The sequence below is a fragment of the Papillibacter cinnamivorans DSM 12816 genome, from assembly GCF_900176335.1.
Classification (GTDB): Bacteria; Bacillota; Clostridia; order Oscillospirales; family Oscillospiraceae; genus Papillibacter; species Papillibacter cinnamivorans.
In genome coordinates, this window is the sequence record NZ_FWXW01000003.1 from 346,029 (window position 1) to 403,699 (window position 57,671).

Consider the following 57,671-nt stretch of genomic DNA (forward strand, 5'->3'; position numbering starts at 1 on the left):
CGTAATAGGAGGTTATGCCGCAGCCGGAGTGAATATACCGCACGGGAACGCCGAGGACAATGGCGGGAATGCCGTCCAGCGAGGTGTGGATCACCGCGCCATTGTTCCCGCCTCCTTCCCGGACGGAGGACTGCACAGCGAGAGAGGGGTTTTCCGCTAAATCCAGGGCAAAGCGCTGGAAGCGGGGATTGCAGAGGATGGAACGATCCATAAAGCGCAGCATGGGCCCCTTCTTCAGGGCGGTCTGTATGGCGTAGGGTTCGGTGAAGGTGTCGTCCGCGGGGCAGCCCTCGAAGACGATTGCCGCCTGGGGTGCCACCTTCCGTACGGCCACCGTGCAGCCGCGCTCCCCCAGCTCCTCCTGGGAGGACATGACTCCCACAACGTCCACGGATAGAGGCTCGCCCCGGAGACGGCGCAGCGTCTCCAGCATGGCGGCGCAGCCGATGCGGCAGTCGAAGCTTTTTCCGATCATGGTATCGGCGGACGGATCATAGCTGAAGGCGGTGTCCGGCACGGCCGGCTCGCCGATGCGGATGGCGAAGACATCCCGGGCCTCGGCATCCGACACGGCGCCGACGTCGATTACCAGATCGCGCGCCGTGAGCACGGTACTGCGCTCGGCGCTCGTCATAAAGTGCGGAGGCTTTGAGGCAATCACGCCGCGAATCCATTCTCCCCGTGCGTTACGTACCCGTACGCCCGTTCCGGGAAGCGCGGCCTCGTTCCATTCGCCCAGGAGCAGGAAGCGCAGCGTTCCGTTGGGCTTTATGGAATGTATCATAAAGCCCACCTCGTCGCTGTGGGCGTCCAGCATGAGCACCGGTCTGCCGCCCCGGTTATACCGGGGCCGGATATAAAGATTACGGAGGCTGTCCTCGCTGATGTCTGCAAGATCCCGGGCGCAGTTTTTTGCGGCGTTCACCGCCTCGTCCTCAAATCCGGAAGGGCCACGGGCCTCGGATAAAGTGCGAATCATGGAAAGACATCTTTCGTCCACCGCTGTTTTCATTTTTCCGCCTCCGGCAGCATTATTTTTTCAATTACGGCAAAACCGGCGACACGGCCGGCCACGCAGAGAGAGACCATGACGGGAAATCCCGGAATCAGATCCGCCGCACTGCCGGCGCCTTCAAAATGCCGCTTCGGGTCTTAGAAACCCCGGTATTTCGGGCATCAGCGCCGCCCTTCCGAGAGGCATGCGTTTTCCGCGGCCTTCCGTACTGCAGCGCCGGATGCGGCCATGGCGCTGCGCTCCGGGCATTCCGCCGCCAGAGGTGGTGCGCCGGAAAAACGCGCGGCGAAGACCTCTTCTCAAAAACATATATCAGTATAATACCCGCCGAAAACAAAGTCAATTGCGGCATGCGCCCGGACGGTATCGGTGCTCTTTCCCGAGTTTTCCAGCTGCGGCGGCAAACGCGCAGCGGAGCGCAGGGACCGGCCCGGAGCGCCCTTTGCTCTTTCTCAAAGGCTTGAAAGAGAGGCCCTGCGGATAGCGAATTCCCGCAGGGCGCAGAGCTTCGGACTTGCGCGGGTTCCGGTTATGGGGCACGGCATAAAGCCGCGGAAGGTTTTGCCGCGGCGGAGGAATTTTTCAGACGGGCTGAAAAAAACGCCCTGAAAGACTTTACCTTTTCAGGGCGTTTTCTTGTTGTCCCGGTTTTCTCCGGACGTTTTTTTATCCTGTCCTCCGGGGGTTAAGGGTTCTGAAAAATCCACGCCGTACGATGCCTTGTTAAGATCCCCCAGAACGGACCAATCCGCGGGTTTTTCCGGACTGCCCTGACTTTCGGCGGGCGGCGGCCGCCGGGAGGGCTGAAAGCCGAATATTGTATTTGACAACTTACCGTCTTCCCCGGACCGGGAATTTTCTCCGGAGCGCTTTGTTTCGCGACTGCGGGCGTATCTCCGGTAAAAAAGAAAGCCGGGTATGGTGAGCAGGGCCATCCCTCCGAAAACAAAGGCGGCCAGTTTATAATCCCCGGCCATGATGGAGTTCCCGGTAAAAGTGGAACAGACGACGCAAGGGATTCTTGCCAGGGTGGAGAGAAGGATAAATCCGGGCATTTTAACGGAAGTAAGCCCCGCGATGTAGGTCAAAAAATCCTTGGGCGTGCCGGGAATGAGGTAGAGGATCAGACTGAAGGCTTCCCCGTGTTTGGCGTTGCGCAGGATTTTGAAATGAGAAAGCTGTTTTTCGGAAAAAATACCCTTGATCAGGGGCAGTCCGAACCGCCTTGCGAGGAAAAAAGAAATGAAGCTGCCTATCACAACTCCCGCCATGCACAGAGCAAGGCCGCCCATAGTGCCGTAGAGAAGACCCGAGACGATTTCCACCGGCTCTCCCGGAACGAAGGCGATCACCACCTGCCCGATCTGAATGAGGAGCAAAATCACCCAGCCCAAAGCGCCGAAGGAGTCCATCCATTGGCGGAACCGGGCCTGGCCGTCGGCCTGGAGTAAAAGAGCCATTTTCGGGAGAAAGTAGAGGCTGGCGGAAGCTAAAAGAAGGCCGAAGGCCGCCAGTATCAAAATTTTCGAGATTTTGCCCTTCAAGCTTTCCTCTCCCGCCCTTCCGCCGACAGCCGGCTCCTCCTAGTATGCCAAGAAACCGGGCGGCAATCGCCCGTCCGGAGGGATTTTCGTGTGCTACTTTCCGGCAATCTCCATAAATTTTATCAATATATGAAAATCATGGCCTTTTTCGTTTTCTCACGGCCCCTTTTCCGGTGGCATATACTGCGGTGATGAAACACCGCGAAAGACGCGTCCATAGTACGAAAGCCTTCGCGGCGCTGCTTTTTGAAAGGTAGGGGATTGCATGTGCGGAATAGCGGGAACCATTGATTTTTCGCCCGGGTACCGGGAGGAGACCGCCCGGGGTACCGCGGAGGAAATGATAAACCGGCTTCGCCGGAGGGGACCGGACCAGGAGGGCCGGTACCACGCCGAGCATGTCTCGCTGGCGCATACCCGGCTGTGCGTCGTGGATATTGAAATGGGCCGCCAGCCCATGACGGCGCGGGCCGGAGGGCATGATGTGACGCTGATCTACAACGGAGAGCTGTACAACACCGAGGATCTGCGCAGAGAGCTCATCGGCCTCGGTCATCGGTTCCGGGGACATTCGGACACGGAGGTCCTCCTGGCCTCCTACCTGGAATGGGGCGAGAGGTGCCCGGAAAAAATGAACGGCATTTTCGCCTTTTCCATCTGGGACGGCCGGAAGCAAACGCTCTTTTTCGCAAGGGACCGCATGGGGGTGAAGCCCTTTTTCTATGCCGCTTCGGGGGACCGGTTCGTCTTCGGGTCGGAACTCAAGGCGCTTCTGGCCCATCCCGACGTCCGGCCGCGGATCGACCTGCGCTCCGTGGCGGAGCTTATGCTGGTGGGGCCCGGGAGAACGCCGGGGTACGGTGTTTTCACGGACATCGACGAGCTTCGCCCGGGCTGCTGCGGCACCTTCTCCAGAGACGGGCTGAAGCTGAGAGCCTACTGGAAGCTGGAGGACCGGGAGCACCGGGAGGATTTTACCGAGACGGTGGAGCATGTGCGCTTTTTGGTGACGGACGCCATCCGCAGACAGCTGGTTTCGGACGTTCCCATCTGCACCTTTTTATCCGGCGGGCTGGACTCCAGCATCATATCCACCCTGGCGGCCCGGGAGCTCAAAGAGCGGGGAGAACGCCTTCGCACCTTTTCCGTGGACTACACCGACAACGCCCGCTATTTTAAGCCTACAGCGTTCCAGCCCAACAGCGACAGCGACTATATCGGCATCATGCAGGAATTCCTGGACTCGGAGCACCGGACGGTGATTCTCTCCCCGGAGGAGCTGGCGGACGCCCTTTTTCCCGCGGTGGACGCCCGGGACCTTCCCGGGATGGCGGACGTGGACTCCTCGCTGCTGCTTTTCTGCAAAGAGATCAAGCGTCACGCCACGGTGGCCCTCTCGGGAGAGTGCGCGGACGAGATCTTCGGGGGCTATCCCTGGTTCCGGGATGAAAAAATCCGGGTGCAGGAGGGGTTCCCATGGGCGCAGTCCACCCTGTTCCGGTTCGGATTTCTCCGGGAAGAGCTGCAGGAGCGGATGGACCCCCAAGGGTACGTGATGGATCTCTACAGCCGAACGGTGGAGTCCGCACCGAAGGACTTCGCTCCCACACCCCTGGAGAAGCGCATGCGGGAGATGGTGAAGCTCAACATGGACTGGTTCATGCAGACTTTGCTGGACCGGAAAGACAGGATGAGCATGTACAGCGGACTGGAAGTCCGGGTCCCCTTCTGCGACCACCGGATCGCGGAATACCTGTATTCCACCCCCTGGGAGTTCAAGAATTACCAGGGCCGGGAAAAGGGACTGCTGCGGACGGCCATGGAGGGGGTGCTTCCGGAGGTCATCCTCTGGCGTAAAAAGAGCCCCTATCCCAAGACCTGGCACACGGAGTACAGGCGCCTGGTGTCCGAACGGCTGCGAGAACGCATAGAGGACCCCTCCTCTCCCCTGCTGCAGCTGGTTCGGAAGGAAGAGCTGGAGCGGCTTTTACTGTCCGAGAGGCCCACGCCCTGGTACGGGCAGCTGATGACGACCCCCCAGACCATCGCGTATTTTCTGCAGCTGGAATACTGGATGCGGAAGTACCGGGTGGAAGTTCGGATCTGACAGGCGGCGGGACTCGGGCTCCGGCGGATAAAATGGCGGAGGGCACAGACTCCGCCGGGGCTTTCCGGGTCGGAGTACCTTTGCGGGCATTTCCGGACGGGACGGAGCGTTATCCCTTTTCCATGCAGATAAAATAAAAAGAGAAGTACGGGTTTTGCCAAAACACTTTATATCCTTTCGTTCTTGGGGCAAAATCCCCCTTTTCATATTGACTTGTCCCCACCGGAGCATGTAAAATAGGGGACATGTAAAGTGTGGACAGCACACGTAGGGAGGCTTACCAATGTCAGTGAAGTATATTTTCGTAACGGGCGGCGTTGTTTCCGGACTAGGCAAGGGAATCACGGCGGCGTCTCTGGGCCGGCTCCTGAAGGAGCGGGGATTTCGGGTAACCATCCAGAAATTCGACCCGTACCTCAACGTGGACCCGGGCACCATGAGCCCCTACCAGCACGGAGAGGTGTTCGTCACCGACGACGGCGCCGAAACCGACCTGGATCTCGGCCATTACGAGCGCTTCACCGACGAAAGCCTGACGGTCAACTCCTGCGTCACCTCCGGAAAGATATACTGGTCCGTTCTCAGCCGCGAAAGATGCGGCGATTTTCTTGGAGGCACGGTCCAGGTCATCCCTCATATCACAAACGAAATCAAGGAGCGGATCTATCGGGTCGGGAGCAAAAACACCGACATTGTCATCACCGAAATCGGCGGCACCGTGGGCGACATCGAGTCCCAGCCCTTCCTGGAGGCTATCCGTCAGGTGGCGGCGGAGGTGGGGCGGCAGGACGTCATGTATATCCACGTCTCCCTGGTGGTGAATATTCCCGGTTCCAACGAGCTCAAGAGCAAGCCCACTCAGCACTCGGCCAAGGAGCTGCTTTCCCTGGGAATCCAGCCGGACGTGATCGTATGCCGTTCCGACCTGGCCATCCCCAAGGACCTTCGGAATAAAATCTCGCTTTTCTGCAATATTCCCCCAGAAAACGTCATTCCGAACCTCACTGCGCCGACGCTGTACGAGGTTCCCCTCATGCTGGAAAAGGAAGGTCTCGCCAATGCCGTGTGCAAGCGGCTGGGGCTTGACTGCAGCGAGCCGGACCTCGCCGAATGGAGGGCCATGGTGAGCCGAATCCGGAATGAAAAGGGCTGCGTGACCATCGGCCTCGTGGGCAAGTACGTGGCGCTCCGGGATGCGTATCTCAGCGTGGCGGAGGCTCTGGGCCACGGCGGGATCGAAAACGACGTCCGGGTGGAAATTTCCTGGATCGATTCCGAGGAAGTCAGCGACGAAAACGCGGAGGAGTATCTCGGGAAATGCGACGGTATTCTGGTCCCCGGCGGTTTCGGAGACCGGGGGATCGAAGGGAAAATTTCCGCCGCCCGGTACGCCAGGGAGCACAAGATCCCGTTTTTCGGGATCTGCCTGGGGATGCAGATGGCCGTGGTGGAATTTGCCCGTCACGTGGCGGGGTTTTCAGACGCCCACTCCAGCGAGTTCAACGAACACACGCTCCATCCGGTGATCTACCTCATGCCGGAGCAGCGGGGCATTACGGAAAAGGGCGGTACCATGCGCCTTGGCAGCTACCCCTGCGATCTGGAAACCGACAGCCGGGCCTATGAGGCCTATCAGACGCCCCAGATCCAGGAGCGGCACCGGCACCGCTACGAGTTCAACAACGACTACAGGGAGCAGCTTACGGCGAAGGGACTGAAAATAGCGGGCCTTTCCCCCAGCAGGCACCTGGTGGAAATCGTGGAGCTTGCCGACCACCCCTGGTTTGTAGGGGTGCAGTTCCATCCGGAATTCAAGAGCCGGCCCAACCGGGCCCATCCCCTGTTCCGGGAATTCATCCGGGCGGCGAAGGAACACCGGGAAAGCTTATAAACAGACCAAATCCCCTGCCCCCACCGGGGGCAGGGGATTTGAGACCGTCGAAAAACTCCGTTTTCCGACGGAAGCGGGAGAAAGTTCGCGCCTTTGTGAAGGCGCGCAAAGTATGCCTTGCGGAAAGTGAATTCCCGCAAGGCATTGAGATTTCATCTTTTTTGAATTTCGGTCACGGGACGCAACGCGAAATCCAAAAAAGCTTTTCGCCGATGGCGAAAAGGATGATGGGACTTTTTCGACAATCTGAAATCCTCTGCCCCCGCCGGGGGCAGAGGATTAATTAAAAAGGGGTACGGAAAATCACAAGATTTTCCGTACCCCTTTTTAATTGTATATGAGTTTTAATTGCACTTGGAGTAGCCGCAGGAACGGCAGATGACGCAGCCGCCCTCATGCTCCAGCTCGGCGCCGCACTCGGAGCAGTACTTGGCATTTTTATCCGCCGGCCGCGCCGGGGCTTTTTTGGTTCCGCGGGGGCGTTCCTCCGGCTTGGGGAGATGTTCCTTCTGAAGCTGCTCCTTTTCCAGCATGTCGTAGACTTTTTTGATGACCTTGGAAATTCCGTCCGGGCAGGAGGTGCAGCTCATGCCGGACTGCCGGATGGTGGAGGGGCAGCGGATTCCGCGGAGCTGGTCGAGGATTTCCTTGATGTCCACGCCGGAGCGAAGGGCGATGGACACAAGCCGGGCCGTGGCCTCGGACTGGGAGGGGCAGCCGCCGGCCTTTCCGGTGGAGGTGAAGACCTCGCAGATGCCGTGTTCGTCGTAATTCACCGTCACATACAGGTTCCCGCAGCCGATCTTCATGCGTTCCGTGATGCCCATGGTGACCTCGGGGCGGGGCCGCGGCAGGATGTTCTGCCGGAATTCGGGCTCCGGCGCGGTTTCCGGCTTTTCCCCGTCTTTATTGACCTTGCCGATGTTCAGCACCTGGCTGTCACGGCTTCCGTCCCTGTAGATGGTGACTCCCTTGCAGCCCAGGCGGTACGCCAAAAGATAAGTCTTGGACACCTCCTCCACGGCCGCGTCGTGGCGGAAGTTGACCGTTTTGGACACGGCGTTGTCGGTATACTTCTGAAAAGCCGCCTGCATGCGGATGTGGGACTCGGGAGAGATGTCGTGGGAGCAGACGAAGACCCGGCGGATGTCCTCGGGAAGCTCCTGTATATCGGCAAGAGAGCCCTGGTCCGCGATTTTGCGCATCAGTTCGCCGGAGTACAGACCCCGTTTCCGGAGAATCTCTTCCAGGACGGGGTTTACTTCCGGAAGCTCGGTATTGTCCATGACGTTGCGCACGAAGGCGTAGGCGAAGATGGGCTCGATGCCGGAGCTGCAGCCGGCAATGATGGAAATGGTGCCCGTGGGCGCGATGGTAGTGACCGTACCGTTGCGCAAAGGTTCGGTTTTCCCGGCGTATATACTCTCTCCGAACAGCGGGAAGGGACCCCGCGGCCCGGCAAGCTCGGCGCTCTTGGCCCGGGCGGACTCGGTAATGAACTGCATGAGGGACTCGCCCAGTGAAACCGCCTGCTGGGAATCATAGGGGATCCCCAAATACAAAAGCATATCGGAAAAACCCATGACGCCCAGACCGATTTTCCGGGTCAGCTTGGTGACCTCCTCGATCTTTTCGATGGGATATTTGTTGATCTCAATCACGTTGTCCAGAAAGTGGACGGCCAGCTCCACCGTTTCCTTCAGCTTGCCGTAGTCGACGGTATAATTCCCGTTTTCGTCCTCTTTGAGCATGTTCACCAGGTTGATGGAACCGAGATTGCAGGACTCGTAAGGAAGCAGCGGCTGTTCTCCGCAGGGATTGGTGCTTTCGATCTCCCCCTGCCCGGGCACGATGTTGTCCCGGTTGAGCCTGTCCAAAAAGATGATGCCGGGTTCCCCGTTGCGCCAGGCATTTTCCACGATCATCCGGAAGATCTCCGGAGCGCTTTCCTCCCGCACCACGGACTTGGTTTTGGGATCAATCAGAGGGTAAGAGGTCCCGCTTTCCACGGCGCGCATAAAGGCCTCGGTGATTCCCACGGAAATATTGAAATTGGTGATATCCGCGTTATTGGTCTTGCAGGTGATGAATTCCCGGATGTCGGGATGGTCCACCCGCAGAATGCCCATATTGGCGCCGCGCCGGGTCCCGCCCTGTTTCACCGCTTCCGTTGCCATGTTGAACACTCTCATGAAGCTCACCGGGCCGCTGGCGACGCCGCCGGTGGACCGGACCGTGCTTCCGGCCGCCCGGAGGCGGGAAAAGGAAAAGCCGGTTCCGCCCCCCGATTTATGAATCAGGGCAGCCTGCTTCACCGCCTCGAAGATCTCCTCCATGCTGTCCCCCACGGGAAGGACGAAGCAGGCGGAAAGCTGCCCCAGGGGACGGCCGGCATTCATCAAAGTCGGCGAATTTGGAAGAAAATCCAGATTGGTCATCAGGTCGTAAAACCGCTTTTCCACCGAAGCCGTGTCCGCGTCGGGGCAAAACAGCCCGTCCGCCCCGGCCACCGCGGCGGCGACCCGGCGGAAAAGCTCTTCCACGGTCTCGATATTGTTCCCGTTTTCGTCCTTTGTGAGATATCTCTTCTCCAGCACCATCAGTGCGTTTTTCCCAATATTCATTTTATTCACTCCCATATACATCTTGTGGCAGGAGGGGAAATCGGTACAACATATTGTATCACGCATTGAGCCGCCGGACAAGAAAAATGTTGACGGATTTTGGGACGACGGGTCGGATATTCCGTGAGCAGGCAAATTGACACGGAGGGCGAGCGGCAGGAAGCGGCGCCGTCAAACGGGCACGTCCGATTGGGATTGGACAACCCGAAAAATATATGTTAGGATATATTTTATGCAAAATCTCTTAAAAGGCGCAAATTTTTGACACATCGGAACATACTATTTCCGATTTTCGTCGCATAGAATTAACCGTTGCGAGGGTATTCCGAAAGGAGCGGACGGTATTCCACCGCGGCGGCAGGTCCGGACGACGATTCTTACGCCCGAACGGCCGCCGGAAGTACGGCGTGGGGAGAGGGGCTTTCTGTTTTCCGAAGGGCCAAGCTTATACTTCGGGCGATTTATTTCCAACGAAGCGGATTTGTGAGGTGCTTAAGGGTGAGTCGGGGCAATTTCTGGAGCTATGGAGGACGCCGGGTCAAGGAAACCAAACGGGAGGAGAAGACTGGCCGCACCGCGCCCTTCTGGGTCTTTCCGGCCTTTTTTTATGGGGATATCGTCTGCTCCGAGCTGCTGGTCCGACATGCTACGGGGAACGAATCCTCGGGCGGGTCGCTGCTTTTTCTTTTCCTGTTCTCCGTGCCCATCGCGCTTATTTTCTGGAGCGCCAGCACCGCCTTTTCCTTCCGGGCCAACAAGCGGATCGCCACGGTGCTGGTGTCGGTGACCACGGGATTTTTCGCTTCCCAGCTGGTGTATTATCAGATTTTCCATACGTTTTACATCACCTATTCGGCAATCAACGGGAAACAGATCCTGCAGTTCTGGCGGGAGGCTCTTGCGGCCATGGCCGGGACGGTATTCCCCATTGCCCTTTTAGTGCTTCCCATCGTGCTTCTGCGTCTTTTCGGCAGGAAATGGAAGGTTTACCGCAGAATTCGGGTGGGGCCTCTGGTTGCCGTGGTCATACTGGCCGCCTCCATCCACGGAATCGCCGTGGGCCTTGTCCGGCGCACCGGCAGCGAATCCCTGTCTCCCTACGACCTGTATTTCCAGACCTCCTACATGGACGCCACGGCAGAAAATTTCGGACTGCTGACCGCCATCCGGCTGGACATCAAGCGGACGGTGTTCGGATTTGAGCCCGCCGCCGCGGAGCCCGCGGATTCCGATGCGGAAGCAACCCCCACCGCCGCCCCGCCCACCGAAACGGTCTACGGATATAACGTCATGGATATCGACTTCGACAGCCTGATGGCGTCGGAAACAAACGAGACGCTTCTTTCCATGGATCAGTATTTCAGCAGCCTTACGCCCACGCTGAAGAATGAAAAGACCGGCATCTACCAGGGATACAACCTGATTCTGATTACGGCGGAGGCTTTTTCCCAATACGCCATCGACGAGGAGTTGATGCCCACCCTATATAAGATGGCCCACGAGGGGTACTATTTTCCCAATTTCTATACTCCCGTCTGGGGCGTTAGCACATCGGACGGGGAGTACGTGGCCTGTACCGGCCTGATCCCCAAGGCGGGAGTCTGGAGCTTTGAAAAATCGGCGAACAACTCCCTGCCCCTTGTCATGGGGAAGCAGCTGACGGCCCTGGGGTATTCCGCTTACGCCTATCACGACCACACCTATACCTACTATAAGCGCAATCTCTCCCATCCCAATATGGGCTACATCTACAAGGGTGTGGGAAACGGGCTGAACGTCAAAAAGACCTGGCCGGAGTCCGACCTGGAGATGATCGACGTCACCACGCCGGAATACATGGGCTCAGAGCCGTTTCACGCCTATTACATGACGGTGAGCGGGCATCTGCAGTACAATTTTATGGGCAACTCCATGGCCTATAAGAACCGGCAGTGGGTGAAGGACCTGCCCTATTCGGAGGCCTGCAAGGCATATTTAGCCTGCAACATCGAGCTGGACCGGGCCATGGAGCTGCTGCTCCAGCGTTTGGAGGAGGCCGGCGCGGCGGAGCACACCATCATCGCCATCAGCGCGGACCACTACCCCTACGGCCTGACCAACCAGGAGATCGGCGAGCTGGCGGGGCATACCATCGAAGAAAACTTCGAGCTTTACCGCAACGCCTTTATCCTGTATGTTCCGGGCATGACGCCGGAGACGGTGGAGGAGCCCTGCTGCAGCATGGACATCCTGCCCACTCTCTCCAATCTTCTGGGACTGGAGTACGACTCACGCCTTCTCATGGGAAGGGACGTCTTCTCCACCACGGCGCCCCTCATCATATTCAACAACCGGAGCTGGATCACGGACAAAGGAATGTATAATGCCAAGACGAAGGCCTTTACCCCCACGGGGGACGCGGAAATCCCGGAGGGTTACGTCAGCTCGGTTTCCAAGATCGTGAGCGACAAATTCCGCTATTCCGCCCTGATCCTGGACGAGGATTACTACGCGAAGGTGCTTCCCGGCCGAGAATGACGCAGAAGGATGGTATCCCAATGACTGACAAGCGAACGGAACTGCATCTGCACACCCGGTACTCCCGGGGGGATGGGATTTCCTCTCCCCAGGAGCTTCTCGACCGGGCCCTGGCCGACGGGCAGAAGGCCATGGCGATCACCGACTGGCACACCACAAAGGCGTTTCAGGAGGCGGCGGCTTACGCGGCGGACCGGCCTATCCGGCTGATTTACGGCCTGGAATTCAGGATCCGGCGGAGCGGCGGCAGGTACCACTGCATCGCCCTGGCGAAAAATCAGGAGGGCGTGCACATCCTTGAAGAGATCGCACGGAACCGGGGCGCCGCGGCGGAGGAGCTGGAGCGCAGCAGAGATAAGCTGATTCTGGGTTCGGCCTGCGACCAGGGGGAGCTGTACCAGGCCGTTCTGGCCGGAGCGTTCATGGACAAGCTTACGGAAATCGCCCGGTTTTACGATTACCTGGAGATCCAGCCGCCCGACAATTACCTGTTCCTGCAGAAGGATTTCCCCTGGATTACGACAAAACGGCTGGAGGAAAACGTCCGGACGCTGCTTGAGATCGGAAAAGCGGCAGAGCGGCCCGTGATTGCCGCCGGCGACGCCTGCTATGCCCGGCGGGAGCAGGGGGAGGAAAGGCTTGCCTATCTGGCGAAGGAGGGGTTTCCCGATCTCTACGGGCCCGCTCCCCTGTTTCTGCGGCATACCGGTGAGATGCTGGAGGAGTTTTCTTTTCTGGACCCGGCGGCGGCGCGCCGGATCGTGGTGGACGAGCCCGACCGCATAGCGGAGCTGTGCGGGGAGATTATTTTTTAGAGGTTTATTTGTGTTATTTTTTGAATTGGACAGGAGAAGCGCGCCCCTTGGGGCGCGCTTTTTATTTGTTTTGAAACGAAGCGGATGGATTATTAAGGATTTGGACGGGAGCGGCGCGCTCTCCGCTGGGGGTAACTTTTTGTTTCTGCAAGAAGTCACCAAAAACAGACCAAGAGGCTCCGGCCTCTTGGATCTCCGGGGAGGGCGTTCTTGTAGGCGCTCTTAATGAGTAATTGACTACTGGTAGTTGCGAACGCACGGACGGCCCTATGGCAAGAGGTCTGTTTTTCAGCCCGCGATCGGGGCTCTCCGGGCTTTGGCTTGTGGGACTCAAGGGGTCTGTGAAAACCTGCTTTGTGCAGCGTTTGAGAGGAATTTTTCTTCCGTGACCAGAGCCTTTCATATTTAGGGCCGTAGGGCGCAGGGGGTTTTCGAACATGTAGTTTGTGCGGCGTTTGAGAAGCTGAATTGGTGAAGGGACCTTTTGCAGCCTCAAGAACAGGCAGCGTTTACGACATAAACAAAAAATCCGCCGCCCGCCGGGAAATTCGGCGGGCGGCGGGTTTAATTTGTCGGTAATGTAAAGGCAGCAATATAAAACAAGTACGGCATCGCCCGGTTTGTTTCCGATCACTCGAGGGAGGTGTCCTCCAGCTCCGCAATGGATTCCTCCAATACCGGCAGAGAATCCTCCGGAGCGGGGATCTCCTCCGCTTTCGGAGCGGGGCGGCCGACGAGGACATGGCGCCTCCAGCGGCCGGTAAGATAATAGCTTCCGGTGACGGCAAGACCCGGCAGCCAGCCCAGAATGTAGCAGAAGAACATGTTGTCCCTGCCGAAATACCAGTTGACCAGATATGCGGCCGGTACGCGGACCAGCAGAAGCGAAACCAGCGTTCCTACCAAAGGAATCACGGTTTCCCCGGCGCCGCGCATGACGCTGTTGAGGATGAACATGACCGCGAGAACGGAAAAGAAGGGCACCACCCGGTTCAGATAGGCCATGCCCGCCGCAATCACCGCGGGATTCTGGCTGAACAGGCGCATGAACCAGGGGCCGAAGGGGATGAGCAGCGCTGCCGCGGCAAGACTGAAGCCACAGGCCATGAGAAGGGCATCCAGAGTTCCCCTCCGGACGCGCTCCGGCCGGTTGGCGCCCATGTTCTGGCCCACGTAGGTGGTGGCGGCGGTGGCGAAGCTCTGGATGGGCATGAAAGCAAAGGTGTCCAGCTTGTTGGCACCGTTGAAGCCGGCCATGAAGTCGGAGCCGTAGCTGTTGACCAGGGCCTGAAGGGCCATGATACCCACGGAGAAGAGGGCATACTGCAGCCCGCTGGGGATTCCGATACGCAGGATCTTGCGGAAGATGGGGAAATCCATCTGAATCCGGAAGGGGCGGATCCGGATTTCCGGGTAGGTACGGTTGATGTGGACGATCCCGAAGATCCAGGAGGAAGCCTGGGCGAGCACCGTGGCCACCGCGACCCCCACGACGCCCCATCCGAAGACGATAACAAAGAGCAGGTCCAAAACGATGTTCAGGCCGCAGGCAACCACGAGGAACAAAAGCGGGGACCGGCTGTCCCCCAGGCCCTGAAGGATGCCCGCGTTGATGTTGTACCCCAGAGACCCGATAAGTCCGCCGAAGATGATGACCACATACAGATATGCCTGATGAAAGGTATCCCCGGGCACGTTGAGGAGAGACAGCGCCGGGGCGGCGATAAGTACACCCAGCAGAGACACGGGGACCACACCCAGAAGGAGAGCGCCATAGATGGTGTCCACCGTCTTTTTTACCTGGGGAAGGTCATTCGCGCCGTAATACTGGGAAATGACCACGGTGGCGCCCATCCCCATACCCATAAAGAGGGCGCTGAGCATGAAGATGATGGGAAACCCGGTGCCTACGGCGGCCAGGGCGGTGTCTCCCACGTAGTTTCCCACCACCATACTGTCCACCATGTTGTACAGCTGCTGGAGCATATTGCCCGCCAGAAGGGGCAGGGCAAAGAAAAAGATCAGCCTGGATGGACTGCCTTCCGTCATGTTCACCATACCGGTGCGGATCGGTTTCATTGATTCTCTTCCTTCCCAAAACTGCCGCAGATACCGGGCGGAGCCGGCGCGTCCCGAACCCGCCGGGACGCGGAAAATTCCATCTTTTACAAAGAGGCGGGCTGTAGTATACTATTGCCATACAACGGACAAAGGAGAAGCCCCCCATGAAGATGATATCTTGGAATGTGAACGGACTGCGCGCCTGCATCGGGAAAGGGTTCTGGGACTTTTTCCGGCTGGCGGACGCCGACATATTCTGTATGCAGGAGACCAAAATGCTCCGGGGCCAGGCAACCATCGACCTGCCCGACTACGAGGAATTCTGGAACAGCGCCGACAAAAAGGGATATTCGGGCACCGCGGTATTTTCCAAACAAAAGCCCATTTCCGCAACATACGATCTGGGGATCGAGGAGCACGACCACGAGGGCAGGGTGATCACTCTGGAGTACGACACCTTTTTTCTGGTGAACTGCTATACGCCCAATTCCCAGAGGGATCTGGTGCGCCTCGACTACCGCATGAAATGGGAGGACGATTTCAGGGAATATCTCATAGGCCTGGACCGGAAAAAGCCGGTGATTCTGTGCGGGGATCTGAACGTGGCCCACAAGGAGATCGACCTGAGGCATCCCAAGGCAAATATGAAAAACGCCGGGTTTACGCAGGAGGAGCGGAACAAGATGACGGAGCTTCTGGAGGCCGGATTCGTGGACTCCTTCCGCCTTCTGTATCCCCAGCGCACCGACGCCTACACCTGGTGGAGCTATATGCACAACGCAAGAGCCAGCAACGCCGGATGGCGCATTGACTATTTTATCGTTTCGGAGCGCATCGCTCCCCAAATCCAAAACAGCGAGATTTACCAGGAGATCCCGGGGAGCGACCACTGCCCCGTTGCGCTCACCATATTCTGAGGGGTTTTCGCAAAGCGGTCCGGAGAAAATTCCATACCCGCGGCAGGATAAAAGCGCTTTAAGGGAAAGACAGCCGGAGAGAGGATTCCGAAACAGGAAGCCCCTCTCCGGCGCTGTTTCTGTTGTAACTGCCGCCCTTCACGAAAAGGCGGCGAATGCCGATCCGCACGGGCAAGGGCATCACGCCTGACCGGCGCTGCCGCTGCCGTCTGGCGGTCCTCCCTGCCCCTCGGCCTTACTGCCGGACCCGTTCCTGTTTTTCGGGCGCCTGCGCCTCTGGCGGCGGGGCTGAATCGGACGGGAATCGGAGGCGGGATCCTTCTGCGGATTTGTTTCCGTCCGCTGCCCCGGCTCCGTTTTCGGCTTCTGCTCCGAAACGGGAGCGGATTCCGGTCCCGGAACAGAACAGGGAGGGCAATCGGGCTGCTGACTCTTGGGCTCCGGCGGATTCGCCGGCTGCGTTTTATTATCCCTGGCGGCGGTCTCAGAAACCGCCGCTCCGGGGCATTCGTTCTGGCCGTTTTCCCGCCTGGGCTTTCCGGCTCCCTGCCGCAGGACGCATACATCGCATGCGCTGTAGCATTTCGGCGTATCGGGAGCGCTGTCCAGGCGGACCCGCACCTGTTCCCGGAGAAGGCCCACCGCGGAGACGGTTCCGTTTCCGTCGGGCGTTCCCACCAGAGAATCCACCCTGGGAAGGCGCCTGAGCAGATCCTCATAGGCCTCCTGCTCGTATTTCAGGCAGCACATGAGGCGGCCGCAGGTGCCGGAAATCTTGGCGGGATTCAATGAGAGGTTCTGCGTTTTTGCCATTTTGATGGACACGGGCTGAAACTCGTCCAGGAAAGTGGCACAGCAGAAGGGCTGCCCGCAGATGCCGAGGCCGCCGAGCATCTTGGCCTCGTCCCGCACGCCGATCTGCCGAAGCTCGATGCGCATACGGAACACGGAGGCAAGGTCCTTCACCAGTTCGCGGAAGTCCACGCGGCCGTCGGAGGTGAAGAAGAAGAGGATTTTATTCCCCTCGAAATTATATTCCACTTCCACCAGCTTCATATCCAGCTTGTGGTCCAGAATCTTCTGCTGGCAGATTTCAAAAGCACGGGCTTCCTTTTTCCGGTTGGCCTCCACCGTGCGGCAGTCCTCCTCGGTGGCCACGCGGATGAGAGGCCGCAGGGGCTGCACCACTTCCCTGTCTTCCACCTGGCTGTTCCCCGTGGCGCATTCGCCGAATTCGATCCCCCGGGAGGTTTCGATGATGACGTTCTGCCCCGACTGCACCGAAATACCGCAGGGGTCGAAATAATATACTTTGCCTCCGTTTTTAAACCGGACGCCGATAATCTCTGTCAATGGATCATCTCCCAGCAGCCGGCGGCCAGCATGCCCAGCACATGCCCCGTTCCGGCGTTATTGTTCCTGCAATAGCCGCCAAGGCGGCGTAATATGTCTATTGTGCCCGCAATTTCGGACTTTGTCAAGCTGCGGGCAAGAAGCGCCGCAGCGCCGCCGAATTCCCCGTCTTCGCCGCCCGCCATTTTTACGCGGAGGCTTTCCGTCAGCATAGCTTCGCAGTCCTCCAGAAAGGCCCCCAGCGTATCCCTGTCCGTTTTTTCCCGGCCGACGCAGAAAGACAAAAGGTCCCATTCGCTTTTCCGGGAGAGAACTTCCGCGAAGGCCTGCGGCAGTTCCCCGGTGCCCGGATTTCCTTCCAGCAGTTCCAGCGCCCGGCCGGCCGCGCCTCCGCTCCGCCGGGCCGCCGAACGAAGTTCCTCGCTGCTCTTTTCCGGGAACCTCTCCCGGAGAAGAGGCTCCATTTCCTCCGCCGTGAGAGGAGACAGGCCCAATTCCACGCAGCGGGAGCGCACGGTGGGCAGCAGCGCCTCGGGCGTCTCCGTCAGAATCAGAAAGACCGCGTGAGAGGGACCCTCCTCCAGAAGCTTCAGCATGGCGTTCTGAGCGGCGAAATTCATGGTTTCTCCGGCAGGCAGAATATAGATTTTTTTGGCGGCCTCGTTGGGCCGGATATAGGCGTCTTTCCGCAGCTCCCGGATCTGGCCCACGCCGATTTCCTTTCCACCGGCGTCCACCGTTACAACGTCCGGATGAATTCCCTTCTGAACCTTCCGGCAGTGAGAACACCGGAAACAGGGCCGGCCGGACTGCGAGGAACACAGGATGGCGGCGGAGAGAAAGCCCGCGAGGGTCCGCTTGCCCGAGCCGCGGGGCCCGTGAAGGATGTACGCGTGGCCGAAAGCGTCCCGCTTCGCCGCGTTTTCCAGATGCGTTTTCAGCGCCTCGTTGCCTATCAGTTGCGAAGAATTCATGCTGCCTCCCAGGGGACCGAAACTTTAAACCCGCTCGAACCGGTCCACGTCCACCACGAAGATAATCGCACCGCCCACCGTCACCTCCACCGGCATGGTGGGATAATACCCGTAACTCAGCTCCGAAGTGGTGGGAATCATCTGCTTTCGGCTGTGGGAGTATTTTTTGATGACGGCGATGACCTCATCCACTTTTTCATCCGGCGCACCCACCAGAATGGTCATGTTTCCCGCCATGAGAAAGCCGCCGGTGGTGGCAAGCTTCGTCGAGGAAAAGCCCGCCTCGGAAAGGTTCCGGATTACCAGATTGGCGTCGTCATGGTTGATGACTGCAATGACAAGCTTCACGGCACACTCCTCCTTCTGGGCAGATGGGTTTTCTTCTTTGGGGGGAAACCCGCTATCCCTTCCCTGCCGGGTAGACGGGCCTAAGCGTCCTTCCGCCTGCGGACGACCAGTATCCCCGTATCTTCATTATACCCTATTTGGCGCAGATAGTTAAGGCCGAATTTGTCAATCTCCTCGCCGGGGGCTATGACGGGGATTCCGGGAGGATAGGGAGCAACAGATTCCGCCGCGATTTTCCCCAGAGCGGAGTGCAGGGGCAAAGATTCCGCGGCGGAGAAAACCGCTTCCCTGGGGGACAGGCGGAGAGCGGGCGGCGGAGGAGGCGAGGCCGGAAGCCGATATGGAGGGGCGCAGGGGCATTTTTCTTCCAGCGCGGCGAAGCCCCGGCCCAGCCGCAGAAGGTCCCCGTCCGAGTCCGCGCAGGTTACGATGCAGACCACGTTCGATGCATCCGCCATCTCGCAGACGATGCCGTGCTCCTCCTCCAGAAGCCGGGCCGCCTCAAACCCGCCGAGATTGCCCTTCAAGGTGTTCACCACCAGGCGGGCGGGGTCGAAGGTCACACCGGGGAGATCGTTATCCGGGAAAGCGCCGGGTCCCAGGACGGAAAATATTTTCCTGCTTTGGATTTCCTTTTTTACCGCCTCCAGCGTACGGACGGCTCTCCGGTATTCCCCGCCGCCGGGACCCTCCATGTATCCCCTTGCCCAGTCCAGCGACGCCATCACGGGATAGGAGGGGCTGGAGGTGCCGAAAAGAGCGGTCATGGTACGTACCCGTTCCGGCGGGAAGGCTTCGGAAGCGAAAAGCAGCCCTCCGGAGCCGAGGGCCGGAAGGGTCTTGTGGGCGGAGGCGACGGAAAGGTCCGCTCCCCTCCCCTGGGCGCAGGGTGCTCCGGTGAGAAAGGGCAGGTGCGCCCCGTGGGCCTCGTCCACCACCAGAAACGCCCCCAGCTCCCGGGTCACCGCAGCGATGGCGGGAATATCCGAGCATACGCCGTAATAGGTGGGGGAGGTAACAAGGACGCAGCGGATGCACGGGTCCCGAAGGAGAGCCTCTTTCACCGCCTCGGGGGTAATTCCGGCCGACACGCGGAATCCCGGCAGCACGGCCGGATACAGATATTCCGGGACGAGGTCCAGAAGCGCCATGGCATTGTATGCCGCCCGGTGGCTTCCCCGGTCCAGGAGCAGGCGGCTCCCCGGCGGACAGCAAAGGGCCAGGGCGGCGTAAATTCCCTGGGTGGAGCCGCCGGTGAGAAAATAGCAGCTGTCGGCGCCGAAGGCCCGCGCCGCCAGTGCCTCAGCCTCGGAGACGGGCGGAAGTCCCTCATAGAGATTGCCCGTGCCCGGCAGCTCGGTAAAATCCAGGGCGGCCGCGGCGGCAAGCGCCGGCGGAAGGGGCGCTTTCCCCTTGTGACCGGGCATGTGCATGCGCAGGAGGGGTTCCTCCGCTCTCCGGGAGAGGGCGGTATAAAGGGGCGTTTTGTCTTCCGGCACGGCGGGCTCTCCTTTCTTGGGGGGTTTTTCCTACACGCAGGAGCAGGACTGGGGACCTTCGCCCGGCGGGGACGGCCCGATATGAAACACGGCCTGCCGATCCCGCCCTCACACCGGGCGCCGGCAGGGCCGGCAGCCGAAGGGGGACAGGATGGGCAAACCGCGGACGGATCTGCTGTTTTTTACTAAAGCTGCTCGGCTTCCGCGAGCCAGAGCTCGGCACAGGCGTCGCTGGGCATGCGCCAGTCGCCCCGGGGAGAAAGAGTCACGGAACCCACCTTGGGCCCGTCCGGGAGGCACGAGCGCTTGAACTGCTGGCTGAAGAACCGGCGGTAGAATACCTTGAGCCATTTCAGAATCACGGTCCGGGAGTATTCCTTCCCGAAGGCGTATTCCGCAAGACGGAACACCTTTGCCGGGGGGAAAGCCCAGCGGACGGCGTAGTAGAGGAAAAAGTCGTGGAGCTCGTAGGGTCCCACCAGATCTTCTGTTCTCTGGACAATGTCCCCGTTATTTCCGGGCAGGAGCTCGGGGCTCACGGGGGTGGCCAGAATATCGGTAAGAACGCTGGAGAGCTCCGAAGCCTTCTCCTCGTTGTCCCGGGAGACATAGTCCACCAGGTGGCGGACCAGAGTCTTGGGGATGGAGGCGTTGACGCCGTACATGGACATATGGTCCCCGTTATAGGTGGCCCAGCCCAGAGCCAGCTCCGACAGGTCCCCCGTGCCGATGACGATGCCCCCCGTCTGGTTGGCGATGTCCATGAGCACCTGGGTGCGCTCCCGGGCCTGCCCGTTTTCAAAGGTCACATCCTGGTTCTCCATGTCCTGGCCGATATCGGCAAAGTGGCTGCGCACGGTTGCGGAAATATCGATCTTCCGGAGGGTGGCTCCCAGACGCCCGGCCAGCTCCACGGCGTTGCTGCGGGTCCGGTCGGTGGTGCCGAAGCAGGGCATGGTGACCGCCACAATGTCGGAAGCGGGCCGGTCCAGCATGTTCATGGAAAGAGTGGTTATGAGAAGGGCCAGGGTAGAATCCAGCCCGCCGGAGAGACCCACCACGGCGGTTTTGGCCCCCGTATGTTCCAGACGCTTTTTCAGGCCCAGAGAGGCCAGAAGAAGGATTTCCTCGCAGCGGGTCTTCCGGTCCTCCCGGTCTTCCGGCACGAAGGGACGGGAGGAGACGTATCTCGTAAGGGCCGTCTTTTCCAGGGGAAGGTGAAAAGGCACCGTCAGATATTCCGAATCGTCCGCCGGGGGAAAGGTGTCCATCCGGCATCGCTCCCCCACCAGGCGGAAAAGATCCACCTCGGAGACGGTGAGCCCCGTCTTGAACCGGCTTTCTCCCAGAAGGACGCCGTTTTCCGCTATCATATTGTGAGCACCGAAGACCATGTCGGTGGTGGACTCCCCTTCTCCGGCGCCGGCGTAGATATATCCGCACACCAGGCGGGCGCTCTGTCCCACCACCAGGGCCCGGCGATAGCTGTCCTTTCCCACGATCTCGTCGCTGGCGGAGAGGTTTGCGATGAGGGTGGCCCCCGCCTCGGCGTATCCGATGGAGGGCGGACGGGGGGTCCACAGATCTTCGCAGAGCTCCACTCCCATGGTGAGTTCCGGCATTTCCGCGCACCGGAAGAGAAGCCGGCTCCCGAAGGGGACTTCCCTCCCGTTTAAAGTGATGACATCGTTTCCCTCAAAACCGCCGACAAAATTTCTCTTTTCGTAAAATTCTCCGTAATTGGGCAGATAGGTCTTGGGAACGACACCTAAAACCGCTCCGCTTTGTATAACTACCGCGCAATTATACAGTTTGTTATGATACACCAGGGGCATTCCCACCACCGTGAGAAGATCCAGAGAGCGGGTCGCCTTCAAAATCGTCTGCAGACCCTCCTCCGCTCCCTTCAGCAGGGTGCGCTGAAAAAAGAGGTCGCCGCAGGTGTATCCCGTGAGCCCCATTTCCGGCAGCACCAGAATCCTGACGCCGGCCTTACCGGCCTCCCGCATCAGCTCAAAGGTTTTTTCCGCATTGTGCCGGCAGTCCGCGACCCGAATCCGGGGCGTCCCCGCCGCGACCTTGACAAAACCGTCATACATACCGGGCCTCGCTAACCGCGGACGAAAAACGCCGCATACCGCGCCTGTCAAGGGCGGTCTGGTCCGCGGCCGCCGCCTTTACCGGCAGGCGGCATGCCGAGATAAAATGCCGTCTATTTCGCTTTCCGGGCCAGCACCCGCCGGGCCGCCGCCGCGATTTCCCCGGCGGTGAGCTTGTACTCCTCCCGCAGGAAATCCTCCGTGCCCACCTGGCCGAACCGGTCGTGGGTCCCCACCATTTCCACGGGGACCGGGCAGGTGGCGCAGACCGCCTCCGTCACCGCCGAACCCAGACCGCCCACCGTATTGTGGTTTTCCGCGGTAACAAAGGCGCCGGTTTCCGCGGCACACCGGGCGATGAGTTCGGAGTCAACGGGCTTCCAGGTGAACATGTCCACCACTTTTGCAGAAATCCCCTCGCTGGCCAGGACCTCCCGGGCCTTCAGGGCTTCCGCCACCATGATGCCACTGGCGATCAGGGTCACGTCGGAACCGTCCTTCAGGAGATTTCCCCTGCCGATGGTAAAGGAGGAACCTTTCTCGTAGATTCCCGCGACGTTTTTCCGGGCCATGCGGATATAGTAGACCCCGTAAACCTCGGTAAGCTTCCGCACCAGCTCTTCCAGCATCACGGGATCGGTGGGTTCCAAGAGGGTAATCTGGGGGATGCTGCGCAGAACGCCCATATCCTCGAAGGGCATGTGGGTCCCGCCGTTATACGCCGCCGTGACGCCGGGGTCCGAGCCCACGATGCGCACGTTCAGCTTCGCGTAGGCCGCAGACATAAAAATCTGGTCGCAGGCCCGGCGGGTGGCAAAGATCCCGAAGCTGTGGGCAAAGGGGATCTTGCCGGTGGCGGAAAGGCCGGCGGCCACACCGATCATGTTGGCCTCCTGCACGCCGCAGTTGATGGCCCTGTCGGGGTAGGCCCTGAAAAAGGGCTTCATTCCGGAGGAGGAGACCAGATCGGCGTCCAGGGCGCAGATGCGCGGGTCCGTTTCGGCCAGCTCCATCAGGGTATTACAGTATACATCCCGCATCATATCCGGGGATTTTTCCAGTGTCTCCCTCAGTTTGAACATAAAAAAGCTCCATTCCGCCGGGTTCGGCGCATAGTATCGGGGGTCTGCCCGCGGGGGCACTCAGTTCGCGCGCTCGGCAGAGGCAAGGCGGGTCCTGGTGCAGGCCAGGGCTTTTTCCATCTGCTCCGGCTTAAATGCGATATGATGATTGGCTTCGATTCCTTCGGCAAAGGTGCAGCCGTGGCCCTTCTTCGTGCGCAGCACGATCATGGAGGGAGCGCCCCGGTTCTTCTTGGCCGCCTCCACCGCGTCCAGTATGGCCTCTACGGAATGCCCGTCTATTTCCTGGGCGAACCATCCGAATTCCCGGAATTTCGCCGCTATGTCTCCCAGATCCAGAATGTCTTTGGTATAGCCGTCCAGCTGCTGGCCGTTATAATCCACGAAGCCGATGAGGTGATCCAGATTGTGCTGGGGAGCGAAGAGCGCGCCCTCCCAGACCTGGCCCTCGTTGCACTCCCCGTCGCCCAGGATAAAATAGGTGTAGTTGTCCCGGCCGTCCATCCGGTTTCCCAGGGCGGCTCCGATGGCGGTGGAAATCCCCTGGCCCAAGGAACCGGTGGTCATATCCACCCCGGGCGTGAGATTCCTGTCGCAGTGGCTGGGAAGCTTCGTGCCCCCCCGGTTGAGGGTGAAGAGCATTTCCCGGGAGAAAAAGCCCTTGAGGGACAAAGTGGCGTACAGCGCGGGACCCGCGTGCCCCTTGGACAGGACCAGCCAGTCCCTGTCCGGCCAGCGGGGATTTTTCGGGTCGTATTTCATCTCGTGCCCGTAGAGGACCGCAAGGGTCTCCACCACGGACATGGCGCCGCCAACGTGCCCGAAGCCCAGGGCGGCGAATTCCTCCAGGGTCTCCAGGCGGATCTCCTCGGCAAAGACGGAGAGCTTTTCCACCAACTGTTTTTTCTCCATGACACACCTCTGTCGTTTAATATGCAATCTTTTGGGAAATGTACTCCTTCAGGCGGGAGATCTCCACCCGCTCCTGTTCCATGGTGTCCCGGTCCCGGACGGTGACGCTGTTGTCCTCCGGGCTCGTAAAGTCGAAGGTCACGCACAGGGGCGTGCCCACCTCGTCCTGACGGCGGTAGCGCTTTCCGATGGAGCCCGTGTCGTCGAATTCCACCATGAAGGATTTGGACAGTTCCTCGTACACCTTCCAGGCGGGCTCGGAGAGCTTTTTCGAGAGGGGAAAGATCGCGCATTTGATGGGCGCCAGGGCCGGGTGGAGATGCAGCACGGTGCGTACGTCGTTTTTCGCCTCGTCCACCAGCTCCTCGTCATAGGCGTCGATCAAAAAGGCCAGGGTCACCCGGTCGGCTCCCAGAGAGGGCTCCACCACGTAGGGGATGTATTTATCGCCCGTCTCGGGGTCGAAATACTCCATGCTCTCGCCGCTTTCCTTCTGATGAGCATTGAGGTCGAAATCCGTCCGGTCGGCCACGCCCCAGAGCTCTCCCCAACCGAAGGGAAAACGATACTCGAAATCGGTGGTGGCCTTGGAATAGTGGGACAGTTCCTCGGGCTGGTGGTCCCGGAGGCGGAGATTTTCCTCCTTCAGGCCGAGATTGGAAAGCCAGTCGTGGCAGTATTTGCGCCAGTAAGAAAACCACTCCAGGTCGGTCCCGGGCTTGCAGAAAAATTCCAGCTCCATCTGCTCGAACTCCCGGATGCGGAAAATAAAGTTTCCGGGGGTGATCTCGTTGCGGAAAGACTTTCCGATCTGGGCGACGCCGAAGGGGACTTTCCTCCGGGTGGTCCTCTGAATGTTCCGGAAGTTCACAAAGATGCCCTGGGCGGTCTCGGGCCGGAGATAGACCTCGTTCTGGCTGTCCTCGGTAACCCCTTGGTGGGTCTTGAACATCATGTTGAATTTGCGGATTTCGGTGAAATCACACTTTCCGCAGTTGGGACAGGGAATGGAATTTTCCCGGATATATGCCGTGAGAGCCTCGTTGCTCATCCCCTCGGCGGAAACCCCGGGCCGATTCACGGCGTTCCATTCCTCGACGATCTTGTCCGCCCGGTGGCGCATTTTGCAGGATTTACAGTCAATGAGGGGATCGTTGAAGTTGACCACATGGCCCGAGGCAACCCAGACCTGCCGGTTCATGAGAATCGCGGAGTCCAGTCCCACGTTGTAGGGGGACTCCTGGACGAATTTTTTCCACCAGGCCCGCTTTACGTTGTTTTTCAGCTCCACACCCAGGGGGCCGTAATCCCATGCATTGGCAAGGCCGCCGTATATCTCGCTGCCCGAGTAGACAAATCCCCTGCCCTTGCACAGCGCCACGATTTTCTCCATGGTTTTTTCCGTATTTTTCAGCATACTTAACCCCCGAATGTTTATTCTACATATAATAATAAATTATATACCAAGGCATTGCAATGTCAACCTCAAGAGCCCGGATTCGACACGGCGCGGGGCATCCGGAGGCAGACGCCGGGGTATGGACAAAAAAGGACCGCCCTAACCGGACGGTCCTTTTTCTCTGCCAATCAGCCGGCATCAGCCCGCAATCTGATTTACCTTCAAGGTCAGGCTGCTCTTTCTGCGCGCGGCCGCGTTCTTATGCAGGATTCCGCGGGAAGCTGCCTGATCGATCTTCTTAACCGCCGCTTTGTAAGCGCTGTCGGCTTCATCACGGTTGCCCGAGGCCGCCGCGGTTTCGAAATTCTTGATATACGTCTTCAGAATCGATTTTGCAACCTTATTGTTTGCGGTTTTGGCCTTTGCCACTTCAACCCGCTTTTTGGCAGATTTAATATTTGGCAAGTCAACCACCTCCTCCAACAGCATTTTGCACCGGATCGCTCCGTGCAGAGACTCATTTTAACATCGGGACGGGAAAAAAGCAACCGTTATTTTTAGAATTTCTCACTTTTTTGCATACCCGAAGCGTTATGACAGAAAATAGCGGTTGAAAGTGCCATGGTGCGCAGAACAGGAAGAGGAGGATTCGGGACATGCTGACAAGACGGACGGACCTGGCGGTGGAGGCCAAGGAAATCTGGAAGGAAAGCGCGGAAAAAACCACGAAGCTGGAAGGGGTGGAGGCAAGGGACCTCACGCGGGAAAAATATCCCGTCAATTACGTGAAGATTTTGGACGACAAGGGGGCAAAGGCGCTGGGAAAGCCGGTGGGCACCTATATCACGCTGAACCTGGAGGGATTTGCCCAGCGGGAGGAGGATTTCTTCGGGCGTGCCGTGCGGGCCCTGGCGGCAGAACTCGCTCCCCTGCTGCAGCTTTCCGGGGAAGAGAGCGTTCTGGTGGTGGGTCTTGGAAACGGCGCCATCACGCCGGACGCCGTGGGGCCTCTCACCATGGAACAGATCATGGTCACGCGGCATCTGGCCACGGCCATGCCGGAGCAGTTCGGTCAGTTCCGGAAAGTTTCGGCCGTGGCCTCGGGCGTTTTAGGCACCACGGGGATCGAGAGCGCCGAGTTGATCGCCGGCGTCGTAGAGCGGGCGAAGCCGGACCGGATCATCGCCGTGGACGCCCTTGCCTCCCGGCGGCTTTCCCGGGTATGCACCACCATTCAGCTGGCCGATACGGGAATCGTCCCGGGTTCCGGCGTGGGCAACAAGCGGGCGGCACTCAACCGGGAAAGCCTGGGGATTCCGGTGGTGGCCATCGGAGTGCCCACCGTGGTGGACGCGGGAACCCTTGCCGCGGACATCGTGGAGGAGGCGGGGGTCGCCGACCTCGACCCGGAGGCGCTGGCCTCTTTCGGCGGCAACACCATCGTCACCTTGAAAGAAATCGATCTCCAGGTGCGGGACATTTCCAAGGTGATCGGGTACGGCATCAATATGGCGCTGCAGAAGGACATGTCGGTGGAGGATATCAACTCCTTTTTGAGCTGACGCGTAGTATAATAAGGAGATTCCAGAAGAACTGCATCGAGCCGCCGCATAAAATTCATGTTGCCGGCGGATCGAGCTTGCCGGATTCGGGAAATCGGATTTCAGACAGGGGCCGAAATCATGCGGCGGAACGGTATTTTGTTCCGCGAGAACCCGGATCCGGCCGGCGGGAATCAGCAAACAGGCTGTCCCGCAAGGAGAAGCGCATAAGGCCCCTGCGACGGGGGAGCACGGATCTCCCCGCCGCCTGGTTTGCCGAAGGATGTGAGGATCATCCGGCCAAGTCATACTTTAGAATGGAAGAAAAATTCGGAGAAAAACTTTTGAATATTAGGCGGGAATATATTGCAATTAAAAAAGAATAGTATATAATAAGGATACTACTGCGCCAATGAAATAATCGTAAGGAACAAAGACGTTTCCTTCTGCGGAAGGATTGCGTCTTTTTTTATTATTCAAGGGGGTAACTATATGGATTCAAAGGTGGTAGCGGATACGCTCTGGGTGCTGGTGACCGGTTTTCTCGTGTTTTTTATGAACCTCGGGTTTGCCACGGTGGAAAGCGGATTCGCCAGGTCCAAAAACTGCGTCAATATCCTCTCCAAGAACTTCATCGTGTTCGCCGTCTCCTCCATGGGCTTTCTGCTTCTGGGATGGGGACTGATGTTCGGGGACGGAAACGGATTCATCGGGCTGAGCGGCATTTTCATGGTTTCCGGCGCGGACAATTCTCCGGCGGTGGGAGCGGCTTACCAGGGGGTCTATTCCGCCATTTCCTGGACGGGCGTACCTCTCTGGGCGAAGTTCTTCTTCCAGCTGGTGTTCTGCGGAACCGCGGCCACCATAGTTTCCGGCGCGGTGGCGGAACGGATCAAGTACGTATCTTTTATCCTCTTTTCCTTTGTCCTCACCCTCGTCATCTACCCCATCGTGGGCCACTGGATCTGGGGTGGGGGCTTTCTCGCCTCTTTGGGGATGTTTGACTTCGCGGGAGGCTCCGTGGTGCACTCGGTGGGCGGCTGGGCCGCGCTGTCCGGCGTTCTGGTGCTGGGGCCCAGAGTCGGAAAGTATACGAAGGACGGCAAGATCCATCCCATTCCCGGCCACAGCATGAGCCTTGCCACCATCGGCGCCTTCGTCCTCTGGCTGGGCTGGTTCGGATTCAATCCGGGCTCCACCATGGCGGCGGATCCCATGGCTATCTCCCACATCCTGGTTACCACCAACACGGCAGGCGTCATGGGCATTTTGGTCTCCACCATCGTGGCATGGCTGGTGGTGGGCAAGCCGGATCTGGGCATGTCCATCAACGGGCTTCTGGCGGGGCTGGTGGCCATCACTCCCAGCTGCGCCTATGTGAGCGTTCCCAGCTCCATCCTCATCGGCGCCATCAGCGGCGCCATCGTGGTGGTCTCCGTCATCTTCTTCGACCGTATGAAAATCGACGACCCGGTGGGCGCCATCTCGGTGCACCTGGTAAACGGCGTTCTGGGCACCCTTGAGGTGGGACTTTTCGCCCAGGACGGAATCGCCGGAGTTTCCACGGGGAACGGCCTGTTCTTCGGCGGCGGACTCAAGCTTTTGGGCGCGCAGGCGTTGGGAGTCGTGTGCGTCGGCGGGTTTGTATTTGTATCTTCTCTGGTTGTATGGTATATTATAAAAGCAACCATCGGCGTGCGTGTTTCGCTGAAAGAGGAAATGGACGGCCTGGATATCGGCGAGCACGGCAACCAGGCGTATCCCGACTTTGTCATGCAGAAGACGTCCTATACGCTCATTTCAAAGGACATCGGCCTGGAGTTCGCCCGGCAGAACAAGGCCGGGACGAAGGAGGAGAGCAAGGTATGAAACAGATCAGAGCCATCATACAGCCGGAAAAGCTGTCCGAAGTTCGGGATGCTCTGGAAAAACTGGGATGCTACCGGGGCGCCACCATCAGCGACATCATGGGACAGGGAACCCAGAGAGGAATCACGCAGGCCTGGCGGGGAGAGAAATTCCAGCTGGATCTGCTGCCGAAGGTTTCCATAGACCTGGTCGTGAGAGACGAGGACGTGGACACCATCCTTCGGGCCATCGTGGAAAGCGCCAGGACCGGCGAGATCGGAGACGGCAAGATCTTCGTCTACGATGTGGAACAGGTGATCCGCATCCGGACCGGAGAAATGAACGAGGCGGCGCTGTAAAAGAAGCTCCGCACGGCAACGATTTTAAAAGCGTAAAACCCATACATATCACAGGCCCCCGTCCGCCGGCGACTGATACCGCGGACGGGGGCGGTTTTATTATAACCGGCGGGCGGCCCGTTTCATATCAGTATCAGAAGCAAACCGGGAGACGACGGGAAAGAAGCGCCGCTTTTGGGGAAAGCTATTCATAAGGAGGGCTGACAATGGAACGAGCGCAAAACCGAACTGCCAACCGGCTGATACACGAGACCTCGCCCTACCTGCTGCAGCACGCCTACAATCCGGTGGACTGGTATCCCTGGGGGAAGGAGGCGTTCGAGAAAGCGCGGCGGGAGGACAAACCCGTATTTCTGTCCGTGGGGTACTCCGCGTGCCACTGGTGCCACGTGATGGAACGGGAGTCCTTTGAGGATCCTGAGGTGGCGGAGGCTTTAAACCGGGACTATGTGTGCGTCAAGGCGGACAGGGAGGAGCGGCCGGACGTGGACGCGGCGTACATGCGCTTCTGCCAGGCGACGACGGGGCAGGGCGGCTGGCCTTTGACCGTACTCATGACGCCGGAGCAGAAACCGTTTTTCGCGGGCACGTATTTTCCAAAGCATACCCGGTACGGTTCTCCGGGCCTTCTGGAGCTGCTGGAGGCCGTGTCCCGGGAGTGGAAGGGCGCGGGGCGGGAAGCGCTTTTATCGGCGGGAGAGGAAATCCTCGCCGCTCTGCGGGATCGGAAGGGCCCGGCGGGCAAAGAAATGAGCCGTGAGATGTTGTCTCAGGCGGCGGAGGCCCTCTGGCGCCGCTACGACCGGAAATATGGCGGCTTCGGAGGGAGTCCCAAATTCCCCATGCCCCATCAGCTCCTTTTCCTCCTCCGCTATTATTTCCTTACGGGCGATCCCCGGGCGCTTACCATGGCGGAGGGCACGCTCACCGGTATTTTCCGGGGCGGGATCTTCGACCACATCGGCTCCGGCTTTTCCCGCTATTCCACTGACGAGCGCTGGCTGGTGCCGCATTTTGAAAAGATGCTTTATGACAACGCCCTGCTTACCCTCGCCTATCTGGAGGGATTTCAGCTGACGGGAAAAGAGCTGTACCGGCGGGTTGCAGAAAAAACTCTCGGGTATGTTCTGCAGGAGATGACGGGAACGGAGGGCGGGTTTTATTCTTCCCAGGACGCGGACAGCAGCGGCGAAGAGGGGAGCTACTACCTCTTTTCTCCCGAGGAAGCCATGGAAGTTCTGGGGAAAGAAGACGGGGAATATTTCTGCGAATACTACGGAATCACGCCGGGAGGAAATTTCGAAGGGAAAAGCATCCCCAATCTGCTGGAAAACCCGCGCTTTGAAGAATCCGACGTCAGGGCGGAGGAACTGGCGGCCCGGATGCTCCGGGTTCGGAAGGAAAGAACGGCGCCGGACAAGGACGACAAGGTGCTCTCCGGCTGGAACGGACTGATGATCGCGGCCTTCGCCCGGGCGCACCGGGTGCTGGGAGGCGAAGAATATCTCCCTGCCGCCAGGCGGGCGGCCCGGTTTCTGGAGGAAAATCTGCTGAAAGACGGTTTTCTTCAAACTGCCTGGCGCGGCGGGAGAAGCAGCGGAGGAGGGTTCCTGGAAGACTACGCCTTTGCGGCCTGGGGTTTTCTGGAGCTGTACGAGGCGGCGTTTGACCCGGAGGATCTGGAGAAAGCCCTCCGCCTTGCCCGGAAAATGACGGAGCTTTTTGGGGACGACGCGGCGGGCGGATTCTACCTTTCGGGAAAGCACGGGGAAAAGCTGGTCCTCAGCACCAAGGAGGCCTACGACGGAGCGCTCCCCTCAGGAAACTCCGCGGCCGCCTTTGTGCTGGGAAGGCTCGCCCGGATGACGGGAGACCCCGTTCTGGAAGAAATCTACCGCCGTCAGCTGGGTTTTCTCGCCGGAGAGGCGGCGGGGAGCCCCTCGGCCATCGCTTTCGGGCTCATCGCCGCTTTTCCGGCGCTCTATCCCTTCCGGGAAATCGTATGCGCCGCCGAGGGAGAGACGGAGAAAAAACACGCCGAAACGCTGCTGCGGAAAAATCCTCTGTACGACAACGCCGTCCTTCTTGCCGTGCCGGAGACCCGTGGGAAGCTGGAAGCTCTGGCGGAGTTTACCGCCGCCTGCACCCGGAAGAACGAAGGGACGACCCTCTATGTCTGCAGAAATAACGCCTGCTCCCTTCCCGTGACCGATCCGGCAAAAATCGAAAAAATCCTGTCCGGAAAGGATGCATAAACAGAACCGGAGTGGGAAAGATATCCTCGAGGTGCAGGATATGTCAATACAAAGCGCGTATTATCACCTCCCGCGAATGAACGGAGCGCACGAGGCCAAGGAGATCAAGCGGGAGCTGAGTCTGCTTCCCGGTGTGAAGACGGTGAGCGTCAACAGGGAGAGTCATCAGCTGGCGGTGGATTTCGACAGCACGGGGTCCGACCGGGAACAGATCGAGAAGACGCTGGGCAAGCTTGGCCTTGACTTTGCGCGGCAGAAAGAGCCGGACGAATTGCAGTAGGAGGAAAAAACATGCCGAAGGACAGCCAAATGGACAACAAGAAGACCAGAAACGACAAGTCCGTCAATCAGATCCCGCTGACCCGGGAAAACCAGAATCAGAACAACAGCGCAAAAAAGGAAGCCCAGGGCCAGAATACCAAACACTGAGGACGCCATGGACAAATCCGGAATGAGACGGCCGGATCCCAAGGAACCCCACGGAACGGAAAGCAATCACAAAACGCATCTGCCGAAAAACGATATGCCTCCGGTCCCGGGACTGCAGGGAAAGGCCCGCGGCGGAAAAGACAAAGCAAAATGAAAGAACCGACCGCGGCGAGTCCTCGCCGCGGCCGGTTCTTTCATTGATACCAAGCGTCAATAAAAATGCAGATAAAAAAATGAAGAAGTATGGTTGCCCCCGCCTTCGGCGGGGACAACCATACTTCTTGTTTCGTCTATTTCATTTGTAAATAGTACGAATTATTCTATTGCCGGACTTCTACGCTGATAGAAACGTATTACCTGCGGCGGCCGCGATAGACGCCGCCGCTTTTCCTGTAGCGCCGCCCGGAATGCCTCCCCCGGCGGATGCTGAGGATGATCAGGACGATGATCAGAACCAAAACGGCAAGGATAGCGAGCTTTGTGGCGGTATGGGAAAAGATATTCTTAACCGTATAGATCACATACAGCAGCCTGGACTGGGTGAGGGAGTTGAGGGCGACCAATTTCGTGGTGCCGTACTCCTTTCCGTCCAGGGAAAGGGTGATCTCCCCCAGCTCCTGTCCCTCGGAGATGGGAGCGGTGATGTTCCCCTCGTTGTAGATGGTGACCTTCCTGTCAAAGGAATCCAGGTCCACGTCCTTGGGAAGCATGGCGGACAAAGAGGACTCCGGGTGAACCACCACATAATTCGCGTCCCGGGACAAGGACACCGGGACCTCCGCGATAAGCTCGGAAGAGTCCAGGTAGGTCTGAAGCTTAAAATTGGAGAAGCCCCACTCAAACAGACGGGAGGTTTCGCTGAAGCTTTCATAATCCACGGTTCCGTCCGCCTTTGTCACCTTTTCGGCGCCGAAAACGAGGCTTATCAGGTTCATGTCATTCTTCTGGGCCGACGATACCAGGCAATAGCCGGCGTCCGAGGTGTGCCCCGTCTTGATCCCGTGGGCGTACTGGTATACGTAGCCCGGGATCTTGAACCGGGAAAGCAGATAGTTGGTGGTATAAAAGTGCCGCTCCGGAGAGAGGTTGGTGGCCGGAATCACCACGTCCCGGGAGTCGGTGATTTTGAGAAATTCGGGATATTTCAGGGCTTCCTTGGTGATAAGATACATATCGTAGGCCGTGGTGTAGTGATTCTCGTCCTGAAGCCCGTGGGTGTTGGCAAAATGCGTGTCCTGGCAGCCCAGTTCCTGAGCCCGCTGATTCATAAGAGCCACAAAGGTGGGAATGTCTCCGGAGACGGCCTCGGCGAGAATGTTGCAGGCCTCGTTGGCCGAGGCGACCAGGGCGCAGTACAGGAGATTCTCCACCGACATCTGTTCGCCGGGCTTTATGTTCTGCGTGCTTCCGTCCTCGGTCACATCCTGATGTGCGGAACTGGAGACGGTGATCACATCGGAGAGGGACATGCTGCCGGAGTCGATTTTCTCCAGTACAAGCAGGCCGGTCATGATCTTGGTGACGCTGGCGGGATAGACCCTTTCGTGAATATTCTGCTCATAAAGGATTTCCCCGGTATCCGCGTCCGCCAGGAGGGCGGATCTGGATGCCACGCTCATTTCGGGAATGGCGAAGGCGGGCGTGGACAAAACGACGGTACAAAGCATCACAACGGCGAGGGCGAGGAAACTATAACGAACCCTTTTCATGGTATGACCTCCATCAGATACTCCCGCGTCCGGCGGGGAAGCAGGGCGGAAAATGTCCCCGGCAGGGAGCATTCTGCCGCCGGAAAAAATCCAGGGATATCCGGAAACGGCCGCAGCCCGGAAAAATATCATAGGATTTAAGACAGCGATGTGGTATGATACACTCAGAAAACCAAAGTTTCCAGGGACATCGTGCAGCCGGCCCCCGGAAACGGACAATCCGTTTTCCGGCAATGGATTTCGTCTTCGGAGCGTCTCCAAATCCAACCGGCGGGAGAGCGGAGCCGGGAGTTTTCCGATCGGCGGGTATGCTCCGCCTTAGCCGCCGCCATTAGGAATTATATCAGACAGGCATACGATCTTCAACCGCAGGAGACGAGAAAAATCTGGTGAATGCGGGTGGAACCATGAAGCGATCCACGTTTTTTCTGGCGGCCGCGGGCCTTACCATCGCGTTTTTTGCCTTCACGGCGGGCTATTATTTCGGCCAGAGCAGCATGGGCCGGACCATATCCGTCAGCACGCAGTATTCGGAACCGGCTGCGGTGAGCACCGGGACAGTCTCCGCGTCCCCGGAAGATGCCATTGTGTCCGAAACGCCGGCATCCGGGGCGCCGGCAGCCGAGGCGCCGGGTTCAGAAACCTCCCGGCAGACGGCTGCGATTGAAAAGAAGATCGACATCAACACGGCCTCCCGGGCGGACCTGGAGACGCTGCCCGGCATCGGGGAGGTCCTGGCCGGAAGGATCGTGGACTACCGGGAGCAGAACGGAGATTTCCGGACCATCTACGATATCACCAACGTGAAGGGAATCGGGGAGAAGACCCTGGAAAAGATCGAGGATCTGATCACCACGGGATAGGAGAAAAGGGCATGAAGATACTGGTGGTGGACGATGAGCGTCTGCTGGTTAAAGGCATCAAATTCAACCTGGAAAACGAGGGGTACCAGGTGGAAGCGGCCTACGACGGTAAGAGCGCCGTGGAGCTGGCGCGCAACGGCAATTTCGACCTGATTCTTCTGGACGTGATGATGCCGGAAATCGACGGGATGGAAGCCTGCATGCGCATCCGGGAGTTTTCCAACGTGCCCATCGTCATGCTGACGGCAAAGAGCGAGGACGCGGATAAAATCATCGGATTCGAGTGCGGGGCGGACGATTATATCACGAAGCCCTTCAATATCCTGGAGCTGAAGGCGCGGCTGCGGGCCCTTCTGCGCAGGGCGTCGGGGCAGGACCAGAAAGCAAGGGGCAGCAGGATCAATATCGCCGGATTTGTGTTGGACACGGAGACACGGAGCGTCACCCTGGAGGGGCGCCCCGTGGAGCTCACCGCGAAGGAGTTCGACCTGTTCGAGCTGTTTGCCAGGAATCCCGGGCGGGTTTACAGCCGGGAAAACCTTCTCAACATCGTCTGGGGATACGAGTATTCGGGAGATTACAGGACCGTGGATGTGCACGTGCGGCGGCTCCGGGAAAAGCTGGAGAAAAACCCGGCCGAACCGGAGCACATCATGACCAAATGGGGAGTGGGATACTATTTTAAGGGGTAAAAGGCCCACGGGAAGTTTACAACTGAAATTCGCCATGACGTATGTGCTGCTTCTGGCGGCGGTGCTGGTTCTGCTGAACACCTATCCGCTCCTGGTTTCCCAGGATCTGATGTTCCAGTCCAAAAAGACCACCCTGCAGCGCCATGTTTCCGTCATGGCTTCTTCTCTTGCGGGCCTGGAGGTCCTCACTCCGGAGGGCGTGAGCCAGGTGATGGCACTGCTGGATGACAAGGATCTGGCCCGCCTCATCGTGACGGACGCCTCCGGTCTCATTGTCTACGACGACCGGGAGACGGGAAGCGCCGCGGGCCGCTATGCTTTCTTTTCGGAAATCGTCCAGGCGCTGGACGGAAACGACGTGTTTTACTCGGAATACAGCGGCGGGGCGTTCAGAAGTCGGGCGGCGGTGCCCGTCATGTACCGGAACGTGGCCATCGGCGCGGTTTACGCCTATGAATACGACACGGTACAGGGAGAGCTGCTGAAAGGCTTCCAGGCAAACCTCCGGAATATATCGGTGCTCATCGGCCTCATCGTGATCGTCATGAGCGTAACTTTGTCCAAGGCTCTGACCCGGCGGATCAGCGAGCTTCTGCGGGCCATACGGATCGTGCGGGAAGGGGAATACAGCCACCGGGCGACCATGCGGGGCAGCGACGAGCTCGCGCAGCTGGCCACGGAATTCAACAGCCTGACCGGGCGCCTGCAGGCCACGGAAGAGAGCCGGAGACGGTTCGTGTCCGACGCGTCCCACGAGCTGAAAACGCCCCTATCCTCCATCCGGCTGCTGACGGATTCCATTCTGCAGACGGAATCGATGGACGACGCCACCGTCCGGGAGTTCGTTTCAGACATCGGCGAGGAGGCCGAGCGGCTTACTCGGATCACGGAAAAGCTTCTTCGCCTGACCCGGCTGGACGACAAGACGGAGACGGAAGCCGCCGAGGTTCATCTCCGGGAGGTCCTTGAAAAAGCCATTCACATGCTGACCCCCCTTGCCGCCAGCAGCGGCGTTGCGCTCATTGGGAATCTGGAGGGCCGGGGAACGGTGAAGGCGACGGAGGATGAGCTGTATCAGGTGGCGTTCAATCTCATAGAGAACGGAATCAAATACAACGTGCCCGGAGGCTACGTCCGGATTGGGCTGAAAAACGACGGGCAGGATACGGTTCTTCTGGTGGAGGACTCGGGGATCGGTATTCCGGAAGAGGATATGCCGAGAATCTTCGAGCGTTTTTACCGGGTGGACAAGGCGAGGTCCCGCATGGCCGGCGGGACGGGCCTGGGACTTTCCATCGTCAAGGACACGGTGGAGCGGTACCGCGGAACCGTAAAGGCAGAGCCGCGGGAAGAGGGCGGCACCCGGTTTGTTGTCCGCTTTCCCGGGGAGGGAGGGAGCCGGACATGACACGCCGAGGAGCAATGCTGCTGTGCTGCGCGTTTCTGTTTGCGCTCGTTTCCGGCTGCACCTCCCGTCAGAGCGCGGAAGAGACGGACCAGGTGGAGGTATATTTTGCCGTGGACGTCAGTAAAACGGGAAACGCCGACCCGATCCGCTCCGAAACGCGGGAGATCCCCCAAAAGGGAGATCTGAATACCCGCGCCGCGGCAATCCTGGGGATCTTGCTGGACGGCCCCCAGAGTCAGGAACTGCAAAGCCCCTTTCCCTCGGGGACGCGGCTGCTCACCTGCAAGACGGAGGACGGCAGGGTGACGGCGGATCTGTCGGAGCAGTACGGGGAGCTGGCCGGAATGGAGCTTACCATCGCAGATTACTGCATTACGCTGTCTTTGTGCCAGCTTGAGGGAGTCGAATCGGTCTCCGTTACGGTGGAGGGAAAGGCACTGCCGTACCGGGACAGGCAGGTGTTCACCAAGGAGGACGTCTTGCTGAGCAGTCACATGGAAGAGCCGCTGTCCATGGAGGTTACGCTGTATTTTACAAACCAGGCCACGGGCCTGCTGGAGGGGGAAACCCGCACGCTGGAAATCCAGGAGGGAGATACCTCTGCGGAGCGGATCATGTCCGCGCTGCTGGAGGGACCGCAGTCTCAGAATCTGTCCTCCTCCATTCCGAAGGGAACGAAGCTCCTTTCCGCGTCCGTTGACAACGGTGTGTGCAGCGTCAATCTTTCCAAGGAATTTCTCGAATCCGTGCCCGAAGACTGGCAGGCGCAGCAGCTGGCGGTTTACTCCATTGTCAATTCCCTGACCGACACCGATTCCATCGGCCAGGTCCAGCTGCTGGTGGAGGGGGAAACGGAGGAATACTTCGGGAGCGTACCCATCGGAACCCAACTGACCTTCAACGAGTGGCTCAGCAGGAGCGACGATGGAAAAAGGAATTGACAAGAGGGCCGGCTCCATGTAGGATAATAAATCAAACAGGAAAACAGCCCGCCGTTGCATCCGCGGGATTTCCGGGCCCGCAGCCGGGGAATTGGAACGGATCAGAAGCGAAGGGGCGGAGGGAGAGAACCATATGGCGCAATATCGGATCGACACCAAATGCATACAGGAAGGGTACAAGCCGAAAAACGGCGAGCCGAGAGTGCTCCCCATCATCCAGAGCACTACGTTCAAGTACGACACCAGCGAGGAGATGGGAAAGCTCTTCGACCTCGCGGCCAGCGGGTATTTTTACACCCGGCTCCAGAACCCCACCAACGACTGCGTTGCGGCGAAAATCGCCGCGCTGGAGGGCGGAACGGCGGCCGTGCTCACCTCTTCCGGCCAGGCGGCGTCGTTTTTTTCCGTTTTCAATATCTGCTCCGCGGGAGATCACGTCATTTCCTCCTCCGCGATTTATGGCGGAACGTATAATCTCTTTGCAAACACCATGAAGCGGATGGGGATTGAATTTACCTTTGTACAGCCGGACTGTACTCCGGAGGAGCTCAACGCGGCCTTCCGGGACAACACGAAGGCGGTATTCGGCGAGACCATCGCCAACCCCGCCCTCGCGGTTCTGGATATCGAGCGGTTTGCCAAAGCGGCGCATGAGCACGGGGTGCCCCTGATCGTGGACAACACCTTTCCGACCCCCGTCAACTGCAGGCCGTTTGAATGGGGCGCGGATATCGTGATTCATTCCACCACGAAGTATATGGACGGGCACGCCACCAGCGTAGGCGGGGCCATCGTGGACAGCGGGAACTTCAACTGGGACGCCCACGCCGACAAATACCCCGGACTGACACAGCCCGACGAGTCCTATCACGGCATCATCTACACCAAGGCTTTCGGCCAGGGGGGCGCCTACATCACGAAAGCCACCGCGCAGCTGATGCGGGATCTGGGAGCAGTCCCCTCACCTCACAATTCCTTCCTGCTCAACCTCGGCCTGGAGACCCTTTCTCTGCGGATGGAGCGGCACTGTGCAAACGCTCTGGAGACCGCGCGGTTTTTGCAGAAGCATCCCAAAGTGGCCTGGGTCAATTACTGCGGCCTGCCGGGAAACCGGTATTACGAGCTGGCACAGAAATATCTGCCGAAAGGCTCCTGCGGCGTCGTTTCCTTCGGCGTACAGGGCGGCAGAACCGCCGCAGAGCGGTTTATGAAGGAACTGAAGCTGGCCGCCATCGTCACCCATGTGGCGGACGTGCGCACCTGCGTGCTTCACCCCGCCAACGCGACCCACCGGCAGATGAACGACGAAGAGCTGGCCGCGGCGGGCGTGAGCCCGGATCTCATCCGTCTGTCCGTGGGCATCGAGGACGTCCGGGACATCATCGACGATCTTTCCCAGGCGCTGGAGGCCATATAATATTTATCTCCCACTGATTTTATCACTTTTTTCCACCCCGCCGTCGGCGGGGTGGAAAAGTAAACGGGGTGCCGGATTCCGGCACCCCGTTAGAGGCCGTCGAAAAACCCTGTTTTCCGACGGGTACGGTGGAAGGACCGCGCCTTTGCGAAGACGCGCAAAGTATACCTTGTGGAAAATGAATTCCCGCAAGGTATTGGGAATTCATCTTTTTTGGATTTCGGTCACGGAACGCAACGCGAAATCCAAAAAAGCTTTTCGCCAGTGGCGAAAAGGACGATAGGACTTTTTCGACAAGCTGAAACGGGGTGCCGGATTCCGGCACCCCGTTATTCTATTATTTATTATTGCTTTTTGGGCATCACGGTAGCCATGCCGGTGATGACCGCTTTTCCGTCCTGATTGAAGCAGGTGGTCTTCAGCTTGGCGATGTTCTTTTCGGGAAGGAGTTCGACGACTTCCACTTCCGCCTTGATGGTATCCCCGATCCGGACGGGGGCGACGAACTTCAGTTCCTGGCCCAGATAGATGGTGCCGGGTCCCGGCAGACTCATGGCCATGACCGCGGAAAGCAGGCCGGTGCAGAGGATCCCGTGCACGATCCTTCCCTTGAACATGGTCTTTTCCGCTTCCACCTGGTTGATGTGCACGGGATTAAAGTCCCCCGTGATTCCCGCAAAGAGGTATACGTCCGTTTCGCTGATGGTCTTCTGCGTAGAAGCCTTGTCCCCGAGTTTCATTTCCGCGATGGTTTTTCCTGTCATTTCTTTCAACCCTTTCTTCAATTTATAACAAAAGCATTCGGCAACCGTTTTCTGGGGAAGCGCCGCCGATGCCCGGAAATACCGCGCAGGGGTTTTTACTTTATCAGGAAACCAAAGTCCGGCTGCAGGTTTCCTTTATCATTGCCTCCAGGCGTTTCAAATCCTCAAAGGTTTCCGGCCGGCGGTGCGGGTCCCTAAGGAGGGCGGCGGGATGATACAAGGCCATTAGCTTGTAATTTCCCCGCTCAAACCAGACGCCGTGTTCCCGGGTTATTTTAAAATCCGGCTTAATGATCTGCATGGCGGCGATCCGCCCCAGGCAGACGATGATCTTGGGCTTAATCAGCACGGCCTGATTCCGGAGCCAGCCGATGCAGGCTTCCTGTTCGACGAACAGCGGGTCCCGGTTTCCCGGGGGCCGGCACTTGACAATGTTGGCTATGTATATATTATCCCGGTTCAGGCCGATGATGGCGAGCATGTCGTCCAGAAGCTTGCCCGCGCGGCCCACGAAGGGTTCTCCCCGCAGGTCTTCCTGCTCTCCCGGCCCTTCCCCGATAAAGAGGACCTCGGCGTCTCTGGCGCCCACTCCGAAAACCACATGGGTACGGGTTTCATGAAGCGGACAGTTCCGGCATTCCATGCATTGTTTATACAGCTCGTCCCAGTTCAGCATATCTTACCCCCGAAAATGCCGGGGCGAAAACCATTCCGCCCACAGCACCATTTTACCGGGAAGGGGCTGAAATGTAAAGCCTCATTTCAAGGAAGATCCTGTATATCAATCCAAAAAGCTGACCTGACACACCGTCAGGTCAGCTTTTTGGTCTGCCGCAGCTGTTATTTTAAATTGTATTTTTCCAGCTTCTTATACAGAACGGTGCGGGAGATTCCCAGAATCTCGGCGGCCCGGACGCGGTTGCCCTTAGCGGCGGCCAGCGCATCCCGCACGAGGTCCCGTTCAAAATTCTGCTTGGAGGATTTCAGCCGGTATTCCTCCTCCGAGGGGGTGATTCGGCGGCTCTTGGAGCGGACGCGCTGCACGAAGGACTGGAAATCGTCCAGCTTCAGCGTATTGGAAGAGGTCATATTCATGGCGCTTTCGATAACATTCTGCAGTTCCCGCACGTTTCCGGGCCATTCATACTCCATGAACAGATCCATCACCTCGTCGGTAACGCCCTCGATGAGCATTCCCAGCTGAGAATTGAGGCGCTTGATCAAAGATTCCACCAGCAGGGGGATGTCTTCCTTCCGGTTCCGCAGAGGGGGCGCGGTGATACGGATCACATTGAGGCGGAAAAAGAGGTCGCTGCGGAATTTCCCTTCCTCCACAAGGGGTTCCAGGGGGATATTGGAGGCGGCGATGACCCGCACGTCGATGGGGATGCTTTTATCTCCGCCCACGGGATCGATTTCCTGCTCCTGAAGTACCCGGAGAAATTTCGGCTGCATGGTGGGAGAGAGCAGATTGACTTCGTCCAGAAAAATGCTGCCTCCGCCTGCCAGCTCGAAACGGCCGATCTTTCCCTTTTTGGCAGCGCCTGTAAAGGCGCCGCCCACATATCCGAAAAATTCGGCCTCCATGAGTTCCGACGGGATGGCGGAGCAGTTCACACGGACAAAATTGGACTGGCGGCGGGAGCTGAGAGAATGGATCGCGTGGGCGATGAGCTCCTTGCCGCTGCCCGTTTCCCCGTCAATTAAAACGGTGGAGCTGGACTTGGCGGCCTGGGCGATTTGTGCCTTGACCCGCTGAATACTGGAGCTGTTTCCGATGATGCTGTTGATCCCATACCGGGCCCCCCGCTCCCGGCTGAGCTCCTGCTTGTAGAATTCCAGCTCCGTGGAGAGCTGATTGACCCGGCGGGTAAAGGCGAGGGCCTTTTCCATCCCGGTGAGTATGACGAAGATGAAACACCCGTCCACAACGCCGTTTTTCATGATGGGCATATAGGAAGTGAAGGCCTGTATGCCCTGGATGTTGACCACCTCGCCCAAAACGGGTTCGCCGGTTTCAAGCACATGCATCGAATGCGTGTCCGGCACCACCTGCCATACATATTTCGCCAGCGCTATATTGGAGGGGACTCCGCTGGTTTTTACCCAGTTGGGAGAGACATAGAGGTATTTTCCCTCTTTGTTCAGAACGGCAAAGGCATCCAGCGATTCGATGAACTGGGTGAGCAGTTCCGGCGAAAGGTAGTTTTCCATCCCTTCATCCCCCTCGGTATAGTTTATAAATCTATTATAACAGCTGTAATCATATGATTACAACAAGTTTTTTTCCGACATTGTGAAATTTTTGTCGATATTTCACATGGCAGGTCTCAATGACACTGGATGTTTTGTTTAATTGACAGATTTATCTGCAAAGAACACCTGATATTTTTTAAGCGGCCGGACGCATTTCTAAAAATCCCTGTCTGATGCCGATAATGATACTCTGTTAAGATGTAATCATAAAATTACAATCTGACAGCAAGGTATTGCGGCGCAAGGAATCGCCGAAACCCGAAAACAGGGGCTGAAAGCAAAAGATTACAGCGCCCCGGCCGCCGCGCACGAGTTTTGGATGGGAAATGCGGCGGAACCCTTTGCGGCGCAGGCATGCCGAAATAACATCGAATTATGGCATGCAGTTTGCTTTAAATATTATTTATAGAATTCAGGGCATAGAAACTGAAGTAATCAATTAAAAAAGGAGAGTTGATTATGAAAATTGTAGACCTTTCCATCGCACTGGAAAACGACCTTCCCAGCGATCCCCCAAACCAAATCCCGCAAATCCAGTATTTTGACCACAAGATGACGGCGGCGGACATGGCAGCTTTTTTCAGCGGTGCCACGGTGGACGACCTGCCGGAGGGAAACGGGTGGGCCATTGAGCTTGTGACGCTCAGCACCCATTCCGGCACCCATCTTGACGCCCCCTGGCATTTTTATCCCACCATGAACAACGGAGAGCCGGCATGGACTATCGATCAGGTGCCTCTGGACTGGTGCTTCGGAGACGGCGTGGTAGTGGATTTCCGGGATAAGGAAGACGGTTACCGGGTTATGGCCCGCGATTTTGAGGAATATTTTAAAAAAATCGGTTATACCCTCAAAAAGGGGGATATCGTGCTGGTCATGACCGGAGCCGATAAAAAATGGGGAACTGCGGAGTATCTGGTAACAGGATGCGGCATGTCCAAGGAGGCCACTCTCTGGCTGATCGACCGCGGCGTGCACGTGGTGGGGACGGACGGCTGGAGCTGGGACAGGCCGCTGCCGCTGATCGGCAAGGAGTTTGCCAAAAATCACGATTCCTCGATTATCTGGGAAGGGCACCGGGCGGGCAGGGAAAAAGCATACTGCCACATTGAAAAGCTGACCAATCTGGACAAGATCCCGGTGACCGGATTTCGGGTGATCTGCCTGCCGATCAAGGTCAAGGGCGGCAGCGCAGGCTGGAGCAGGGTGGTGGCAATACTGGATTAATTTTGTACGGCAGCCAAGGCAATGTCAGAAGGGGGATTCTCCGCGCAATCCATAGGAGCATATCCATTTATTAACTGTCGGAAAGGAGTATCACGATGTCTGCCACAATTATATTTGTAGTATTCTGCATCATTTTCTGCGTGCTCCTGATAGGCGTCAGTATGATCAGTAAAAAGTGGATCAACGACTCCAGCGACTTTATTCTGGCGGGACGCGAAGTCAGTCTTCTCCTCAACGTCATGGGCGTCGCCGCCATCGGCTTCGCCGGCACCAGCATCGCGCTGAATGTCGGCTGGACCATCACCTACGGCATCCAGGGCGCCCTGGGGTTCGGCCTGATTTACGCGTGCCTGGGAATCATGTGCTATGGAGGATTCTTCTCCAAATTCATCCGCCGCTGCGGAGCACAGACCCTGCCGGAATATCTGGAAATGCGCTACAGTCCCAAGGTCAGAAAGATCGTCGCCTGGACGACCATCATCGGCCTGTGCGGCATTCTGGCAAACAATATCGTCTCCATGGCGGGCGTTGTATCCGGTTATGTGGGCTGGCCAACCTGGGCGACCATCACAGGCGTGTTCCTTCTTATGGTGATTTTCGCGTACCTGAGCGGCCTCTGGGCCATCACCATGACGGACTTCGTCCAGATGATCATCGGAATCATCGCGGTGCCGCTTTTTGCCTTCCTGCTGATGCACAAGTTTGGGGGGGCGGATTTCTTCAAGGCGGTTTATCCCAACGGGGATTTCTGGTCCCAGGGGTTCAAGGGAGCGATTCTTCCCGTGCTGTCCATCAAATACCCGAGCTTTTTGACCATCGCCATTCTGTTCGGCGCTTTCCTGGTATGGGGCAACAACTACTACTGGCTGCGGATTTCCTCCTGCCGCAGTGAGCGGGTGGCGAAGCTGTCCTATATCATCGCCGGCATTGTCATCGTCGTGATCTTTTATATCCCGCTGACCATCATCGGCCTGTATGCCGCCGGCGCGTATCCGGAGCTCTGGGCTCCCGTGGGAAAGGTGGCAAGCACCGCGGCCTTCGGCGTTATGGCGAAGCTGTTTCCGCCGGCATTGGCATCCTTCTTCCTGATGGGCGCCCTGGCCGCATCGGTCTCCACCGCGGCGACCTCCATGATGGGCGCCACCTCCACCGCCACCCGGGACATTTATCAGCGTACCATCAATCCGAAAGCGACGCCGAAGCAGACGCTGAAGGCCAGCAAGATCATCCTGGTGATCATCGCGGCCTTCACGCTGGTCCTCTGCTATTTCCCCGGCGGACCGACATACCTGTTCGCCTTTGCCAACGCCTGGCTTGGGCCGCCCGCGGTGCTGCTGCTGTTCGGAATCTTCTGGAGAAGGTTTAACGCCACCGGCGCCTTCTGGGGTGTGCTTTCCGGCATGATCGTGATGGCGTTGCTGACCCTGACAGACCTTATGAAGATTACCACCATCAGCGCTGTTACCCATGTGGGAGTCATCGGCTTTGCGGTCACTCTGGTATTTTCCATTATCGGGACCCTGATCGGCAAGCCCAAATACTACGGCGAGCCGGACTGGACCAAGGAAGTATCCGGCGGCAAGCGGATCGACGTCAAGCTGGATGAACAGGATGTAAAGATCCTGAACCTGATCCGGTACGGGCACGGCTACATGTCCGATATCAACGATGCCATGAAACTGGACGGCGGCATTACAAACGCCAGTATTGAAAAGCTGGACCAGGGCGGGTACATTGAGCGGATGGGCCTCAGCCGGAGCGACTTTTATACCTTTAAGATCACGGAAAAGGGCGAGAGCGTCCTGCCTCCGGTTTCCGGAATCGACCGGGAAATGGTAGACGCAGGCCTTATGCCCATGTATGTCTCCATTCTCAAGATGACGAACGAAGGCCCCGAAAAGCTCACCGAACTGGTCAAGCAGCACGGCCTGAATTCCTTGGAGGTTTCCAGTATCATCACCCATCTTGTGCGCAAAGGATATGTGCTGGAGAAGGGCGTCTGGAAGAGAAAACTGGAGATCACGGACGTGGGCAAAAAGATGCTGGACAAATTCGGAGCAAAAGCCACCGTATAAATGATGCTGAGTTCTATTATGATATCTCACCCCTCCTGACCCTAAGGCGGCCCTTCAAAACAACGGAGCGGACGGTAACCCCCACCGTCCGCTCCGCTGTTTCACACCGGAATACCATTGCTACTGCGGAAAAATTCTCTTGTGAATTCCGGCGCTCCAAGGTATAATACATACAGAAAGGGTAATATACCTTTCCAAGGCGGAATTGCCTCCGGCGACCGGTGGCGACGCCGCTTGCCGCGGCTGCTCTGCGGCTGCGGCGCGTTCAATGGAAAGGACCGCAGGACAGATTTCTGAAGGAGGTAAGGCATCATGGCGTTTTTGGATAATTTCGGTAAAAAAATGTCTCAGGTCGCGCAGACCGCAATGGAAAAGTCAAAGGACCTGGCAGAAAACGCGAAGCTCAATCTGGCAATCGCCGCGGAAGAGCGGGAGATCGAGAAGGCATATAAGCAGATGGGCGAATGGTATTTCAACAACTACGGCGACAACTGCGATCCCAGCCAGGCGGAGACGACCGCAAAAATCAAGGCGTCCCTTGCCAAGATTGAAGAGCTGCGGGCCCAGCTGGACGCGGAGGATGGCACTCCGGCGGCGGAAAAGACCGGGAAAACCTGTCCCACCTGCGGCGAAAAAGTGGAGGAAGATTCCAAATTCTGTCCGGCCTGCGGCGCACAGCTTCAGAAGTAACCTACCGGAAAACCTCGGACTTTCCCGGCATTGCCGCTGCGGCGGATACCGGGAAGGTCCGTTTTTTATTGGGACGGATATGAGGGATGCCGGCGGGCCCGGTACAGATCCGTTGGGCAGCAGTCCCGCAGCCGGACGAACCTGGCAGAATATCCTTCGGTTGAGATTGTGCGGCGGGTATGTTAGAATCAGATACGAACGCTTTCAAGCCGCGGCTGAGTACCGTTTGCGGGACTTTACCGAGGCTTCCCCCGGACGGTGCGGCCGGCGGGGAAAAGCCATTGTACCGGGAAGGGAGAAACGAAGATGGAAAAAGGGCTGGTCCATGTTTATTTCGGAGACGGAAAGGGAAAGACGACGGCCGCCCTGGGCCTGGGCCTGCGGGCCAGCGGAAGAGGGTACCGGGTTCTTATGGTCCGGTTTTTAAAGGGACGGGACAGCGGGGAGATCCGGGCCGCGGAGAAGCTTCCCAATTTCCGGATACTTCCGGGACCTGAACGAATCCCTTTCTTTTACCGGATGAACGACGAGGAGCAGCGCAGCTACCGCACCCTTGCCAGGGCGATGTTTTCCGAAGCCTGCGACGCAGTGGAGAGCGGGGAGGCGGATCTGCTGATTCTCGACGAAATCCTGGATGCCATATCCAGCCGGATTCTGGAGACGGAGGAAGTGGCTGAATTTTTAAAGCACAAACCCCGGGAATTGGAGGTTGTCCTCACGGGGCGAAACCCGCCCCGCGAGATATCGGATTTGGCCGACTATATCACGGAAATGCGAAAGATACGCCATCCGTACGATTCGGGAATTACGGCCCGTCCGGGAATTGAAAAATGAAGGAGTTTAAGCCGTGACGTTTCATTACAAACCAAAGGGCGTATGTTCCAGAGAAATGATCCTGGACGTGGAAGACGGTATTATCCGGGGAGTGACCATCCAGGGAGGATGTCCCGGCAACCTGCAGGGAATCTCCCGGCTCGTGGAAGGAATGGAAGTGGAAAATGCCGTTTCAAAGCTTCAGGGAATCCGCTGCGGACGGAAGTCCACCTCCTGCCCCGACCAGCTGGCAAAGGCGCTGAAGGAACACTGCATGGAATCACCCCGGAAGGGTATTTTATAATCCGGGCAGTCCGTTTTGCAATGCCGGCCCCATTTCCGCCGAAACTGTTGCCGCAGAATGAAAAATAGCTCTTGCAACCGACCGGTGAGTTATACTATAATGAATTCAATAATATTCATCTTAATTCCAGGAAGGAGGAACCGGCCCGCAAAGCACCGTCGAGGCTGTTTCATTATGAAACGGCCCGGCAATACCTCTGGCGAGTCAAAAGCGGCTGACAGATCAAAATCGGTCCAGCATTGCGCTGGGCCTTTTCATGACCATTGGCAGCCAGAATCCAGTTCGGATCCCTAAATCACAAAAAGGAGTAGGATGTATGAACAAGGTTATCAGCAAAGAAGCAGCGCTGGACAAAATTAAGGATGGACAAACCTTAATGATCGGCGGATTTGCGGCAGTGGGCACTCCCGCGTCCATCATCGCCGGAATCGTGGAACGGAAAATCGGGAATCTTACCATTATCGCCAACGACACGGGGTTCCCGGATAAGGGCATCGGCCTTCTGGTGGTTGCAAAGCTTGTCAAGAAAATGCATTGCTCCCATATCGGGACCAATCCTGAGACCATCCGGCAGTTCAACGCAGGGGAACTCGAAATCGAGTTCAATCCCCAGGGAACGCTGGCAGAGCGTATGCGTGCCGGCGGAGCGGGCATTGCCGGCTTCTATACCCCCACAGGCGTGGGCACCGTGATTGCGGATGGCAAGGAAACGAAGGATTTTAACGGCAAGACCTATCTTCTGGAAACCGCCCTGCATGCGGAGGTCTCCATTGTGAAGGCGCATAAGGCGGATAAATTCGGGAATCTGGTCTTCCGCCGCACGGCCAAGAACTTCAATCCCCTTATTGCTACCGCCGGCGATATCGTAATCGCCGAGGTCGAGGAAATTGTTGAAATCGGCGACATCGATCCCGATGAAGTCATGCTGCCCGGCATCTATGTCGACTATATTGTGAAAGCGTAAGGGAGGATACGGAAATGGCTAATTCTCGTGATATTATCGCTAAAAATATTGCTCTCATGCTGAAGGACGGAGACCTCGTGAATCTTGGCATCGGCATCCCCACTCTGGTTTCCAACTTTCTTCCCGAAGGAGTCCACGTGACCCTCCACGGCGAGAACGGATGCACCGGCCTTGGCCCCGCTCCGAAGCCCGAGGACGCGGACCCCGATCTCTGCAACGCCGGCGGAGCCCCCGCAGCTCTCATTCCCGGCGGCGCCTGTTTCGACAGCGCCTGGTCTTTCGCCATCATCCGCGGCGGTCACCTGGACGCCACCGTTCTGGGCGGCATGGAGGTTGACGGAAAAGGCAACCTCGCCAACTGGATGGTTCCCGGCAAGCTGGTTGCCGGCATGGGCGGCGCCATGGACCTGGTTGCCGGCGCCAAGAAGGTCATTGTCGCCATGGAGCACGCGTCCAAGAACGGCGCTCCCAAGATCCTGAACAAATGCAGCCTGCCCCTGACCGGCGTGGGTGTTGTCACCACCATCGTCACCGAGATGTGCGTTATCGACGTTTCCAAAGACGGCCTGGTGCTCAAGGCGATTGCCCCTGGCCTCACCGTAGAGGATGTCCAGAGCAAAACCGAACCCAAGCTGATCGTTCCCGCCAAAGTGGCGACCATGGCCGAATAACAAAAAGAGATATCAAAAAGCGGGAGCTTTCAGCTCCCGCTTTTTGGTTTCCGTCGAAAAATCCTGTTTTTCGACGGAAACGGGGGTAGGATCGCGCCTTTGAAAAGGCGCGCAAAGTATGCCTTGCGAGAAGTGAATTCCCGCAGGACATTGGGATCTTATTTTTTGCGGATTTCGGTCACGGGGCGCAACGCGAAATCCGCAAAAGCTTTTCGCCAGTGCGAAAAGGACGAGAGGTTTTTTGACAGACTGCGAAAAGCGGGAGCTTTCAGCTCCCGCTTTTCTTTTTGCAGAAATATGTGATTTTATTGACTGCGGGAAAGATATAACCGTTCTTCATGAAAGATCGGAGGCATCCATTAAGACGATCTCGAAATCCAGATATTTTCCGTTTCGGTAGACCGTGACGGAAATTGTGTCTCCCACGCCGCAGTCCTCTTTTGCCGCGTACAGGTCATCCACCGACTGGATCTCCACCCCGTTCACCACGGTTATGATATCCCCCTGCCGCATACCGGCTTTATAGGCATTGGAGCGGGTATCCACCGATTCCACGTACGCTCCGCGGACATTTTTATAGAAGGCCGCCGCCGTGTCCGATAAATCCGAAACGGTGATTCCGATGGCGGAACGGCCGGAAATGTACCCCTTGGCAATGAGCTCGTCGATAATCGGCTTGGCGGAGCTGATGGGGATGGCGAATCCCAGTCCTTCTATCGTGGAGGAGTAGGAGCTCATTTTTATGGTGTTGATTCCGATGATCTGGCCATAAACGTTGATGAGAGGTCCTCCGGAGTTGCCGCTGTTGAGAGCTGCGTTGGTCTGAAGCAGCGTCATGGTCCGGCCGTCCACATAGATGTCCCGGTTGATGGCGGATATGATTCCGTCCGTCAGGGTGCCCTTCAGCTCAACTCCCAGAGGATTGCCGATGGCGTACACCGAATCCCCCACCACCAGGGCACCGGAATCTCCAAACTTCGCGGCGGGAAGATTTTCCGAATCGATCTTCAAAACGGCCAGATCGGTCTGCGCGTCGCCTCCCACCAGCTTGGCGTCGAATTCCTCGTCGTCCTGCAGGGTGACGGTGACGGCGCTGCTGCCTTCAATCACATGATAATTGGTGATGACGTATCCGTCGGCAGACATGATGATGCCGGTTCCGTAAGCCGTGGCGTCCGGCAACGTCCCCATAATGCTGACGACGGAGGGACTCACCTCCCGGTAAACGTCCTGGATTGTCAAGGCTTTGCCCGGCGGCGAGGAGATAGTCAAAGTGGTTCCGTCTCCAACGGGAGCCCGCTCCACCGTTGTCTGGCCCGTAGTTTCTTCCTGCTGTCCGGAGGAGGGCGAGGTGACAAAGGGAAGGGAGGGAAGCGAACCGTAAGGCTGCCAGGGTGTACCGTTTACCAAAGAATAGCGAATGAAAACGGAAATTCCGACAATCAAAAGGACGGCTATGATCAGAAACAGAGGGCCGCTGCGCTTTCTCCGTCTTGAACGATAGGGCGCTTCCTCCCAGGGTGTTCTGTTGTCCGGTTCCGGCGAAGGCTGCCGCTGATACCGGGATTCCCAGGCGGAGTACTGGCGCTCGTCCCGCGCATCGGTGTGCCCGGTCCGGCCGGATTCCGCCCGGTAGTCAGACACGGAGGTCTTCTCCGGGGTCCCTTCGGTTTCCCCGGAGCGTTCTTCCTTTTTACCGGTGCCGCCGATCTCTTCTTCCCACATGGGCATGTTCCTCCTGGCAGATGGAATACGGACTGATACGTTATTTTGCCATGGTCAGCGAAAAGGTAAACTCGGTCAGCCCGTCTTTGCTGGTTACGGTTATGTCCTCGTGATGCCGGTTCAGGATGGTTTTTACGATATACAGGCCCAGACCCACTCCGTCCCGGTCCACGCTGCGGGAATGATCCGTCTTGTGAAATCTCTCAAAGAGAAGGGGAAGCTCTCCGGGGGGGATTACCTCTCCCCTGTTGCTTACGGATACGTATGCCTTCCCGCCTTTTTTCTGAAGGGTAAGTCCCAGAGTGGTGCCGCCTGCCGCGAATTTCACGGCGTTGTCCAGGAGATTGTATACCACCTGGGTGATCATGTCCCGGTCGCCCAATACGTTTACGGGCTCTTCCGGCAGCTGCGTATCCACGTCCAGGTGCCGTCCGTTGATCTTGTGCTCCATGCTTACAAGGACGCGGCGGAGGACCTCAGACAGATCGAAACGCTCTTTCATCTGCAGCGGCTCTCCGGACTGAAGCTGCGACACGTCCAGCATCCGGCGGACCAGGCGGGAGAGCCGGCGGGTCTCGTCTGAAATGATCTGCAGATATTCCCGCTCCTTATCGGGCGGAATGGTGCCGTCCAGAATCCCGTCGGTGTATCCGGCAATCGTGGTCATTGGGGTTTTCAGCTCGTGGGAGATGTTGGCGATGAACTCGCGCCGCCGCTGCTCCACCTGCTCCAGCGACTCGGCCATGGCGTTGAAGGCGACGGCCAGCTCCCCTATTTCGTCGACCCGCCCGTCGGTGGGGACCCGAATGTCAAACTGCCCCCGGGCAAACCGTCCGGTGGCCTCCGCCATAACCTTCAGCGGGCGCGTCAGCCGGTGGGATGCAACGGAGCTGCTGGCAAAGGCCAGAGCCAGGACTACGAGAGCGGTAAAAAGGAAAATGCTCACAAAGGCCCGCCACATTCCGGTTAAAGCCGAGGTGTCCGCGGCATTGAAAACCACGCCCAGGGTCTGCCCCGTACTGGCACTTTGAACCGGGACGCCGACCACCGACCGGTTTTTGGAGAAAACCTCACCCAGAGTGCTCATGGCGGAGTATTGTCCTTTGGACATCACTTCGCTTATGATCCAGGAGGGCACGTCGCCTGAAAAAGTCTGGGGCTGCCGGTTTCCGCTGGAGCCGAAGAGGATGCTCCCGCCCGTGGTGCATACCAGAAAATCGGAATCGGAAATGGTGGAAGCGAAGGTGATCAGGACCTGCAGATTGTAAGCCTGAACCGGGTCGCCGGAGGTAAAATAATTCGCCGAGAGCAGCGCCATCGTTTCGGCGTTTTTGATCATGCTCTTCTGCTTTTCCCGGATGGTGTAGTTGTAGCTGATGGCGAGAAAGGCGGCGCCCAAGAGCAGCAGCGTGAGCAAGACCATCCCCGCGGTCAGAGCAAATTGGCGTTTATACAGGCTGTTCATGGGTTACCATCCTGTCTTTATCCGTCTGCACCGTGCAGGCAGTATTACTGAACTTCGAATTTATATCCAACACCCCATACGGTTTTCAGGGCCCACTGGGAACTGATGTTCTCCAGCTTTTCCCTGAGTCTTTTGATATGAACGTCAATGGTCCGGGAATCGCCGAAATAGTCAAAACCCCAGACTTCATCCAGGAGCTGATTCCTTGTGTATACGCGGTTGGGCGAAGAGGCCAGATGATACAGAAGCTCCAGTTCCTTGGGAGGTGTGTCCACCCGCTGACCGTCCACCAGAAGCTCGTAGGAATCCAGATTGATCACCAGCTTGTCGAAAACCAGTTTTTTCTGAGTGGTTTCCGGCAGCTCGGTACGGCGGAGCACGGCGTTGATCCGGGCCAGAACTTCCTTCATTTCAAAGGGCTTTACAATGTAGTCGTCGGCTCCCATTTCCAGGCCGGAAACCCGGTCGAACACCTCGCCCCGGGCGGTGAGCATGATAATAGGGACCCGGGAGGTCTCCCGGATTTTGGAGCAGACGGACCAGCCGTCCATCACGGGAAGCATGATATCCAGCAGAATGAGGTCGGGAGCTTCCCTTTTGAACTCCTCCAGGGCCTTTCCCCCGTCTCCTGCAATCCGGACGGTATATCCTTCCTTTTCCAAATACATGCGCAGAAGATCGGCAATATTACTGTCGTCTTCCACCACCAATACGTTTCGACCCATTTCATTCCCTCCGGTTTCTATCGTTTGCCGGAAACGCAGTTCTGTCCGACACTGTAAAAATGCAATATTTACGGTTTCAATCTCTATTATATCCCGGGTTTTCGCCCGAGGATGAACAATTTGTAAAAAATGACGAAAAGCATGGCCCGGGGGGGAAACAGGCGCATTTTACCGGTATTCCGCCTCGGAAACGGGCCTTACGCTGTATCCGTCCTCTTTCAGGGCGGAGAGCAGCCGGGTCATCGCCCCGGCGGTAATTTCCCCGTCGGCCAGCCGGACCCAGGCGGTACCCGCTTTGGAAATTTTGCTCATGGCGTTGATTGCCGTGCTTTTTGAGGTCGCCCCGTCGTATTCCGCGTTGATGGACCAGCTCCAGCAGCAATACCCGTTCTGAGTCAGCAGCTGATACTGCTCGGAGGTGAGGTTCGGAACCGATACAATGCGGGTCTGGAGGCAGCCGGTTTCCCTGAGCCTACGGTTTCCCTCCTCAAAGCCGTCTAAAAGCGCCTGAGCCGTGCTGTCCTCGCTTCCGGACAGGCCGATGGAATGACCGGAACCGACGATCCGCCGGATCAGGTCGTCCGCGCCGTCCAGCTGGTCCGGAGAGAAAAAGAAGATTGCTTTATATCCGTACTCGTCCAGCTTGTCCAGAATTGCCTCCGTACTTGCGGTGGGGCAGCCGTCAAAGGCCAAATAAACCCGTACGTTTTCCTTTCCGCTTCCCCCGGAAGGAGTGGGAGTGGGCGTAACCACCGGAGAGGAAATTTCCGGCGAGGGCTGCGTGCTCATGTACTGGTTGAGCCGGTACTGCATCAGCTGGGCCGCGGCGTCGGCAAAGATGGAGTCGCTGAGGACCGCTTTTGAGTTTTTGATCCGGATGATGGGGGAAAGATCGCTCTTGATATAGGAGTAAGTAAGATCAAAAAAGGAGCAGACGAAGGAGATCGGAATATAAGCCTTTCCGTTGCGCGTGATGGTCCGGTAGGAATAGGTCGCGCCGTCCTGGTCGTAGCAGGTCCCGGAGTTCATTTCAAAGGTGAGGGTTTTCTTTATGTTATAAAGAGTGAGGGTTTTTTCGGTGGTATTCTGAGCGTAAAAAACCCCAAGATTGGTCCCGCTAAAAACGGTACAGGGAACGTAGGAAAGTCCTCCCGACCAGAAGGGCATAGTCTCGTCGTTCAAGTCCAGAAACGCATCGTTCACGGCGGTAAAATAAACGTCGTTGACAGCATTCACCCGGGGAATTACGGAAATAAGCAGTACAAGAACCATCCCGAAGACCAGTATCCGCTTCAAACGACCACCTCCCGCCGCGCATCGGCTTTGATTTTCGCATGTGTCCCCGGAGAAGGCACACGGCATCGATTGCGGTTCTGTCCGAAGGACGGGAGCAAACCGCGCCATCCACCCGGTATAATAACCGCTTTGCGGCTGTCGTACCACAAACGCGAAGCGTTTCGTGGTACATGGCATCGATTGCGGTTCTGTCCGAAGGACGGGAGCAAACCGCGCCATCCACCCGGTATAATAACCGCTTTGCGGCTATTATACCTTGAATTTGAAGAGTCTGCAAGTGCGCCGCTTTTAAAGCGAAGCAGCCGATAAAAACCACCCGCCTGGGCAGGTGGCTATGGCCGCCGAAAAACTTTGTTTTTCCGGCGGGGGCGAGGAAAGGACCGCGCCTTTGCGAAGGCGCGCAAAGTATGCCTTACGGGAAGTGAATCCCCGCAAAGCGTGGAAATTTGATTTTTTGGGATTTTGGTCACGGAGCGCAACACAAAATCCCAAAAAGCTTTTCGCCGTCGGCGAAAAGGACGAGGGTGCTTATGAAGCGAAGCAGCCGATAAAAACCACCCGCCTGGGCGGGTGGTTTTTATCGGCTGCTTACAAACCATTCGTATTCGTTTTCGAAAATCAGATCATCCACGTCCGATGCGGGAACGGATTCCGCCGGTGCGGTTTCATTTTCACAGAACAGTAGAATGAACAAATCGATCGCCTCTCTCTCTGCCGCCTACATATCAGTATACGCAGCTGAGCCCAAAAAAATGCCCCGGCGCGGCCGATAAAATTGATACCGGCGGGACGAGGGCTCCGGCAAATCGGCTTTCCGGATGGATTTTACGCAGGACGGCGGATTCCGATAATTTTTTCCCGGAACGAAAGCTCCGGGAAATCGTCAAAGCAAATAAAACGGAGAGGAGGGATTCCAATGCTTCGACGTAAACTATTCTACGGCATGAGTCTGGTTATTCTGGCGCTGGTTTTATCGGGAGGAGCCGCTCTGAGCCTCGGCGGCGAGGCGGCGCAGCCCGGGCAGGAGGACAGACTGCAGGACGCGGTGGTCCTGTATCCCGGCAGCATGTATTCCCTTGTCCGCAACGAGCTTACGGAGATCGATCCGTCCAACGAGCTGATCACTCCATTTGTCCAGAACGGCAGAACGCTGGTCCCCGTCCGGTTTATCGCCGAGTCTTTCGGCGCCCGGGTGAGCTGGGACGGCGGCACGCAGACGGCGACCATTTCGGAGGACGGCAGGACCATCCGGATCCGGTTGTACAGCACCGAGATGACGGTGGACGGGGAAACCGTATCCCTGGACGTTCCGGCCATGGCCACGGGAGGCAGGACCTTCGTGCCGGTGCGGGCGCTGGCGGAAGCTCTGGGGAAAGAGGTGTTTTACGACAACGGCCTGGTGGTGATCGGCGGAGACGAGGCGGTTTTTGATCCGAAAACCGAGGGTGACCTCATCCGGCAGACCATCGAGACGGTCAACGTCCTTCCCGCCGTGGATAGCAGAGAAAACCTGGTGCAGCTGCTCGACGGCGCGGGCTTGGGAGGCCTTGCCTATACGCGGGGCGGCGCCGTTGCAATGGAGGAAGACGCCGCAGCCGCCGCTCCCGCGGTAAATTCCGCGGCCGAAAAGAGCATGGCGGAATATTCGGGGACCAACGTCCAGGTCCAGGGCGTCGACGAAGGAGATATTGTCAAAACCGACGGGACGTATCTCTATCAGATCAGCAGCGGAGCCGTCCTGATCTATCGGGCATATCCCGCGGAGGAAATGGCGCTTTCCGCCAAGCTTTCCTATCCGGAGGGATCCTTTTTCCCTACGGAACTCTATATCAGCGGTGACACCCTGGTTGTAATCGGAAGCTCCTATACCGTCTCGGCGAGCACAGCGGAGGAACCCGCGGACAAGTCCGCGGATCTTTGCCCGGCCTATTGCGACGGGACGGTCACGAAGATCCTGATATACAGCCTTGCCGACAGAAAAAATCCCGTTATTGCGCGGGAGGTCACCCTTCCGGGGAATTATCTCTCCTCCCGGCTGATCGGCCAGGAGCTGTATGCGGTCACCAACCAGTATCTCTACGACTGGTCGGACGAGACCGTGCCGCTGAACCCGACTTACAGCGATTCCGCAGCGGGACCGGAGACGAGAGCAGTGCCGTACGGCGACATCCATTATATGCCGCCCGTGATTTCGGCCTCCTACCTGATTGTGGCCGGGCTTTCTCTAGACCAGCCCGGAGAACCGGTAAATATCGAGACATTTCTCGGCTCGGGCACGGAGCTCTATGTCTCCGAAAGCAATCTCTATGTTACGGTGGACGAGGGATATGGCGGGGTCCGGCCCATGATCGCCACCGAGGACGGATTTGCCCCTCCGGCGGAACAGGAGGCGACGCTCATCTATAAATTCGCCCTGGACGGGGGAACGGCAGCCTATTCCGCCCGGGGGCAGGTTCCCGGCAGGATCCTCAATCAGTTTTCCATGGACGAGTCCGGCGGGTATTTCCGGATCGCCACCACGACGGGCTATTCCTGGTGGAGCGGAGACGGGGACGCGGGAAACGCCCTGTATGTCCTGGATGAGGAACTCGCCGTCACCGGACGGCTGGAGGGGCTTGCAAAGGGAGAGACCATCTATTCCGTCCGCTTCATGGGAGAGCGGGCATATGTAGTGACCTTCCGGACGGTGGATCCCCTCTTCGTCATCGACCTGAAGGACCCGGAAGCGCCGAAGGTGCTGGGATCCCTGAAAATCCCCGGTTACAGCGACTATCTGCACCCCTATGACGAGAACCACGTCATCGGATTCGGAAAGGATACCGTGACGGTGTCCTTCAAAGACGCCTACGGAAAAGAGGCGGGGACCGGCACCTACTACCTGGGAATGAAAATGGCTCTCTTTGACGTGAGCGACGTAACCAACCCCATACAGGAGTATTCGGTGAGCATCGGGGACCGGGGAACGGACTCCGAGCTGCTGTACGACCACAAGGCGCTGTTTTTCGACAAGGAGAGAGGCCTTATCGCCTTCCCGGTGAACGTGGCGGAGGTACAGGGCCCGGTTGTCGACCCGGATTCGGGGTATCCCAACTACGGCCGGATCGTTTTCAGCGGGGCGTATGTATACCACCTGGATTTAAACAGCGGCTTCGACCTCCGGGGAACGGTCTCCCATGTAAGCGACGATGAGCTGGCGGCATCGGGATATTACGGCGTGGATGCGGACCTGCAGATCCGGCGGATCGTACGAATCGGCGAGGCGCTGTACTTCGTGTCCGGCGACAGGCTCACGGCCCACGATGCCGGCACCCTTGCCGAACTGGCCCGGGCCTCGGCGAAATAAAAATGAAGCAAAGCGGCGGGGACTTAACAAGTCCCCGCCGCTCAATCGCGTACTATGTACTTTTTACATGCCCCGTGCCGGCGCGCTAGACGCCGACGGCAACCCGGGCGCTTTTCCTGCGCACCCGGAGCAGTTCCCGCAGAGTGCATATTTTGTCCGCGGCACTCACGATGAAAGCCTCGCGGCAGGAGGGCGGAACGACGGTGAGGGGCCACATGTGGCGCAGTATGATGTTCCGTTCCGTTTCACTGAGCTCAAAATGCTCCTGGGCCGTGTTCAGCGCTTCCCGGGGATGGGTAAACCCGTGCATCATCCGCCCCCTGCGGCCGGACTGCTCCCGCCAGTCATACAGGAAGAAGTCGTGGAGCAGGGCGCCCCGTATGAGGCTCTTGCGGTCCACGGACAGACCCAGGAGAATGCTCAGCCGGAAGCTGCAGGCGGCGACGGAAATGCAGTGGTCCAGACGGGAAACCCCAAGGTGCTGAAAATAGGCATTCATCTTCCGCACCTCGGCGCTTTGAAGGACATCCTGCGCGCAGGAATTAAAATAACGCTTATCGGTTTGCGACAATGCCAACGTATGTTCATCCTTTGCCTATGGAATAAAAGCGGTATCCTCTGCTTCCGCCGGCAGAAGCGCCGGCCGTATCCAAAGCGGATCCGCGGATCCAATGATCTTTGTAATGATACTCCTTTTCATTCCGGAATGCAATGGGAAAAACTGCGCCGGGAGA

At 58.0% G+C, this 57,671-nt stretch carries 45 protein-coding genes and 1 pseudogene (1 of these 46 only partly in view); 24 read left to right on the forward strand and 22 right to left on the reverse strand.

All coding sequences use genetic code 11. The features are described from left to right. Together B9A13_RS06515 and B9A13_RS06525 are read right to left on the reverse strand one after the other, a co-directional pair. Positions 1 to 1,012, reverse strand: the 5' portion of a protein-coding gene (locus tag B9A13_RS06515) for a M42 family metallopeptidase (protein ID WP_084234317.1). 74 nt of this gene lie to the left of the window's left edge; only the first 1,012 of its 1,086 coding nucleotides appear in the window; its start codon is at positions 1,010 to 1,012; its stop codon lies off the left edge, out of view. Between the two features lie 626 nt (positions 1,013 to 1,638). Next, positions 1,639 to 2,559, reverse strand: a complete 921-nt coding sequence (locus B9A13_RS06525) for a TVP38/TMEM64 family protein (protein ID WP_084234321.1) — start codon at positions 2,557 to 2,559, stop codon at positions 1,639 to 1,641. A 265-nt stretch (positions 2,560 to 2,824) separates the two neighbouring features. Between B9A13_RS06525 and asnB the strand changes: the two genes are divergently transcribed. Both asnB and B9A13_RS06535 read left to right on the forward strand, forming a co-directional pair. Then, positions 2,825 to 4,666, forward strand: a complete 1,842-nt coding sequence (gene asnB, locus B9A13_RS06530) for an asparagine synthase (glutamine-hydrolyzing) (protein ID WP_084234322.1) — start codon at positions 2,825 to 2,827, stop codon at positions 4,664 to 4,666. Between the two features lie 283 nt (positions 4,667 to 4,949). Next, entirely contained in the window at positions 4,950 to 6,557 is a 1,608-nt protein-coding gene (locus B9A13_RS06535) for a CTP synthase (protein WP_084234323.1), read from the forward strand. 344 nt (positions 6,558 to 6,901) lie between these two features. Here the strand turns inward: B9A13_RS06535 and B9A13_RS06540 are convergent, their stop codons facing one another. Continuing rightward, the gene (locus tag B9A13_RS06540; protein ID WP_084234324.1) at positions 6,902 to 9,181 is read right to left on the reverse strand and encodes a vitamin B12-dependent ribonucleotide reductase; all 2,280 of its coding nucleotides are present in this window, start codon (positions 9,179 to 9,181) and stop codon (positions 6,902 to 6,904) included. Positions 9,182 to 9,679: 498 nt separating this feature from the next. Between B9A13_RS06540 and B9A13_RS06545 the strand changes: the two genes are divergently transcribed. Both B9A13_RS06545 and B9A13_RS06550 read left to right on the forward strand, forming a co-directional pair. Next, the gene (locus B9A13_RS06545; RefSeq protein WP_084234325.1) at positions 9,680 to 11,698 is read left to right on the forward strand and encodes an LTA synthase family protein; all 2,019 of its coding nucleotides are present in this window, start codon (positions 9,680 to 9,682) and stop codon (positions 11,696 to 11,698) included. A gap of 20 nt (positions 11,699 to 11,718) precedes the next feature. Then, on the forward strand, positions 11,719 to 12,513 hold the full coding sequence (locus B9A13_RS06550; protein ID WP_159448043.1) for a PHP domain-containing protein: 795 nt from the start codon (positions 11,719 to 11,721) through the stop codon (positions 12,511 to 12,513). A 630-nt stretch (positions 12,514 to 13,143) separates the two neighbouring features. On the opposite strand, the gene B9A13_RS06555 is transcribed toward B9A13_RS06550, so the two are convergent. Further along, positions 13,144 to 14,592, reverse strand: coding sequence for an MATE family efflux transporter (locus tag B9A13_RS06555; protein ID WP_084234327.1), 1,449 nt, complete (start codon positions 14,590 to 14,592; stop codon positions 13,144 to 13,146). 146 nt (positions 14,593 to 14,738) lie between these two features. On the opposite strand from B9A13_RS06555, the gene B9A13_RS06560 reads away from it, so the two are divergent. Then, on the forward strand, positions 14,739 to 15,491 hold the full coding sequence (locus tag B9A13_RS06560) for an exodeoxyribonuclease III (protein WP_084234328.1): 753 nt from the start codon (positions 14,739 to 14,741) through the stop codon (positions 15,489 to 15,491). 603 nt (positions 15,492 to 16,094) lie between these two features. On the opposite strand, the pseudogene B9A13_RS14705 reads toward B9A13_RS06560, so the two are convergent. The 9 genes and pseudogenes from B9A13_RS14705 to rpsT all read right to left on the reverse strand — a co-directional run. Next, positions 16,095 to 16,844 (reverse strand): annotated as a pseudogene (locus tag B9A13_RS14705) (PSP1 domain-containing protein); the annotation flags it as partial. Next, the gene (locus B9A13_RS06570; RefSeq protein WP_084234330.1) at positions 16,841 to 17,818 is read right to left on the reverse strand and encodes a DNA polymerase III subunit; all 978 of its coding nucleotides are present in this window, start codon (positions 17,816 to 17,818) and stop codon (positions 16,841 to 16,843) included. The pseudogene B9A13_RS14705 and the gene B9A13_RS06570, both read right to left, overlap by 4 nt. Before the next feature lie 24 nt (positions 17,819 to 17,842). Then, positions 17,843 to 18,166 carry a cyclic-di-AMP receptor gene (locus B9A13_RS06575; protein WP_084234331.1) on the reverse strand — a complete coding sequence of 108 codons (324 nt, stop codon included), beginning with the start codon at positions 18,164 to 18,166 and terminating at the stop codon, positions 17,843 to 17,845. Between the two features lie 80 nt (positions 18,167 to 18,246). Beyond that, positions 18,247 to 19,665, reverse strand: a complete 1,419-nt coding sequence (locus tag B9A13_RS06580; protein ID WP_242942804.1) for an aminotransferase class I/II-fold pyridoxal phosphate-dependent enzyme — start codon at positions 19,663 to 19,665, stop codon at positions 18,247 to 18,249. Between the two features lie 185 nt (positions 19,666 to 19,850). Next, on the reverse strand, positions 19,851 to 21,764 hold the full coding sequence (locus B9A13_RS06585) for an NAD(+) synthase (protein WP_084234332.1): 1,914 nt from the start codon (positions 21,762 to 21,764) through the stop codon (positions 19,851 to 19,853). Between the two features lie 113 nt (positions 21,765 to 21,877). After that, on the reverse strand, positions 21,878 to 22,846 hold the full coding sequence (locus B9A13_RS06590; protein ID WP_084234333.1) for a transketolase family protein: 969 nt from the start codon (positions 22,844 to 22,846) through the stop codon (positions 21,878 to 21,880). A gap of 60 nt (positions 22,847 to 22,906) precedes the next feature. Beyond that, positions 22,907 to 23,758 (reverse strand): transketolase, encoded by an 852-nt coding sequence (locus B9A13_RS06595; protein ID WP_084234334.1) that lies wholly within the window; start codon positions 23,756 to 23,758, stop codon positions 22,907 to 22,909. A gap of 16 nt (positions 23,759 to 23,774) precedes the next feature. Then, positions 23,775 to 25,172, reverse strand: a complete 1,398-nt coding sequence (locus tag B9A13_RS06600; protein WP_278309007.1) for a glycine--tRNA ligase — start codon at positions 25,170 to 25,172, stop codon at positions 23,775 to 23,777. Positions 25,173 to 25,355: 183 nt separating this feature from the next. After that, positions 25,356 to 25,622 (reverse strand): 30S ribosomal protein S20, encoded by a 267-nt coding sequence (rpsT, locus tag B9A13_RS06605; protein WP_084234336.1) that lies wholly within the window; start codon positions 25,620 to 25,622, stop codon positions 25,356 to 25,358. 191 nt (positions 25,623 to 25,813) lie between these two features. On the opposite strand from rpsT, the gene gpr reads away from it, so the two are divergent. The 6 genes from gpr to B9A13_RS14265 all read left to right on the forward strand — a co-directional run bounded on the left by gpr (position 25,814) and on the right by B9A13_RS14265 (position 31,589). Beyond that, positions 25,814 to 26,719: a GPR endopeptidase gene (gpr, locus tag B9A13_RS06610; protein ID WP_084234337.1), complete on the forward strand. Its 906-nt coding sequence runs from the start codon at positions 25,814 to 25,816 to the stop codon at positions 26,717 to 26,719. Positions 26,720 to 27,190: 471 nt separating this feature from the next. Then, positions 27,191 to 28,567 carry an ammonium transporter gene (locus B9A13_RS06620; RefSeq protein ID WP_084234339.1) on the forward strand — a complete coding sequence of 459 codons (1,377 nt, stop codon included), beginning with the start codon at positions 27,191 to 27,193 and terminating at the stop codon, positions 28,565 to 28,567. Further along, on the forward strand, positions 28,564 to 28,905 hold the full coding sequence (locus B9A13_RS06625; protein ID WP_084234340.1) for a P-II family nitrogen regulator: 342 nt from the start codon (positions 28,564 to 28,566) through the stop codon (positions 28,903 to 28,905). Before B9A13_RS06620 ends, B9A13_RS06625 begins: the two co-directional genes overlap by 4 nt. Before the next feature lie 206 nt (positions 28,906 to 29,111). Further along, entirely contained in the window at positions 29,112 to 31,160 is a 2,049-nt protein-coding gene (locus tag B9A13_RS06630) for a thioredoxin domain-containing protein (RefSeq protein WP_084234341.1), read from the forward strand. Positions 31,161 to 31,200: 40 nt separating this feature from the next. Further along, on the forward strand, positions 31,201 to 31,440 hold the full coding sequence (locus tag B9A13_RS06635; RefSeq protein WP_159448044.1) for a heavy-metal-associated domain-containing protein: 240 nt from the start codon (positions 31,201 to 31,203) through the stop codon (positions 31,438 to 31,440). An 11-nt stretch (positions 31,441 to 31,451) separates the two neighbouring features. Continuing rightward, positions 31,452 to 31,589 (forward strand): hypothetical protein, encoded by a 138-nt coding sequence (locus B9A13_RS14265; protein ID WP_200809694.1) that lies wholly within the window; start codon positions 31,452 to 31,454, stop codon positions 31,587 to 31,589. Between the two features lie 353 nt (positions 31,590 to 31,942). Here the strand turns inward: B9A13_RS14265 and B9A13_RS06640 are convergent, their stop codons facing one another. Then, the gene (locus B9A13_RS06640) at positions 31,943 to 33,298 is read right to left on the reverse strand and encodes a D-alanyl-D-alanine carboxypeptidase family protein (protein ID WP_159448045.1); all 1,356 of its coding nucleotides are present in this window, start codon (positions 33,296 to 33,298) and stop codon (positions 31,943 to 31,945) included. 407 nt (positions 33,299 to 33,705) lie between these two features. Between B9A13_RS06640 and B9A13_RS06645 the strand changes: the two genes are divergently transcribed. The 5 genes from B9A13_RS06645 (at position 33,706) to B9A13_RS06665 (ending at position 38,619) form a co-directional block, all read left to right on the forward strand. Beyond that, a complete protein-coding gene (locus B9A13_RS06645; RefSeq protein WP_084234344.1) occupies positions 33,706 to 34,161 on the forward strand; it encodes a ComEA family DNA-binding protein in 456 nt (151 codons plus the stop codon). Between the two features lie 11 nt (positions 34,162 to 34,172). After that, positions 34,173 to 34,853: a response regulator transcription factor gene (locus B9A13_RS06650; RefSeq protein WP_084234345.1), complete on the forward strand. Its 681-nt coding sequence runs from the start codon at positions 34,173 to 34,175 to the stop codon at positions 34,851 to 34,853. Positions 34,854 to 34,887: 34 nt separating this feature from the next. Next, positions 34,888 to 36,261 carry a sensor histidine kinase gene (locus B9A13_RS06655; protein WP_084234346.1) on the forward strand — a complete coding sequence of 458 codons (1,374 nt, stop codon included), beginning with the start codon at positions 34,888 to 34,890 and terminating at the stop codon, positions 36,259 to 36,261. Continuing rightward, on the forward strand, positions 36,258 to 37,202 hold the full coding sequence (locus B9A13_RS06660; RefSeq protein ID WP_084234347.1) for a GerMN domain-containing protein: 945 nt from the start codon (positions 36,258 to 36,260) through the stop codon (positions 37,200 to 37,202). Before B9A13_RS06655 ends, B9A13_RS06660 begins: the two co-directional genes overlap by 4 nt. Before the next feature lie 133 nt (positions 37,203 to 37,335). Continuing rightward, entirely contained in the window at positions 37,336 to 38,619 is a 1,284-nt protein-coding gene (locus tag B9A13_RS06665) for an O-acetylhomoserine aminocarboxypropyltransferase/cysteine synthase family protein (RefSeq protein ID WP_084234348.1), read from the forward strand. Between the two features lie 344 nt (positions 38,620 to 38,963). Here B9A13_RS06665 and B9A13_RS06670 read toward each other — a convergent pair whose 3' ends face one another. From B9A13_RS06670 to B9A13_RS06680, 3 genes are all read right to left on the reverse strand, one after another. Continuing rightward, a complete protein-coding gene (locus B9A13_RS06670) occupies positions 38,964 to 39,383 on the reverse strand; it encodes a MaoC family dehydratase (protein WP_084234349.1) in 420 nt (139 codons plus the stop codon). 103 nt (positions 39,384 to 39,486) lie between these two features. Continuing rightward, positions 39,487 to 40,059: a uracil-DNA glycosylase gene (locus tag B9A13_RS06675; RefSeq protein WP_084234350.1), complete on the reverse strand. Its 573-nt coding sequence runs from the start codon at positions 40,057 to 40,059 to the stop codon at positions 39,487 to 39,489. A gap of 164 nt (positions 40,060 to 40,223) precedes the next feature. Next, the gene (locus tag B9A13_RS06680) at positions 40,224 to 41,597 is read right to left on the reverse strand and encodes a sigma-54 interaction domain-containing protein (RefSeq protein WP_084234351.1); all 1,374 of its coding nucleotides are present in this window, start codon (positions 41,595 to 41,597) and stop codon (positions 40,224 to 40,226) included. Between the two features lie 501 nt (positions 41,598 to 42,098). Between B9A13_RS06680 and B9A13_RS06685 the strand changes: the two genes are divergently transcribed. The 7 genes from B9A13_RS06685 to B9A13_RS06715 all read left to right on the forward strand — a co-directional run bounded on the left by B9A13_RS06685 (position 42,099) and on the right by B9A13_RS06715 (position 48,383). Further along, on the forward strand, positions 42,099 to 42,866 hold the full coding sequence (locus B9A13_RS06685; RefSeq protein ID WP_084234352.1) for a cyclase family protein: 768 nt from the start codon (positions 42,099 to 42,101) through the stop codon (positions 42,864 to 42,866). A gap of 95 nt (positions 42,867 to 42,961) precedes the next feature. After that, positions 42,962 to 44,941 (forward strand): sodium:solute symporter family transporter, encoded by a 1,980-nt coding sequence (locus B9A13_RS06690; protein ID WP_084234353.1) that lies wholly within the window; start codon positions 42,962 to 42,964, stop codon positions 44,939 to 44,941. Between the two features lie 312 nt (positions 44,942 to 45,253). Next, on the forward strand, positions 45,254 to 45,631 hold the full coding sequence (locus tag B9A13_RS06695) for a zinc ribbon domain-containing protein (RefSeq protein WP_084234354.1): 378 nt from the start codon (positions 45,254 to 45,256) through the stop codon (positions 45,629 to 45,631). Positions 45,632 to 45,937: 306 nt separating this feature from the next. Beyond that, positions 45,938 to 46,465 (forward strand): cob(I)yrinic acid a,c-diamide adenosyltransferase, encoded by a 528-nt coding sequence (locus B9A13_RS06700; RefSeq protein WP_084234355.1) that lies wholly within the window; start codon positions 45,938 to 45,940, stop codon positions 46,463 to 46,465. A 13-nt stretch (positions 46,466 to 46,478) separates the two neighbouring features. Further along, positions 46,479 to 46,748 (forward strand): TIGR03905 family TSCPD domain-containing protein, encoded by a 270-nt coding sequence (locus tag B9A13_RS06705; RefSeq protein WP_084234356.1) that lies wholly within the window; start codon positions 46,479 to 46,481, stop codon positions 46,746 to 46,748. Between the two features lie 316 nt (positions 46,749 to 47,064). Then, positions 47,065 to 47,712, forward strand: a complete 648-nt coding sequence (locus B9A13_RS06710; protein ID WP_084234357.1) for a CoA transferase subunit A — start codon at positions 47,065 to 47,067, stop codon at positions 47,710 to 47,712. Between the two features lie 14 nt (positions 47,713 to 47,726). Continuing rightward, complete coding sequence (locus B9A13_RS06715; RefSeq protein ID WP_084234358.1) at positions 47,727 to 48,383, forward strand: 3-oxoacid CoA-transferase subunit B; 657 nt, start codon at positions 47,727 to 47,729, stop codon at positions 48,381 to 48,383. Between the two features lie 336 nt (positions 48,384 to 48,719). Here the strand turns inward: B9A13_RS06715 and B9A13_RS06725 are convergent, their stop codons facing one another. The 4 genes from B9A13_RS06725 to B9A13_RS06740 all read right to left on the reverse strand — a co-directional run bounded on the left by B9A13_RS06725 (position 48,720) and on the right by B9A13_RS06740 (position 53,594). Next, entirely contained in the window at positions 48,720 to 50,108 is a 1,389-nt protein-coding gene (locus B9A13_RS06725; protein WP_159448046.1) for a S1C family serine protease, read from the reverse strand. 40 nt (positions 50,109 to 50,148) lie between these two features. Then, positions 50,149 to 51,573 (reverse strand): sensor histidine kinase, encoded by a 1,425-nt coding sequence (locus B9A13_RS06730; RefSeq protein WP_084234361.1) that lies wholly within the window; start codon positions 51,571 to 51,573, stop codon positions 50,149 to 50,151. 44 nt (positions 51,574 to 51,617) lie between these two features. Further along, complete coding sequence (locus tag B9A13_RS06735; RefSeq protein WP_084234362.1) at positions 51,618 to 52,298, reverse strand: response regulator transcription factor; 681 nt, start codon at positions 52,296 to 52,298, stop codon at positions 51,618 to 51,620. A 168-nt stretch (positions 52,299 to 52,466) separates the two neighbouring features. Further along, positions 52,467 to 53,594 (reverse strand): polysaccharide deacetylase family protein, encoded by a 1,128-nt coding sequence (locus tag B9A13_RS06740; RefSeq protein ID WP_159448047.1) that lies wholly within the window; start codon positions 53,592 to 53,594, stop codon positions 52,467 to 52,469. Positions 53,595 to 54,510: 916 nt separating this feature from the next. On the opposite strand from B9A13_RS06740, the gene B9A13_RS06750 reads away from it, so the two are divergent. Then, on the forward strand, positions 54,511 to 56,937 hold the full coding sequence (locus B9A13_RS06750) for a beta-propeller domain-containing protein (protein WP_084234365.1): 2,427 nt from the start codon (positions 54,511 to 54,513) through the stop codon (positions 56,935 to 56,937). Positions 56,938 to 57,022: 85 nt separating this feature from the next. Here B9A13_RS06750 and B9A13_RS06755 read toward each other — a convergent pair whose 3' ends face one another. Next, positions 57,023 to 57,514 (reverse strand): HD domain-containing protein, encoded by a 492-nt coding sequence (locus B9A13_RS06755; protein ID WP_242942805.1) that lies wholly within the window; start codon positions 57,512 to 57,514, stop codon positions 57,023 to 57,025. Positions 57,515 to 57,671: the final 157 nt, after the last annotated feature.

Bases quoted from the DNA above. Each gene is read 5' to 3' on its own strand.
- B9A13_RS06685 (WP_084234352.1), top strand. From the start codon at position 42,099: ATGAAAATTGTAGACCTTTCCATCGCACTGGAAAACGACCTTCCCAGC.
- B9A13_RS06585 (WP_084234332.1), bottom strand. From the start codon at position 21,764: ATGTATGACGGTTTTGTCAAGGTCGCGGCGGGGACGCCCCGGATTCGG.
- B9A13_RS06560 (WP_084234328.1), top strand. From the start codon at position 14,739: ATGAAGATGATATCTTGGAATGTGAACGGACTGCGCGCCTGCATCGGG.
- B9A13_RS14265 (WP_200809694.1), top strand. From the start codon at position 31,452: ATGCCGAAGGACAGCCAAATGGACAACAAGAAGACCAGAAACGACAAG.
- B9A13_RS06660 (WP_084234347.1), top strand. From the start codon at position 36,258: ATGACACGCCGAGGAGCAATGCTGCTGTGCTGCGCGTTTCTGTTTGCG.
- B9A13_RS06550 (WP_159448043.1), top strand. From the start codon at position 11,719: ATGACTGACAAGCGAACGGAACTGCATCTGCACACCCGGTACTCCCGG.
- B9A13_RS06670 (WP_084234349.1), bottom strand. From the start codon at position 39,383: ATGACAGGAAAAACCATCGCGGAAATGAAACTCGGGGACAAGGCTTCT.
- gpr (WP_084234337.1), top strand. From the start codon at position 25,814: ATGCTGACAAGACGGACGGACCTGGCGGTGGAGGCCAAGGAAATCTGG.
- B9A13_RS06555 (WP_084234327.1), bottom strand. From the start codon at position 14,592: ATGAAACCGATCCGCACCGGTATGGTGAACATGACGGAAGGCAGTCCA.
- B9A13_RS06725 (WP_159448046.1), bottom strand. From the start codon at position 50,108: ATGTGGGAAGAAGAGATCGGCGGCACCGGTAAAAAGGAAGAACGCTCC.
- B9A13_RS06650 (WP_084234345.1), top strand. From the start codon at position 34,173: ATGAAGATACTGGTGGTGGACGATGAGCGTCTGCTGGTTAAAGGCATC.
- B9A13_RS06535 (WP_084234323.1), top strand. From the start codon at position 4,950: ATGTCAGTGAAGTATATTTTCGTAACGGGCGGCGTTGTTTCCGGACTA.
- B9A13_RS06665 (WP_084234348.1), top strand. From the start codon at position 37,336: ATGGCGCAATATCGGATCGACACCAAATGCATACAGGAAGGGTACAAG.
- B9A13_RS06695 (WP_084234354.1), top strand. From the start codon at position 45,254: ATGGCGTTTTTGGATAATTTCGGTAAAAAAATGTCTCAGGTCGCGCAG.
- B9A13_RS06595 (WP_084234334.1), bottom strand. From the start codon at position 23,758: ATGGAGAAAAAACAGTTGGTGGAAAAGCTCTCCGTCTTTGCCGAGGAG.
- B9A13_RS06645 (WP_084234344.1), top strand. From the start codon at position 33,706: ATGAAGCGATCCACGTTTTTTCTGGCGGCCGCGGGCCTTACCATCGCG.
- B9A13_RS06630 (WP_084234341.1), top strand. From the start codon at position 29,112: ATGGAACGAGCGCAAAACCGAACTGCCAACCGGCTGATACACGAGACC.
- B9A13_RS06675 (WP_084234350.1), bottom strand. From the start codon at position 40,059: ATGCTGAACTGGGACGAGCTGTATAAACAATGCATGGAATGCCGGAAC.
- B9A13_RS06735 (WP_084234362.1), bottom strand. From the start codon at position 52,298: ATGGGTCGAAACGTATTGGTGGTGGAAGACGACAGTAATATTGCCGAT.
- B9A13_RS06700 (WP_084234355.1), top strand. From the start codon at position 45,938: ATGGAAAAAGGGCTGGTCCATGTTTATTTCGGAGACGGAAAGGGAAAG.
- B9A13_RS06750 (WP_084234365.1), top strand. From the start codon at position 54,511: ATGCTTCGACGTAAACTATTCTACGGCATGAGTCTGGTTATTCTGGCG.
- B9A13_RS06710 (WP_084234357.1), top strand. From the start codon at position 47,065: ATGAACAAGGTTATCAGCAAAGAAGCAGCGCTGGACAAAATTAAGGAT.
- B9A13_RS06715 (WP_084234358.1), top strand. From the start codon at position 47,727: ATGGCTAATTCTCGTGATATTATCGCTAAAAATATTGCTCTCATGCTG.
- B9A13_RS06620 (WP_084234339.1), top strand. From the start codon at position 27,191: ATGGATTCAAAGGTGGTAGCGGATACGCTCTGGGTGCTGGTGACCGGT.
- B9A13_RS06625 (WP_084234340.1), top strand. From the start codon at position 28,564: ATGAAACAGATCAGAGCCATCATACAGCCGGAAAAGCTGTCCGAAGTT.
- B9A13_RS06570 (WP_084234330.1), bottom strand. From the start codon at position 17,818: ATGAATTCTTCGCAACTGATAGGCAACGAGGCGCTGAAAACGCATCTG.
- B9A13_RS06640 (WP_159448045.1), bottom strand. From the start codon at position 33,298: ATGAAAAGGGTTCGTTATAGTTTCCTCGCCCTCGCCGTTGTGATGCTT.
- B9A13_RS06680 (WP_084234351.1), bottom strand. From the start codon at position 41,597: ATGGAAAACTACCTTTCGCCGGAACTGCTCACCCAGTTCATCGAATCG.
- B9A13_RS06690 (WP_084234353.1), top strand. From the start codon at position 42,962: ATGTCTGCCACAATTATATTTGTAGTATTCTGCATCATTTTCTGCGTG.
- B9A13_RS06655 (WP_084234346.1), top strand. From the start codon at position 34,888: ATGACGTATGTGCTGCTTCTGGCGGCGGTGCTGGTTCTGCTGAACACC.
- B9A13_RS06635 (WP_159448044.1), top strand. From the start codon at position 31,201: ATGTCAATACAAAGCGCGTATTATCACCTCCCGCGAATGAACGGAGCG.
- B9A13_RS06540 (WP_084234324.1), bottom strand. From the start codon at position 9,181: ATGAATATTGGGAAAAACGCACTGATGGTGCTGGAGAAGAGATATCTC.
- B9A13_RS06730 (WP_084234361.1), bottom strand. From the start codon at position 51,573: ATGAACAGCCTGTATAAACGCCAATTTGCTCTGACCGCGGGGATGGTC.
- B9A13_RS06590 (WP_084234333.1), bottom strand. From the start codon at position 22,846: ATGTTCAAACTGAGGGAGACACTGGAAAAATCCCCGGATATGATGCGG.
- asnB (WP_084234322.1), top strand. From the start codon at position 2,825: ATGTGCGGAATAGCGGGAACCATTGATTTTTCGCCCGGGTACCGGGAG.